General features: G+C 74.2%; 49 protein-coding genes (2 of these 49 only partly in view). 11 read left to right on the top strand and 38 right to left on the bottom strand.

The window, feature by feature from the left end; all coding sequences use genetic code 11:
- The 9 genes in view from ACFYUV_RS28850 to ACFYUV_RS28810 are tightly spaced (at most 20 nt apart) and all read right to left on the bottom strand, a layout consistent with a single transcriptional unit that may run on beyond the window.
- Positions 1 to 308 carry the beginning of an ABC transporter ATP-binding protein gene (locus tag ACFYUV_RS28850; RefSeq protein ID WP_387673206.1) on the bottom strand. 790 nt of this gene lie to the left of the window's left edge, so the window shows 308 of its 1,098 coding nt (coding positions 1-308); it begins with the start codon at positions 306 to 308; its stop codon lies beyond the left edge, outside the window.
- Positions 309 to 2,135, bottom strand: coding sequence for an iron ABC transporter permease (locus ACFYUV_RS28845; RefSeq protein ID WP_352324733.1), 1,827 nt, complete (start codon positions 2,133 to 2,135; stop codon positions 309 to 311). It abuts the gene before it with no gap.
- A 20-nt stretch (positions 2,136 to 2,155) separates the two neighbouring features.
- The gene (locus ACFYUV_RS28840) at positions 2,156 to 2,809 is read right to left on the bottom strand and encodes a DUF47 family protein (protein ID WP_352324732.1); all 654 of its coding nucleotides are present in this window, start codon (positions 2,807 to 2,809) and stop codon (positions 2,156 to 2,158) included.
- Positions 2,806 to 3,786, bottom strand: a complete 981-nt coding sequence (locus ACFYUV_RS28835; RefSeq protein WP_387673203.1) for an inorganic phosphate transporter — start codon at positions 3,784 to 3,786, stop codon at positions 2,806 to 2,808. Before ACFYUV_RS28835 ends, ACFYUV_RS28840 begins: the two co-directional genes overlap by 4 nt.
- Positions 3,786 to 5,624: a 3D-(3,5/4)-trihydroxycyclohexane-1,2-dione acylhydrolase (decyclizing) gene (gene iolD, locus ACFYUV_RS28830; RefSeq protein WP_387673201.1), complete on the bottom strand. Its 1,839-nt coding sequence runs from the start codon at positions 5,622 to 5,624 to the stop codon at positions 3,786 to 3,788. Before iolD ends, ACFYUV_RS28835 begins: the two co-directional genes overlap by 1 nt.
- Positions 5,621 to 6,532 carry a class I fructose-bisphosphate aldolase gene (locus ACFYUV_RS28825; RefSeq protein ID WP_387673198.1) on the bottom strand — a complete coding sequence of 304 codons (912 nt, stop codon included), beginning with the start codon at positions 6,530 to 6,532 and terminating at the stop codon, positions 5,621 to 5,623. The genes iolD and ACFYUV_RS28825 overlap by 4 nt, the downstream gene beginning before the upstream one ends.
- Positions 6,525 to 7,466, bottom strand: a complete 942-nt coding sequence (gene iolC, locus ACFYUV_RS28820) for a 5-dehydro-2-deoxygluconokinase (protein ID WP_387673249.1) — start codon at positions 7,464 to 7,466, stop codon at positions 6,525 to 6,527. Before iolC ends, ACFYUV_RS28825 begins: the two co-directional genes overlap by 8 nt.
- Positions 7,467 to 7,486: 20 nt before the next feature.
- Positions 7,487 to 8,329, bottom strand: a complete 843-nt coding sequence (locus ACFYUV_RS28815) for a TIM barrel protein (RefSeq protein ID WP_352352762.1) — start codon at positions 8,327 to 8,329, stop codon at positions 7,487 to 7,489.
- A complete protein-coding gene (locus tag ACFYUV_RS28810; protein ID WP_358292737.1) occupies positions 8,326 to 9,297 on the bottom strand; it encodes a Gfo/Idh/MocA family oxidoreductase in 972 nt (323 codons plus the stop codon). Before ACFYUV_RS28810 ends, ACFYUV_RS28815 begins: the two co-directional genes overlap by 4 nt.
- Positions 9,298 to 9,534: 237 nt before the next feature.
- Here ACFYUV_RS28810 and ACFYUV_RS28805 point away from each other — a divergent pair, with 237 nt between their 5' ends.
- From ACFYUV_RS28805 to ACFYUV_RS28785, 5 genes are all read left to right on the top strand, one after another.
- Positions 9,535 to 10,704, top strand: a complete 1,170-nt coding sequence (locus tag ACFYUV_RS28805; RefSeq protein WP_358006489.1) for an ABC transporter substrate-binding protein — start codon at positions 9,535 to 9,537, stop codon at positions 10,702 to 10,704.
- Positions 10,705 to 10,907: 203 nt separating this feature from the next.
- Positions 10,908 to 12,146, top strand: a complete 1,239-nt coding sequence (locus tag ACFYUV_RS28800; RefSeq protein ID WP_387673194.1) for a phytase — start codon at positions 10,908 to 10,910, stop codon at positions 12,144 to 12,146.
- A 129-nt stretch (positions 12,147 to 12,275) separates the two neighbouring features.
- Positions 12,276 to 13,001 carry a LuxR C-terminal-related transcriptional regulator gene (locus ACFYUV_RS28795; RefSeq protein WP_387673192.1) on the top strand — a complete coding sequence of 242 codons (726 nt, stop codon included), beginning with the start codon at positions 12,276 to 12,278 and terminating at the stop codon, positions 12,999 to 13,001.
- Between the two features lie 79 nt (positions 13,002 to 13,080).
- Complete coding sequence (locus tag ACFYUV_RS28790; protein WP_387673190.1) at positions 13,081 to 13,608, top strand: hypothetical protein; 528 nt, start codon at positions 13,081 to 13,083, stop codon at positions 13,606 to 13,608.
- A 90-nt stretch (positions 13,609 to 13,698) separates the two neighbouring features.
- Positions 13,699 to 14,862, top strand: a complete 1,164-nt coding sequence (locus ACFYUV_RS28785; protein ID WP_387673188.1) for an FAD-dependent monooxygenase — start codon at positions 13,699 to 13,701, stop codon at positions 14,860 to 14,862.
- 28 nt (positions 14,863 to 14,890) lie between these two features.
- Here ACFYUV_RS28785 and ACFYUV_RS28780 read toward each other — a convergent pair whose 3' ends face one another.
- Positions 14,891 to 15,433 carry a hypothetical protein gene (locus ACFYUV_RS28780; protein ID WP_387673185.1) on the bottom strand — a complete coding sequence of 181 codons (543 nt, stop codon included), beginning with the start codon at positions 15,431 to 15,433 and terminating at the stop codon, positions 14,891 to 14,893.
- Positions 15,434 to 15,547: 114 nt separating this feature from the next.
- Between ACFYUV_RS28780 and ACFYUV_RS28775 the strand changes: the two genes are divergently transcribed.
- Positions 15,548 to 16,519, top strand: a complete 972-nt coding sequence (locus ACFYUV_RS28775; protein WP_387673183.1) for an alpha/beta hydrolase — start codon at positions 15,548 to 15,550, stop codon at positions 16,517 to 16,519.
- A gap of 139 nt (positions 16,520 to 16,658) precedes the next feature.
- Here ACFYUV_RS28775 and ACFYUV_RS28770 read toward each other — a convergent pair whose 3' ends face one another.
- The 10 genes from ACFYUV_RS28770 to ACFYUV_RS28725 form a co-directional block, all read right to left on the bottom strand.
- Positions 16,659 to 17,666: an alpha/beta hydrolase gene (locus tag ACFYUV_RS28770; RefSeq protein WP_387673179.1), complete on the bottom strand. Its 1,008-nt coding sequence runs from the start codon at positions 17,664 to 17,666 to the stop codon at positions 16,659 to 16,661.
- Positions 17,667 to 17,677: 11 nt separating this feature from the next.
- Positions 17,678 to 18,748 (bottom strand): phosphotriesterase, encoded by a 1,071-nt coding sequence (locus ACFYUV_RS28765; RefSeq protein WP_387673176.1) that lies wholly within the window; start codon positions 18,746 to 18,748, stop codon positions 17,678 to 17,680.
- On the bottom strand, positions 18,745 to 19,881 hold the full coding sequence (locus ACFYUV_RS28760; protein WP_387673173.1) for a phosphotriesterase: 1,137 nt from the start codon (positions 19,879 to 19,881) through the stop codon (positions 18,745 to 18,747). Before ACFYUV_RS28760 ends, ACFYUV_RS28765 begins: the two co-directional genes overlap by 4 nt.
- 45 nt (positions 19,882 to 19,926) lie before the next feature.
- Positions 19,927 to 21,441: an aldehyde dehydrogenase (NADP(+)) gene (locus tag ACFYUV_RS28755; protein ID WP_387673171.1), complete on the bottom strand. Its 1,515-nt coding sequence runs from the start codon at positions 21,439 to 21,441 to the stop codon at positions 19,927 to 19,929.
- On the bottom strand, positions 21,434 to 22,939 hold the full coding sequence (locus tag ACFYUV_RS28750) for an NAD(P)/FAD-dependent oxidoreductase (protein ID WP_387673168.1): 1,506 nt from the start codon (positions 22,937 to 22,939) through the stop codon (positions 21,434 to 21,436). Before ACFYUV_RS28750 ends, ACFYUV_RS28755 begins: the two co-directional genes overlap by 8 nt.
- A complete protein-coding gene (locus ACFYUV_RS28745; RefSeq protein WP_387673166.1) occupies positions 22,932 to 23,210 on the bottom strand; it encodes a (2Fe-2S)-binding protein in 279 nt (92 codons plus the stop codon). Before ACFYUV_RS28745 ends, ACFYUV_RS28750 begins: the two co-directional genes overlap by 8 nt.
- Positions 23,207 to 24,433 carry an NAD(P)/FAD-dependent oxidoreductase gene (locus tag ACFYUV_RS28740; protein WP_387673164.1) on the bottom strand — a complete coding sequence of 409 codons (1,227 nt, stop codon included), beginning with the start codon at positions 24,431 to 24,433 and terminating at the stop codon, positions 23,207 to 23,209. The genes ACFYUV_RS28745 and ACFYUV_RS28740 overlap by 4 nt, the downstream gene beginning before the upstream one ends.
- A 31-nt stretch (positions 24,434 to 24,464) precedes the next feature.
- Entirely contained in the window at positions 24,465 to 25,466 is a 1,002-nt protein-coding gene (locus tag ACFYUV_RS28735; RefSeq protein ID WP_387673161.1) for a proline racemase family protein, read from the bottom strand.
- A complete protein-coding gene (locus ACFYUV_RS28730; protein WP_358292699.1) occupies positions 25,463 to 26,368 on the bottom strand; it encodes a dihydrodipicolinate synthase family protein in 906 nt (301 codons plus the stop codon). The genes ACFYUV_RS28735 and ACFYUV_RS28730 overlap by 4 nt, the downstream gene beginning before the upstream one ends.
- Positions 26,369 to 26,430: 62 nt before the next feature.
- Positions 26,431 to 27,750 carry an aminopeptidase P family protein gene (locus ACFYUV_RS28725; protein ID WP_387673158.1) on the bottom strand — a complete coding sequence of 440 codons (1,320 nt, stop codon included), beginning with the start codon at positions 27,748 to 27,750 and terminating at the stop codon, positions 26,431 to 26,433.
- Between the two features lie 204 nt (positions 27,751 to 27,954).
- Here ACFYUV_RS28725 and ACFYUV_RS28720 point away from each other — a divergent pair, with 204 nt between their 5' ends.
- Both ACFYUV_RS28720 and ACFYUV_RS28715 read left to right on the top strand, forming a co-directional pair.
- Entirely contained in the window at positions 27,955 to 28,155 is a 201-nt protein-coding gene (locus tag ACFYUV_RS28720; protein WP_352329981.1) for a hypothetical protein, read from the top strand.
- Between the two features lie 98 nt (positions 28,156 to 28,253).
- Positions 28,254 to 29,402, top strand: a complete 1,149-nt coding sequence (locus ACFYUV_RS28715) for an acyltransferase family protein (protein WP_387673156.1) — start codon at positions 28,254 to 28,256, stop codon at positions 29,400 to 29,402.
- Between the two features lie 89 nt (positions 29,403 to 29,491).
- Here the strand turns inward: ACFYUV_RS28715 and ACFYUV_RS28710 are convergent, their stop codons facing one another.
- The 16 genes from ACFYUV_RS28710 to ACFYUV_RS28635 all read right to left on the bottom strand — a co-directional run bounded on the left by ACFYUV_RS28710 (position 29,492) and on the right by ACFYUV_RS28635 (position 48,058).
- Positions 29,492 to 30,451, bottom strand: a complete 960-nt coding sequence (locus ACFYUV_RS28710; RefSeq protein WP_387673153.1) for a TauD/TfdA dioxygenase family protein — start codon at positions 30,449 to 30,451, stop codon at positions 29,492 to 29,494.
- An 80-nt stretch (positions 30,452 to 30,531) separates the two neighbouring features.
- Positions 30,532 to 30,654 carry a putative leader peptide gene (locus ACFYUV_RS28705; protein ID WP_387673150.1) on the bottom strand — a complete coding sequence of 41 codons (123 nt, stop codon included), beginning with the start codon at positions 30,652 to 30,654 and terminating at the stop codon, positions 30,532 to 30,534.
- A 9-nt stretch (positions 30,655 to 30,663) separates the two neighbouring features.
- Positions 30,664 to 32,127 carry a hypothetical protein gene (locus tag ACFYUV_RS28700; protein WP_387673147.1) on the bottom strand — a complete coding sequence of 488 codons (1,464 nt, stop codon included), beginning with the start codon at positions 32,125 to 32,127 and terminating at the stop codon, positions 30,664 to 30,666.
- Positions 32,111 to 33,985: a hypothetical protein gene (locus ACFYUV_RS28695; protein WP_387673144.1), complete on the bottom strand. Its 1,875-nt coding sequence runs from the start codon at positions 33,983 to 33,985 to the stop codon at positions 32,111 to 32,113. Before ACFYUV_RS28695 ends, ACFYUV_RS28700 begins: the two co-directional genes overlap by 17 nt.
- A gap of 191 nt (positions 33,986 to 34,176) precedes the next feature.
- The gene (locus ACFYUV_RS28690) at positions 34,177 to 35,433 is read right to left on the bottom strand and encodes a phenylacetate--CoA ligase family protein (RefSeq protein WP_387673142.1); all 1,257 of its coding nucleotides are present in this window, start codon (positions 35,431 to 35,433) and stop codon (positions 34,177 to 34,179) included.
- Positions 35,434 to 35,457: 24 nt separating this feature from the next.
- Positions 35,458 to 36,771: an MFS transporter gene (locus ACFYUV_RS28685; protein WP_387673139.1), complete on the bottom strand. Its 1,314-nt coding sequence runs from the start codon at positions 36,769 to 36,771 to the stop codon at positions 35,458 to 35,460.
- Positions 36,768 to 37,274, bottom strand: coding sequence for a hydroxyphenylacetyl-CoA thioesterase PaaI (gene paaI, locus ACFYUV_RS28680; RefSeq protein WP_387673136.1), 507 nt, complete (start codon positions 37,272 to 37,274; stop codon positions 36,768 to 36,770). The genes ACFYUV_RS28685 and paaI overlap by 4 nt, the downstream gene beginning before the upstream one ends.
- Positions 37,271 to 38,122 (bottom strand): SDR family NAD(P)-dependent oxidoreductase, encoded by an 852-nt coding sequence (locus tag ACFYUV_RS28675; protein WP_387673133.1) that lies wholly within the window; start codon positions 38,120 to 38,122, stop codon positions 37,271 to 37,273. The genes paaI and ACFYUV_RS28675 overlap by 4 nt, the downstream gene beginning before the upstream one ends.
- A complete protein-coding gene (locus ACFYUV_RS28670) occupies positions 38,119 to 39,375 on the bottom strand; it encodes an MFS transporter (protein WP_387673130.1) in 1,257 nt (418 codons plus the stop codon). The genes ACFYUV_RS28675 and ACFYUV_RS28670 overlap by 4 nt, the downstream gene beginning before the upstream one ends.
- A gap of 2 nt (positions 39,376 to 39,377) precedes the next feature.
- Positions 39,378 to 40,607, bottom strand: coding sequence for a phenylacetate--CoA ligase family protein (locus tag ACFYUV_RS28665; protein WP_387673127.1), 1,230 nt, complete (start codon positions 40,605 to 40,607; stop codon positions 39,378 to 39,380).
- Between the two features lie 5 nt (positions 40,608 to 40,612).
- A complete protein-coding gene (locus ACFYUV_RS28660; protein WP_387673125.1) occupies positions 40,613 to 41,671 on the bottom strand; it encodes a RimK family alpha-L-glutamate ligase in 1,059 nt (352 codons plus the stop codon).
- Positions 41,668 to 43,110: a KamA family radical SAM protein gene (locus ACFYUV_RS28655; RefSeq protein ID WP_387673123.1), complete on the bottom strand. Its 1,443-nt coding sequence runs from the start codon at positions 43,108 to 43,110 to the stop codon at positions 41,668 to 41,670. The genes ACFYUV_RS28660 and ACFYUV_RS28655 overlap by 4 nt, the downstream gene beginning before the upstream one ends.
- Positions 43,107 to 44,804 (bottom strand): class I adenylate-forming enzyme family protein, encoded by a 1,698-nt coding sequence (locus ACFYUV_RS28650; protein WP_387673121.1) that lies wholly within the window; start codon positions 44,802 to 44,804, stop codon positions 43,107 to 43,109. Before ACFYUV_RS28650 ends, ACFYUV_RS28655 begins: the two co-directional genes overlap by 4 nt.
- Positions 44,797 to 46,125, bottom strand: a complete 1,329-nt coding sequence (locus tag ACFYUV_RS28645) for a flavin monoamine oxidase family protein (protein WP_387673118.1) — start codon at positions 46,123 to 46,125, stop codon at positions 44,797 to 44,799. Before ACFYUV_RS28645 ends, ACFYUV_RS28650 begins: the two co-directional genes overlap by 8 nt.
- On the bottom strand, positions 46,122 to 46,340 hold the full coding sequence (locus ACFYUV_RS28640; RefSeq protein WP_352324385.1) for a phosphopantetheine-binding protein: 219 nt from the start codon (positions 46,338 to 46,340) through the stop codon (positions 46,122 to 46,124). The genes ACFYUV_RS28645 and ACFYUV_RS28640 overlap by 4 nt, the downstream gene beginning before the upstream one ends.
- Positions 46,341 to 46,354: 14 nt before the next feature.
- A complete protein-coding gene (locus ACFYUV_RS28635) occupies positions 46,355 to 48,058 on the bottom strand; it encodes an AMP-binding protein (protein WP_387673115.1) in 1,704 nt (567 codons plus the stop codon).
- A 214-nt stretch (positions 48,059 to 48,272) separates the two neighbouring features.
- On the opposite strand from ACFYUV_RS28635, the gene ACFYUV_RS28630 reads away from it, so the two are divergent.
- A complete protein-coding gene (locus ACFYUV_RS28630; RefSeq protein WP_387673112.1) occupies positions 48,273 to 51,611 on the top strand; it encodes a BTAD domain-containing putative transcriptional regulator in 3,339 nt (1,112 codons plus the stop codon).
- 56 nt (positions 51,612 to 51,667) lie between these two features.
- Here the strand turns inward: ACFYUV_RS28630 and ACFYUV_RS28625 are convergent, their stop codons facing one another.
- Both ACFYUV_RS28625 and ACFYUV_RS28620 read right to left on the bottom strand, forming a co-directional pair.
- Positions 51,668 to 54,160, bottom strand: coding sequence for a LuxR C-terminal-related transcriptional regulator (locus ACFYUV_RS28625; protein ID WP_387673109.1), 2,493 nt, complete (start codon positions 54,158 to 54,160; stop codon positions 51,668 to 51,670).
- Between the two features lie 51 nt (positions 54,161 to 54,211).
- On the bottom strand, positions 54,212 to 54,871 hold the full coding sequence (locus tag ACFYUV_RS28620; RefSeq protein WP_387673106.1) for an AMP-binding protein: 660 nt from the start codon (positions 54,869 to 54,871) through the stop codon (positions 54,212 to 54,214).
- A 166-nt stretch (positions 54,872 to 55,037) separates the two neighbouring features.
- Between ACFYUV_RS28620 and ACFYUV_RS28615 the strand changes: the two genes are divergently transcribed.
- On the top strand, positions 55,038 to 56,099 hold the full coding sequence (locus ACFYUV_RS28615) for a trypsin-like serine peptidase (protein WP_387673103.1): 1,062 nt from the start codon (positions 55,038 to 55,040) through the stop codon (positions 56,097 to 56,099).
- A 125-nt stretch (positions 56,100 to 56,224) separates the two neighbouring features.
- Positions 56,225 to 56,229: the 5' portion of a hypothetical protein gene (locus tag ACFYUV_RS28610; RefSeq protein WP_387673100.1), read on the top strand. Its footprint extends 1,243 nt past the window's final position; the window shows 5 of its 1,248 coding nt (coding positions 1-5); its start codon is at positions 56,225 to 56,227; its stop codon lies beyond the right edge, outside the window.

The following is a 56,229-nucleotide window of genomic DNA, read 5'->3' as shown; positions in this document are numbered from 1 at the left end:
ACGTTGTCGCGCACGGACAGGTGCGGCCAGAGCGCGTAGTTCTGGAACACCAGCCCCATCGCCCGCTTCTCGGGCGGGACGTAGACGCCCTGCTCGACGGAGTCCAGGACGCGCTCGCCGACGGCGATGCTGCCCGCGGTGGGCTGTTCGAGGCCGGCGATCATGCGCAACGTGGTGGTCTTGCCGCAGCCGGAGGGGCCGAGCAGGCACATGAAGGCGCCGTCGGGGACCACGAGGTCGAGGTTCTTCACCGCGTAGTCGCCGCCGCCGTAGCTCTTGGAGACTGCGCTCAAGGTGATGTTCGGCATCTATCCTCCTAGGCCGGACGCCAGGCTGCTCTTGGTCAGCCGCTGGGTCAGGGAAGTCATGGTGAAGGAGAGCAAAGCGATCATGAGGACGACGCCGTTGGCGAGCTGCGTGTATCCGTAGTCGACCAGGCCGATGGAGAGCGTCGTGAGAAGCTGGGTGCCGGTGGTGGTCAGCATCACGACGATGCTGAGCTCCTTCAGCCCCGAGATGAACGGCAACACGATCCCGGTGACCAGGGCGCCCTTCTGGATCGGGAAGATGATCCGCCGCATCCGGTGCCACCAGGAGGCCCCGGCGATCTGCGCGGCCTCCTCCGGCTCCCGGCCGAGCTGCATCATCGCCGCGATGCCCGAGCGCGAGCTGTACGGCAGGTGCGTCACGGCCATGACCAGGATCAGCAGGAACGTCGTCCCGTACAGCGCCGGGACGGGCCCGCGGGCGACGGCGAACAGCGACAGCGAGGCGGCGGCGAAGGCGATGCCGGGGATGAGGTACGGCAGGAACGACACCTGGCGCAGGAACCCGGCGATGCGCGGCGCGGTGCCGCGGACGACGACGTACCCGATGAGCAGGCCGGCGACCGCGCAGATCAGCGAGGCCAGGCCGACGATGCGCAGCGAGTTCCAGGCGGCCTGCCACAGCTCGGAGCCGCGCAGGATGCCGTGCGGGAACCCGACCGCGCCGGGCAGCCGGTCGGCGATCCAGTAGTCGAGCGTCAGGGTCGACAGGTCCAGCGGCGTGCGGGTGAGCGTGGACAGCAGCAGCGTGAGCACCGGGATCAGCACGCTGACCACGAAGACCACCGCGCCCAGCGCGAACGCGGGCCAGCGCCAGCCGCGCAGGTCGCCCAGCCGGTCCATCGCGCCCTTGCCGCCGACGGTGACGAACCTGCGCTGCTCGCGCATCAGCCGCATGTCGGTGAAGACGATCAGCACGCCGATGATCACGATGACGGTGGCGAGCACGGAGGCCACGCCGGTGCTGCGGTCCCTGATCGACTGGAACAGCCCGGTGGACAGCACCTGGTAGTCGGCGGGCAGGCCGAGCACGTACGGGGTGCCGAACGTGCCGAGCACCCGCCCGACCACGAGCAGCACGGCCGAGGAGAGCGCGGGCAGCATCAGCGGCACCACGATCCGCCGCACGACGACGCGCCGCGGCGCCCCGAGGATCCGGGCCGAGTCCTCAAGCTGGACGTCGATCCGGCGCAGCGCGTTGCCGACCAGCAGCAGCACGAACGGGTAGTAGTGCAGCCCGAGCGTGACGATGATCGGCAGCGGGCCGTAGGCCAGCCAGTCGGGGGTGCGCACGCCGGCCGACTCCAGGAAGCCCACCTGCCCGCCGGCCCGCTCGTTCTTGAACAGCGTCAGCCAGGCCAGCGAGAACGTCCACGACGGCAGCATGTACGGCACCACCAGCGCCCCGGCCAGCCACTTGCGGCCGGGCACGTTGGTCCGGGTCACCAGCCAGGCCATCCCGCCGCCGAGCAGCAGCGCGAACAGCACGGTGCCGACCGCGACGACCAGCGTGTTGACCAGCGGGCCCCAGAACAGCAGGCCGCTGATCTGGGAGCGGAAGACCCGCCACAGGTAGTAGCCGGTCCACTCGCCCGGCTGCTGGCCGGCGTGCAGCTCGTCGCCGAACTGGAGGCGGAAGGCGTCCGACAGGACCGCGATCAGGGGGGCGACGACGAGGTAGGCGAGCAGGACGACGAGGATCAGGCCGAGCGCGGCGGTCGGGTCGTGCCGCAGGACCTGGAGGCGGTAGCGGAGTCGGCGCCGTCTCGGCGGGCGAGGCGGCGGCTCCGTCTTGGTCAGAACAGCCATGGTCTTCCTTCGGGGGGTTTTCAGTGGCTTCGTTTGAGCATGGCGTCGGCGAGGGCGTCGGCGGCCTCGCCGAGCCGGCGGCCCACGGCGTCCAGGCGGGAGAGCAGCTCGCGTTCGCGCAGGGTGTCCATGTCCAGCGGGCCGGCGAACAGCTCGGTGAGCCGGGCCTGGTGGAGCTGGCGGACGCGGCTGCGGGACTTGCGGGTGGCGAGCACGGCCACGGTGACCGAGCCGGGATCGCCGGTGATCTTCAGCAGGGCCTGTTCGAGCTGGTCCAGGCCGTCGATGACGGCCCCCAGCGGCTCGGCGGCGAAGGTGAGGTCGGCGGGCCCGAACAGGTCGGCCTCGCGGACGAAGTCGCGTAACTGGTCCAGCACGTCGTCGATCGAGCGGGAGAGCCGGAACAGGTCCTCCCTGTCGATGGGGGTGGCCAGCACCCGTCTCAGCGCCCGGACGAGCTCGGCGCGGGCGGCGTCGCCCTCGTGCTCGACCTCGGCCATGCGGGCGCGGGCGGCGGCCTGGCCGGTCGTGCCCGAGGCGGCCGAGCGGGCCAGCACGGCGCCCTCCCTGGCCACGGCGACCTGGCCGCGGATGAGGTCGATCACCCGCCGTCCGGACCGGCCGCGCAGCTCGTCCCAGGCGCGGGCGAGCCGGCGGGGCCGTCCGCCGCTCACAGCAGCCTCAGGCCGAGCCCGGCCAGGGCGCCCAGGGCCATGGACGACGGCAGCGTGACCAGCCACGCCGTACCCATGTTCAGCACTCCTTGCCATCGCACCCTCCTGCTTCCTTCGCTTGCCACCACGCCGACGACCCCGGCGGTCACGGACTGGGTCATGCTCACCGGGCTGCCCAGGGCCGAGCTGCCGAGGACGGCGCCGGTGGCCGCCGTCTCGGCCGACAGCACGTGCAGCGGCCGGGTGATGACCAGGCCGCGGCCGACCCGCCCGCCCACCCGGGGCAGCGTGGTCAGCGCCCCGGCCAGGAACAGCGCCACCAGCACGGCCATCCACACCGGCGAGAGCTGGACGGGCCCGACCCGGCCGAGCCCGTTGCGGCCGACGTCCACGGCGACGCTCACCACGGCGATCATCTTCTGGCCGTCGTTGACGGCGTAGGCCAGGCACTGGGCCGCGTACGCCACCAGGTGGGCGGCCAGCACCAGCCCCGGCATCCGGCGCGAGGACGGCACCCGCCGGGACGCGGTGCCCAGCAGGTAGCCGAGCACCAGCCCGACCAGCGGCGCGCACGCCCCGATCGCCAGGACGGTGATCAGGCTCGGCCAGGCCACCGGCAGCCCGGCGCCGAGCCCGGCGCCCGCGATGCCGCCGATCACCGCCAGCGTCAGGCTGGTGGGCAGCCCTCTGCCGGTCAGCGCCGCCACCACCACGACGGCGATCACCACGCCGGCCAGGAACACGGCCGCGCCGCTGCCCGAGTCGAGCCCCGCGAGCCCTTCGGTGAAGGTCCGCGCGACCGCGACGCCCAGCACGTACGGCCCGGCGAACAGGACCGCCACCAGCAGCGCGGCGGCCAGCCAGCCGGGCGTGCGCGGGAAGCGCAGGCCGAGGCCGATCAGCGTGGCGCCGTCGTTGGCCCCGCTGATCAGCACGAACAGGACGGCCACCGCGGCGAAGGCCAGCGTCCAGCCCATCAGAGGTAGAGCCGCTGGTCGCGCTTGGCCTCGTCGTAACGCTCGCGCGCGGCCCTGACCTCGGGCAGGCCGGACACCTGCGCGACCGGCACGTCCCACCAGGCCTGCGCGCCGGGGCCGCCGCCGGGGACGGGTTCGACGTACACGACGGTGGTCCTGGCCGACTCCCTGGCCTTGACCAGGGCGGCCCGCAGCGACTCGGGGCCGTCGGCGCGCAGCACGTCGGCGCCCAGGCTGGCGGCGTTCGCGGCGAGGTCCACCGGCAGGGGGTCGCCGTCCAGCTCGCCGCCGGGGCCGCGGGTGCGGTACGCGGTGCCGAGCCGCCGGGCGCCCACCGACTCGCTGAGGTTGCCGATGGAGGCGAAGCCCCGGTTGTCCACCAGGACGATCACCAGCTTGATCCGCTCCTGCACGGCGGTCGCGATCTCCTGCGCCATCATCAGGTACGAACCGTCGCCGACCAGCACGAACACCTCGCGTTCCGGCGCGGCCAGCTTCACCCCGAGGCCGCCGGCGATCTCGTAGCCCATGCACGAGTAGCCGTACTCGACGTGGTACTGCTCGGGGTCGGCGGGCCGCCAGAGGCGGTGCAGGTCGCCCGGCATCGAGCCGGCCGCGTTGACCACCACGCCGCCTTCTGCGACCTCGTTGAGGACGCCGAGCATGACGGGCTGGGTGAGCTCGGGGCCCGCGTAGGTGTGGCCGATCTCCGACTGCCAGGCGGCGGCCAGGGCGGCGGCCCGGTGGGTCCATTCGGGGTCGGCCCGCCAGTCCACGTCGTCGAGGGCGCGCAGCGCCTCGCGGGCGTCGGCGACGAGCGTGGCGCCCGCGTTCTTGGCCGCGTCGAAGGCGGTGACGTTGACGTTGAGGAAGGCGGCCTGCCCGAACAGCGTCCTGGAGGCGGTGGTGAAGTCGGTGTAGCGGGTGCCGACGCCGATGACCAGGTCGGCCTCGCGGGCCAGGGTGTTGGCCGCGTCGGTGCCGGTGTGGCCGATCGCGCCGGCCGCGCAGGGATGGTCGTACGGCAGCGCGCCCTTGCCCGCCTGCGTCTCGCCCACCGGCACGCCGTGGTTCTCGGCGAAGCGGGTCAGCTCGGCCCACGCCCCGCTGTACCTGACGCCGCCGCCGGCCACGATCAGCGGCCTGCGGGAGCCGCGCAGCAGCTCCTTCGCCCTGGCCAGCGCGGCCGGCTCCGGGACCGGGCGGGGAACGTGCCAGACCCGCCGGGCGAACAGCTCCTCGGGCCAGTCGTAGGCTTCGGCCTGCACGTCCTGGGGCAGCGCGAGCGTGACCGCGCCCGTCTCGGCGGGGTCGGTGAGCACCCGCATGGCCGCCAGCAGCGCGGCCGGAAGCTGCTCGGGCCGGTTGATCCGGTCGAAGAAGCGCGACACCGGGCGCAGCGAGTCGTTGACCGACACGTCGTAGGACCGGGGGTCCTCCAGCTCCTGCAGCACCGTGCCGGGGGCGCGGGTGGCGAAGACGTCGCCGGGCAGCAGCAGCACCGGCACCCGGTTGATCGTGGCCAGCGCCGCGCCGGTGACCAGGTTGGTGGCGCCGGGCCCGATGGACGTCGTGCAGGCGAAGGTGGACAGCCGCGCGCGGGTGCGGGCGTAGCCGACGGCCGTGTGCACCATGGCCTGCTCGTTGCGGGCCAGGTAGTACGGCAGCGCGTCGTCCGTGCCCGCGCCCTGCTCGGCCAGCGCCTGGCCGACGCCCGCGACGTTGCCGTGGCCGAAGATCCCGAGCACGCCGGCGATCAGCCGCTGCTCGACGCCGTCGCGCTCCGACCACTGGGCGGCCAGAAAGCGGGTCAGCGCCTGAGCCGTGGTCAGCCTCATGAGGCACCTCCTTGCACGAGATCGGGCACGCCGCCCTCCAGCAGGCCGAGCGCGGTGTCCACGGCGGCGCCCACGTCCCCGTCGGGCGGGTAGAGCAGCGCCCGGCCGACCACCAGGCCGCGGACGCCGGGCAGGCGCAGCGCCTTGCGCCAGGAGTCGTACATCTCGCCGGCGTCCTGGCCGGAGTCGCCGCCCAGCAGCAGCACGGGCAGGGTGGTGGACTCCACGACGCGTTCCATCTCCGGCACGACCGGGATCTTCAGCCAGGTGCGGGCGGAGGTCGCGCCGAGGCCCTGGCCGACGCTGATGGCGTGGATCACGGCCTCGGGCGACAGGTCGTGCCGCACCACGCCGTCCTGCCGCCTGGACCAGAACGGCTCGACCATCGCCATCAGGCCGTGCCTGGCCAGGTCGGTGACGGCCTGGCCGCAGCTGGCCAGGGTGGCGGCGGTGGCGCTGTCCTCCAGCGCGATCCGGCACAACATCTTGCCGCCGTCCAGGCCCATCGCGGCGATGGTGGGGGCGTCGTAGGCGGTGAAGCGGTCGTCGAACTCGAACACCGAGCCGTGCACGCCGCCGCGGTTCATCGAGCCGATGACGATCTTGTCATCGAGCGCACCGAGCAGCAGCAGGTCCTCGACGATGTCGGGGGTGGCCAGCACGCCGTCCACGCCGGGCCTGGCCAGGGCGGTCATGAGCCGGTCGAGCAGGTCGGCGCGGCTGCGCATGGCCATCGGGTGGCCGGCCGCGCCGAGGGCGCCGCGGGCCGGATGGTCGGCCGCGATGATGAGCAGCTGCTCCCTGGCGTTCCTGAGGGGCCGGCGCCGGCGGGCGGCCGCCGCCTCGGCGACGCGCTCCGGCTGCCAGGCGCGCTGGTCGAGCAGCCGGCGGTAGTCCTGCTCACGCATGCGTGACGGCTCCTTCCGAGAGGGTGGCGGACAGGACGGCCTCGACCTCGTCCGCCGTGGGCATCGCGGGCGCGCAGGCCAGGCGTCCGGCGACGATCGCGCCCGCGGCGTTGGCGAAGCGCAGGGTGCGTTCGAGCGGCCAGCCTTCGAGCAGGCCGTGGCAGAGCGCGCCGCCGAAGGCGTCGCCGGCGCCGAGCCCGTTGACCACCTCGACCGGGACGGGCGGCACCCGTACGGTCTCCGTGGCGGTCATGCCGAGCACGCCGTCCGCGCCCTGTTTGACGATGGCCAGCTCGACGCCCGCCGCCAGCAGGGTCTCGCCGGCCGCGCGCGGGTCGCGGGTGCCGGTGGCCACCTCGACCTCGTCGAGGTTGCCGGCCGCGACGGTGACGTGCGCGAGCGCCTCACGCACCCGCTCACGGGCGGTGGCCGCGTCGGCCCAGAACATGGGCCGGTAGTCCAGGTCGAGCACGGTGTGCCGGGCGCGCCCGCGGGCCTGCCAGGCGGCCAGGTGGGCGGCGTGGGACGGCTCGGCCGACAGGCCGGTCACGGTGGCCCAGAACAGCCGCGCGCCGGTGACGGCCGCCAGGTCGAGGTCGCCGGGCGCGATCTCCAGGTCGGGCGCGTCCCGGCGGTAGAAGTAGAGCGGGAAGTCGTCCGGCGGCATGATCTCGCAGAACGTGACCGGCGTCGGCCGGCCGGGCACGGCGCCGACCAGGCGGTCGTCCACGCCGTAGGAGCGCAGCGCGTCGCGGACGAACGCGCCGAACGGGTCGTCGCCGGTCCGCGTGATCACCGCGCTGGAGTGGCCCAGGCGGGCGGCGGCCACGGCCACGTTGGTGGGGCTGCCGCCCAGGTACTTGCCGAACGTCTCCACGTGCCGCAGCGACACGCCGGTCTGGAGCGGGTAGACGTCCACGCCGACCCGGCCCATCGTCAGCACGTCGAGGGCGCTCACGCCAGGCCCCGCAGGAACGCCACGCCCGCCCGCACGTCGTCGGCCGGGCCGGCGCCCGCCGGGGGTTCGGCGTCGAGGACGACGTCCTGCTCCATGACGTACCAGCCGTCGTAGCCGGCGGCGGTCAGGCGTTCGACGATGCCCCGGACGTCCACGTCGCCGCGGCCGAGCCGGCGGTAGATCCCGGCGCGGACGGCGTCGGTGTAGGTCAGCTCACCGGCCCGGACGCGGGCGGCGAGCGCGGCGTCGACGTCCTTCAGGTGCACGTGGGCGATCCGCTCGGGGACGCGGGTGACCAGCTCCAGCGGGTCGCCGCCGCCGATGAGCAGGTGGCCGGTGTCCAGGCAGAGCGGGACGGCGCTGCCGCCGAGCACCCGGTCCACCTCCTGGCCGGTCTCGACCATGGTGCCGACGTGGGGGTGCAGGGTGAGCGCGCGGCCGTCGCCCTTGGCCTCGTGGAAGGCGCGGTCGAGGTTGCCGAGCAGGGTGCGCCAGCCGGTGTCGTCCAGCTCGGGGCGGGCGTCGTAGCCGTCGGCGCCGGTGGCGGCGGCCAGCACGACGACCACGTCCGGGTCGAAGGCGGCCCAGGTGGCGCGGAGGGCGGGCAGCGGGTCGTGGGCGGGGTCGTGCAGGACCGCGGGGACGAATCCGCCCACGGCGCGCAGCCCGTACCGGCCGAGCAGGTCCTGGTCGGCGGGCAGGAAGCCGTCGGGGCCCAGCTCGGTGGCGGTCAGGCCCAGCTCGGCCATCTCGGCGAGCACGCGGTCGGCGGTGAGCTGGTGTCCCCATCCGGGCACCTCGCACACGCCCCAGGAGATGGGTGCGGCGGCGATCCTCACTTGGCCACCTCCAGCACGCGCACCGGACGGCCCTCGCGGCGCGCCAGGTCGGCGGCCTCGGCCAGGTAGAGGGCGGCCAGGGCGTCGCGGACGGTGCAGGGGCTCTCGCTCTCGCCCCTGGCCATCGACAGGAACGCGCCCATCTCGGCGACGTAGGCGTCCTCGAACCTGGTCTGGAAGTCCGGCCACGGCGGCCCGTCCGGGTTCAGGCCCTCGGCCGAGCGCAGCGGGGTGCGGTCGCCGAGCCCGACGGCGCGGGTGCCGAGCGTGCCGGCCAGCTCCATGCGCACGTCGTAGCCGGCGCCGTTGTAGCGGGAGCCCTGCAGGGTGACCAGCGTGCCGTCGTCCATGACGATCAGGGCGGCGCTGTTGTCCACGTCCTCGGCGGCGGCGAAGTACGGATCGCCGCGGTTGGCGCCGACCGCCTGCACGACGTCCGCCTCGCGGCCGGTGACCCAGCGCAGGATGTCGAAGTCGTGGATGTGGCAGTCGCGGAAGATGCCGCCGGACTGGGCGACGTACTCGGCGGGCGGCGGCGCCGGATCTCCGGTCAGCATGTGCACGCGGTGCAGCTCGCCGAGCTCGCCCGCCAGCAGCGCCTCGCGGGCGGCCCGGTAGCCGGCGTCGAAGCGGCGCTGGAAGCCGATGTGCACGCCGATCCCGGCCCGTTCGACGGCCTCGGCCACCCGCAGCGTCTCCTTGACGGTCGGCGCGGCCGGTTTCTCGCAGAACGCCGGCACTCCCCGCTCGCACGCCCTCAGCAGGCCCTCGGCGTGGGCGGAGGTCGGCGTCGCGAGCACCACCGCGTCCGCGTCGAAGGGATCGCCGGTCCGGGCGCCGAGCCGCCGGGCCACCTCCTCCGCCCTCGCCGTGTCCACGTCGGACACGACGAGCTCGTCAACCAAGGCGGACAGGGTGGTGGCATGGAACATGCCTATACGTCCTAGGCCCAGCAGACCCACACGCATGATCGCTCCTCATCCAGGGGGGCCTCCAGTTCTAGATGAACAGGAGATGAACCGTCAAGACTTTGTCCTGACATAAGGATGAACTGTCGTAGCTGGGGGGTCGGGCCGTGGCCGGATCTCCACGTAAGAATGTCTTGACAAATTATTCACGTGACGTTCATCGTGAGCACACAATGGCGCCGGTCGGGGCTGGCGCGGCGCCTTGCGAATCCGAGAGGCAAGAGGAGTGACGCCATCATGAGGCGTACCGGGAAGATCATCTCCATGGCGTTGCTGGCGTCCGCCGCCGTGGCGTGCGCGCCCTCCACCGCAGGCGGAGGACCGTCGGCGGCGGCGACGGCCAAGGCGCTGCCCGGCCCGTCGCTCGATGCGAACTTCGACCTGGAGGCGCTGGTCGCCGCGGCGAAGAAGGAAGGCAGCGTCCTGGTCTACGACTCCAGCGGCGACATCGAGGAAGTGGCCAAGGCGTTCACCGCGAAGTACGGCATCGCCATGGAGGGGGTGAAGTCGGACACCCCGCAGACGGCCGAGAAGATGACCAGGGAGCACGCCGCCGACAACGTCACCATCGACGCGGCCATGTACGAGGACGGCGGCGTCCTGGTCGGCCAGCTCGCGCCGCAGGGCGTCACCCAGACGTGGATCCCCGGCGACCTGAAGGACCAGATCCCCGCCGAGAACCAGAACCCGCTGCTCGCCCTCTCCAAGGCGACGGTCTTCGGCTACAACACCAAGCTCTCCCCCGGCGGCTGCCCGGTGAAGAACGTCTGGGACCTGACCGATCCGGAGTGGTCCGGCAAGCTGGTGATGCAGGACCCGCTGGGCAAGCCGACCGTGCTGTCGTTCTTCACCCAGCTCGACGCGTACGGCAACCAGGCGCTCGAACAGGCCTACCAGGCCAAGTACGGCAAGCCGCTGAAGACCGAGGAGAAGAGCGCCGCGCAGGAGTGGATCAAGCGCCTGTCGCTCAACAAGCCGGTGCTGACCGGCTCGGACGAGGACATCTCCGCCGCCGTGGGCGCGCCGGCCGCCACGGACAAGAAGATCGGCTTCATGTCGATCTCGAAGTTCCGCAACAACGAGGACAAGGGCTACCACCAGGCCGCCTGCGAGGGGATGACCCCCTTCACCGGCTTCAGCTACCCCAAGTACGCGGCGATCGCCACCAAGAGCAAGCACCCCAACGCGGCCAAGCTGTTCGTGCACTTCATCATGACCGAGGAGGGCGTCAAGCACGAGATCGGCGAGGGCGGCGTCTCGGGCAACAGCACGGTCAAGCCGATGGTCACCCCGCCCGGCCTGTCGGACTGGCAGGGCCAGCTCTTCCACACCGACCCCAAGGGCCTGCTCGGCGACCTGCAGAACCGCCAGGCCATGTCGGACTTCTGGCGCGTCAACCGCAGCTAGCGCGGGCCGTCGCACAGCCCGGCCGGGAGGATCCCCGGCCGGGCGCGTCGGCATGCCCCGGCATCCCTGCAACACCTAATGTCCTGACATAAGGACGACCTATTGATTTCTTGTTAACTGGTCGTTACGTTTTGGGACAACATCAACACCCCGAACGAGGAGGCGCAATGCGTCCCCTGTCCAGGCTCTCCCTGGCAGCCCTGATGTTGACCGTGTTGGGCGGGATCGCCGTACCCGCGGCCGGTGCCGGCGTGGCGACCGTGTACCCCGACGTCGAGACCCCCTCCCTCTACGACGACGAGGCCGGCGGCGACGCCAACGGCGACGACCCGGCGATCTGGGTCGACCCGTCCGACTCCGAGGACAGCGTGGTGATCGCCACCGCCAAGAAGGGCGGCCTGTACGTCTACGACCTCGACGGGCAGCAGCTCCAGCACCTGCCGGCGCCCGCCGCCCCCGGGCCGGACGACGAGGCGGGCCGCTTCAACAACGTCGACGTCGCCTACGGCTTCGGCGGCAGGGACCTGGCGATCGTCTCCGACCGCGGCCGGGACATGCTGCGCATCTACGCCATCTCGCAGGGCCACCTCACCGACGTGACCGACCCGGCCGCGCCGTTCGTGTTCAACACGACGCAGCAGCAGGTCAACGACGCCGAGACGGCCTACGGCCTGACCGCCTGGAAGGACTCCACCGGCACGTACGCGCTGGTCAGCCGCCGGCACAAGACCTCGGTCGGCCTGGTCAAGCTGCTCGCCAAGCCGGGCGGCAAGATCGGCTACCAGCTCGTGCGGACGCTGACCCTGCCGGGCTCCTTCACCCTGCCGAACGGGCAGACCTGGTCCCCCTGCCTTGAGCCGGACGAGCAGGCGCAGGTCGAGGGCATGGTCGTGGACCAGGAGCGGGACGTGCTCTACGCCGCCCAGGAGGACGTCGGCATCTGGCGGATGCGCGCCGACCTCACCGGCACGCCCGTCCTGGTGGACAAGGTGCGCGAGTACGGCGTCCCCGGCACCTACGACCCCGCGACCGAGGAGTGCACCCCCGGCGCCGACCCCGGCTACGGCGGCACGCACCTCACCGCGGACGCCGAGGGCCTGACCATCTACTACCGCGAGGACGGCAAGGGCTACCTGCTGGCCTCCAGCCAGGGCGACAACACCTTCGCCGTCTACCGCAGGGAGGGCTCCAACGCCTACCTCGGCCAGTTCCGGATCGGCGAGGCGAACGGCATCGACGGCTCTGAGGTGAGCGACGGCTCGACCGTGCTCAACGTGCCGCTGGGCGAGTTCGACGAGGGCATGTTCATCGCCCACGACGGCGTGAACACGCCGGCCACGGCGGACCGGGAGAACACCAACTTCAAGTTCGCCGACTGGGGCGACATCGCCGACGAGCTGGACCTGGACGTGGACACCGACGGCTGGGACCCGCGCGACTGATCATCACCTGATCACCGCCGCCCAGCGGTCCCGCGAACCGGGGCGCCGTCCAGCCGGACGGCGCCCCTTCGCCGATTTGGGCATCCCTTCGCGGGGCGGGGAGAATGGGTGCGCGTGCGGAGGAGGAGCGTGACCGAGAGCCAGTCGCTCGACCACCTCGCCCGCCGCCTGGAAGAGGTGGTCGGCGAGCTGCGCGGCATCCCCGTCGACGTCGAGCGGCTGGAGGACCCCGAGCTCGTCCGCCGGCAGATCCTGCGCGCCACCCGGTCGTCGGCCGAGCTGCGGGCCATGCACCCGGTGGGCTCGCGCGAGCAGGGCCGCGACGAGCAGCGCAGCCGGCGTACCGTGCTGGACGCCCTGCGGGAGGGCCTGTCGATGCGCACGATCGTCCATTCGAGCGTGCTGGACGACCCGCGCAAGGCGGCCCGCATCCAGGAGCTGCACGCCGCCGGCGACCTGCACCGGGTCATCGACGAGCCCATCCAGCAGCTCCTCATCTTCGACCGGTCCGTGGCGTTCGTCCGGATCACCCCGATCGCCTACACGCCGGGCGCGCTGATGATCAGGCAGCAGGGGCTGATCGCCACCCTCATCGACCTGTTCGAGCTGTCGTGGGCGCGGGCCAGGGAGGTCACCGAGCCGGCCCACCGGCTCTCGCCCCGCGAGCGGGAGGTGCTGGCGCTGATCGCCGAGGGCCGTTCCAACAGCGCCGTGGCCCGCGCCCTGTCGATCACCGAGGCGGCCGTCGGCAAGCACGTGGCCTCCGTGTTCGCCAAGCTCGACCTGCCCGCGACCGACGACGCCAACCGGCGGGTGCTGGCGGTGCTGGCCTACCTGCGCGGCGTGGCGAGGTAGGGCCAGGGCTACCTCGTTCTCGTCCCAGCACCCGTGCGGGCGGGCCGCGGCGGGCGCTTCGATGGATGTCATGCAGAAAATGACTGGATTGCTGGTCGGCGCGGTGTTCGGCGCGGTGTTCGTCGTCGTCAACGCGCACGGCCCGCTCGGCTCCGTGACCGCGAACCTGCTGCGGGCCGCCGCGTGCCTGGCGGCGGCGGGCGTGCTGGCGATGTGGTTGCGTGCCGTGCGCGCGGAACGTCCCGCCGCGGCCGGCCGGCGGGGCATGTTCGGGCCCGGCTACCTGGCCGTGGTCGTGGCCGAGGCGGTTCTACTGTTCGGCGGGCTGCGGGTGCTGGCCGCGCTCGGGCGTCCCGAGGAGGGGAACGTGGCGTGGGTGGCGTTCGTGGTGGGCGTGCACTTCGTCGCGCTGGCGCCGATCTGGAAGGACTGGAGCATCGCCGTGCCGGGCGTCGCGCTCACGCTGCTCGGCGCCGGCGGGCTCGTCCTGGCCGCCACCCCCGCGGTGGCGTGGGTGCCGGTCGTCAGCGGGGTGCTGTCCGGCGTCGTGCTGCTGGCCGGCAGCCTCACCCTCGGCCTGCGCGGTACGGCGCGGGCGGCGGCCTGACCGTCCGGCGGGCGTGCCTTCTCCCCCGGCACAGACCCTCTGATACTCTCTGTGCTGAATTGATTACTTTCTGTCGCTAGGGGAGCTAGTGTGAAGGTCGCCTGCGTCGGCGGTGGGCCCGCCAACCTGTACTTCTCGATCCTGATGAAGCGGGTCGACCCGTCCCACGAGGTCGCCGTCTACGAGCGCAACCCGGCCGGGACCACCTACGGCTGGGGCGTGACCTACTGGGACGACCTGCTCAAGAACCTGCGCGCCGCCGACCCCGAGTCGGCGGACGTCATCAGGGAGAACTCGATCCGCTGGGACAGCTGGGTCACCCACATCCAGGACCGCGCGACGGTGTCGCTCACCGAGTCCGACGAGGGCTTCGGCATCTGCCGCCACCGCCTGCTCGACATCCTGGCCGACCGCGCCCGCTCCCTGGGCGTGCACGTCGAGCACGGCCGCGAGATCGCCTCCCGGGAGGAGCTCGACGCCGACCTGGTCGTGGCCGGTGACGGCATCAACAGCACGCTGCGCGCGCCGCACGCCGAGCATTTCGGCACCGAGATCGCGGTCGGGCGCAACCACTACATCTGGCTCGGCACCACGAAGGTCTTCGACGCCTTCACCTTCGCCTTCTCCGAGACCCCGCACGGCTGGATCTGGTGCTACTGCTACGTCTACAGCGGCGACCACAGCACGTGCGTCGTCGAGTGCTCCCCCGAGACCTGGAAGGGGCTCGGCCTCGACCAGGCCGAGGCGGCCGACGGCCTGGCGCTGCTGGAGAAGATCTTCGCCGACGTCCTGGACGGCCATCCGCTGATCGGACGGGCGCACACCGACGGCAGCGCGTACTGGCTGAACTTCCGCACGCTGACCAACCGCACGTGGTACCACGACGACCTCGTCCTGCTCGGGGACGCCGCGCACACCACCCACTACTCCATCGGCGCGGGCACCGCCCTGGCCTTCGGGGACGCCGCCTTCCTCGTCAACGCGCTGAACCAGGAGCCGGAGCTCCCGGCCGCCCTCGCCCGCTACGACCGCGAACGCCGCAAGGCGATCCGCCCGCACCAGAAGTCGGCCCGGCTCAGCGCCCAGTGGTACGAGAACCTGACGCGCTACATCGACCTCTCGCCGGTCGAGTTCATCGCGCTGCTCGGCCAGCGTCACTCCCGGGTGCTGCCGCACCTGCCGCCGCGGATGTACGCCCAGGTCGACCGCGTTCTCAGCTTTTTCGGCGGGTTCGGCGGCTCCGGCAAGGACTGACCGGGAGGCGCGCCCGCTCAGGCCCCGATCAGGGGAAGTCCTTGGGGTTCACGGGGCTGGTGCGGGCGTTGCCGCCCTTGACCGGGTTCAGGGTCAGCGTCCAGATGGTGTACTGCGTCGAGGTCGTGCGGAAGCGCAGCCGGTCGTTGAACTTCTGGTACGTCGCGCCCCTGGTGAAGCGGCCCTTCGACATGCTGAACCGGTAGCCGGTGGTGAAGAAGATGCGGTACGTGCCGTCCCGGACGTCCCGGATGCGGGCCGTGGACCGCGCGCGGACGTAGACGCTGATCGCCTTGGTCCGGCCCTTGACGATGGTGACGACGCCGTCCTTCGACGTGCCGTTCTTGATCTTGAGTACGCCGCGGCCGCCGCTGAGACGGTCGTAGACGATCCGGCCGTTGGCCGGGCGGGAGGCCGCCTCCTGGACGGCCGAGGAGGTCTGGACGGCCGCGGCCCGCAGGCCCGACGTGGCGGCGCCGGCCGGGGCGGAGGTCAGCAGTGTGCCGGTCAGTGCGACGGCGGCGACGACCCCCGCGCGTAACGGGGTCGCTTCGAGGAGTCTCTTCACCATGGTCTTCTCCTTGGGGGACATGGTCGGACTGATCGCGTACCCGTGTATATCAGGACAGACCGCTTCTACGCTCGTAGACTTTAAGCCGTCCGTTCGGCTCCGAGAGGCGGCACGATGAGCTACGTCCCCGTTCCCTACGACCCTGAGCTGGCGGAAGGTCTCGCGGCGTTCCTGGCGGCGGTCGAGAGCGTTCCGCTGCGCGCGGACACCATCCAGCGCAACCGCGAGATCTTCGCCGAGCTCATCCCGCCCATGGAGACGATCGTCGCCGGCCGTCCCGTCGAGTGGTGGGACGTGGACGTGCCCGGCCCCGAGGGCGCTCCCGACGTCACGCTCACGGTCGTCCGTCCCAAGGGCGGCCCCGCGCCCGGCGCGGCGGCCGTGTACGAGATCCACGGCGGCGGGATGATCCTCGGCACCCGCTTCTTCGGCATCGAGGGCCTGATCCAGGCAGCCCTGGAACACGGCATGGTCGGGGTGACGGTCGAGTACCGGCTCGCCCCGGAGAACCCGGCCCCGGCGGCGGCCGAGGACTGCTACGCGGGCTTCGTCTGGACCGCCGGACACGCCGAGGAGCTGGGGTTCGACCCGGGGCGGCTGCTCGTGTCCGGCTTCAGCGCGGGCGGCGGGCTCACCGCGTCCGTCGGCATCATGGCCCGCGACCGGAACGGCCCCGCCGCCGCCGGGCTCTACGTCGGCGCCCCCATGATCGACGACCGGAACTCGACCGTGTCGAGCCTCCAGTACGACGGCATCGGCGCCTGGGACCGCAACAACAACGACACCGCCTGGACCGCCCTGCTCGGCGACCGGCGGGGCGGCCCGGACGTGCTGCCGCACGAGGTCCCGGCGCGGGCGGCCGACCTGTCGGGGCTGCCGCCGGTCTTCATCGAGGTCGGGGCGGCCGAGGTGTTCCGGGACGAGGCGGTCGAGTTCGCCGGCCGCATCTGGGCGACCGGCGGCCAGGCGGAACTGCACGTGTGGGCCGGCGGCCACCACGGCTTCACCGGCACCCCGGGCGCCCGCGTCTCCCGCGCCGCCCAGGAAGCCAAACACTCCTGGCTGCAACGCACCCTGGGCATCTGACCCCACCCGGCCGCCCCTCCCCACAACGAGGAGAACGGCGGCTCGGGCGGCGTGGGCAGCTCACCCCTCCCCCAGCACCCCGGACACCCTTCGCGCGATGGGGCGGCCAGGGGGCTCGGGGGGCAGGGGGCGGTGTGGGTCAGGGGGTGAGGATGCGGCGGAGCCAGGAGAGGCGGGTGGCGAGGGCGGCGCGGGTGATCTCGTGGTCCGGTGCGAAGATGTCGAACCCGTGGAAGGCGCCGTTCCAGATGTGCAGCTCGGCCTGCCCGCCGGCCGCCCAGATCCGCGTGGCGTACGCGACGTCCTCGTCACGGAACAGCTCGGCGGCCCCCGCCTCCACGAACGCGGGCGGCAGCCCCGACAGGTCCGCCGCCCGCGCCGGGGCCGCGTGACAGGGGACGTCGGCGTCCGGGTCGCCGGCCCGCTCGCCGAGCAGTGCCCGCCAGCCCAGCAGGTTCAGGGCGCGCGGCCAGGTGCCGAGGCCGTCGTACTGGTGGCTGGAGACGGTGGTGTTGCGGTCGTCCAGCATCGGGCACAGCAGGAGCTGGCCGGCCAGGCGCGGGCCACCGCGGTCGCGGGCCAGCAGGGCGACCCCGGCCGCCAGGCCGCCGCCGGCGCTGCCGCCCATGACCACCACCCGTCCGGGATCCACGCCGAGCTCGGCGGCGTGCCGCGACATCCAGGCCAGCCCGGCGTAGCAGTCCTCGACCGGCGCCGGGTGGGGGTGCTCGGGGGCCAGGCGGTACTCGACGTTGACGGCGACGACGCCCAGCTCCTCGACGAGCGCGACCAGGCGCGGCGTGTCCATGGCCCGATGGCCGGTGATCATGCCGCCGCCGTGGATGTTGTACAGCCCGGGGACCGGGGCCCGCAGGCGGCGCGGGCGCAGGACCGTGACCTCCAGGTCCGGCGCGCCGGCCGGGCCGGGGACGAGCAGCTCCTCGGCGTCGATCTCGCGGTCGCCGATCACCTCGGCGACCGGCGGCATGGGCATGGCCGCCCCGGCGGCGCGCATCAGCGGGATGGTCTCCAGGGTGGGGGCGGGGCCGTCCGGCCGGGGCATGCCGTCCAGGACCACGGCCAGCGCCGGGTCGAAGGGCACGGGGACGGGGGGCACGGGAGTCGGAGGCACGGGGGTGGGGGGCATGGTTCTCCTGGTCACTGCGGTTCTGCGAAGGCGAGCGCCCGTGCCGGGTTCTCGACCATGATCATGTGGATGGCCTCGGGGCTGACGCCGAGGCGGCGCAGGGCGGGCAGGAAGTGCCGCGGGATGTAGTCGTAGCCCTTGCCGCCGTACCGCTTGAGCTGGATCTTCTGGCACACGTCGTGGCCGAGCACGATCTGGCCCGCGTACCCGCGCTCGACCAGGTCGGCGATGCCGCGCAGCACCTTGTGGTCGCTGCCCAGGACCAGGTGCCCCCACGGGCTGCCCGGCGCGGCCAGGAAGTCGAACTCGACGAAGACGCCGCGGGCCAGCAGCCGCTCGGCGAACTCCGGGCCGGACAGGACGTCCGTGCAGTGGCCCAGGACGACGTTGCCGGGGGCGACGCCCTCCTCCTGGAGGATGTCGAGCACCCGGAACTTCTCCTCGCCGACGCCGCCGACGTGGAAGGTGACGGGCGCGCCGGTGATGCGGGCGGCCCGCCCGGCGGCCCGTACGCTCTTGAGCTCGCCGCCGGTCAGCGGCACCGACTCCGCGCCGACCTCGCCGATGACGCCCGCGCGCACGCCGGTGCCGTCGGCCCCGAGCACGACGTCGCGCACGATGACGTCGGCCAGCTCGTCCACGGTGCGCTCGGACATGTCGGCCGGGTGGAACGCCGGGGTGTACCAGCCGCCGCCCATGACGATGTGCATCCCGGTGGCCCGGGACAGCCGCAGCAGCGCCTCGGGGTCGCGGCCGAGGCCGATGGGCGAGACCTCGACCATGGTGCGCCCGCCGCTGTGGGCGAAGGCGAGGGTCTCGGCGAGCATCTCGTCGAAGTCGCCCAGCAGGTCGTTGTCGGCGTTCGGCCCGCCGTGGCGGGTGCGGGCGAGGTTGGCCAGGGTGAGCGGCTCGGCCGCCGCCGGCGCGTCCTCGCCGGGCCGGCGGGACCGGGCGGGCCTGCGCAGGTCGATGAAGATGTGCTCGTGCATGGACGTCTGCCCGAGCAGCGCCGGGTCCACCGGGCCGGCGACGGTGAGCGCCTGCCCGGCCAGGTCGGGGATGGGGAAGGGGTAGCGGCTCACGAGCCCGCCTCCTCGGTCCGGAGCGTGAGCAGCCGCCTCGGGTTGCGCACGGTGAGGGTCTCGATCAGCTCGTCGTCGGCTCCGAGCATCCTCAGGTACGGCACGAACTGCCGCAGGACGAAGGCGTAACCGCCGCCGCCGTAGGCGAGGAGCTGGGATTTGGCCCGTACGCCCTGCGACAGCAGGAGGCGTCCGGCGTGGCCGCGGCGGGCGAGTTCGAGCACGGCCGCGGCGACGTCCTGGTCGTCGGAGACGCTGAGCGCGGTGGGCAGCCTGCCGAGCTGGTCGAACTGCACGAAGACGCCGCGCCCGAGCAGCGGTTCGAGGTCGTCGGGCCGCGGGGAGAGCGCGTCGCAGTGCCCGACGGCCACTCGCGTGAGGTCCGCGCCCTCCTCGGCGAGCAGGTCGAGGACGCGCTGCTGGACGGCCGGGTCCTCGTTGCGGGCCAGTGAGACGGCGGCGCCGGTGGCCGCCGCCGCGCGGGCCGCGGCGACCAGGAGCGCGCGCTCGGCGGGCACGCCGGGGTCGAGCGCGGCCAGCTCGCCGATGATGCCGGCCCGCACGCCGCGCACGCCCTCGGTGAGGTCGCGGACCAGCTCCTCGGTCAACTCCTCGGCCGGCGCGGCGACGTCCCGGGCCGAGGTCGGCGCGGCGGCGCCCCGGGCCGAGGCCGGTGCGGCGGCGTCCCGGGCGGCGGGGATGGCGGTCCGGGTGGGGTGGTGACGGCCGCAGCCCATGACGACGGTCACGCCGGTCTCTTCGGCGAGCCGGCGCAGCCCGGCCGGGTCGCGGCCGAGCCCGTCGGTCGTCAGGTCCACCACCGTGCCGCCGCCGGCCTCCCGGAACGCGGCCAGCTCGGCGGCGGCCAGGCCCGCGTCGCCGAGCAGCAGGTCGTCCCGGTTGACGGCGCCCATGCCGACCTCGCCGAGCAGGTCCATCGTCAGCGGCGCGCGGTACAGCCACAGGGCGCCGGCCGCCGTGGGACGGGTGCGGCCGGTACGCGCCCAGGACTCGGGCGTGTCGTCGGGCGGGGCGAAGTCGCTCAGCAGGTGCTCGTGCGGCAGGACCGCGCCCAGCGAGGCCGCTGGGACCTCGCCGGTGACGGCCACGACCGTGGCATCGGTGGTGGACACACGAGCAATATAGCCCCAGAGCGTCTACAAGTGTAGATAAAAGCGTCAGGCGACTCCGTCCACCGTCCGGGGGACGCCGAGCGGGTTGGCCTCGCGCAGCTCCGGCGGCAGGAGGGGGTCGGGGGTGTCCTGGAAGCACACCGGGCGCAGCCAGCGCTCGATCGCGGTGCCGCCGACCGAGGTCGAGGTGCTGGTCGAGGCGGGGTACGGCCCGCCGTGCTGCATCGCGGGCGCGACCGACACGCCCGTGGGCCAGCCGTCCACGACGACCCGCCCGGCCAGCCCGGCGAGCCTGGCCACCAGGCCGGCCGCCGCGCCCTCGCGCTCGTCGGCCGCCAGGTGCGCGGTCGCGGTGAGGTTGCCGGGCAGCGCGTCGAGCACGGCGTCCCGCTCGGACTCCGAGCCGTACCGGGCCACGACGGTGACCGGTCCGAAGCACTCCTCCAGCAGCTCGGCGTGGGCGTCGCCGTCCGCGAGCCGCTCGGCCGCCACGGTCAGCACGCCCGGCCGGACGGCCAGCGGCGCGGCGTCGTCCTCGCCCGCGGCCAGCGCCTGCGTGACCCCGGGCAGCTGGGCGCGGGAGCGCACGCCGTCCAGGAAGGCCGCCCGCATGCGCGGGTCGAGCAGCGGTCCGGCGGGCACGGCGGCCGTGACCACGGCGTCGAGCACCGCGTCGCCCGCCGGGCCCGCGGGCAGCAGGACCAGGCCCGGCTTGACGCAGAACTGGCCGAGTCCCTGGGTGTAGGAGGCGGCCAGGCCCGCGCCGATCTCGGCCGCCCTGGTCGCGGCGGCCCGCTCGGTCACCACGACCGGGTTGAGGCTGCCCAGCTCGCCGTGGAACGGGATCGGCCGCGGACGGGCGGCGGCCAGGTCGTGCAGCGCCCGCCCGCCGCGTACCGAGCCGGTGAAGCCGACGGCGGCGGTCAGCGGGTGCCGGACCAGCTCCGGACCCGCCGCGAAGCCGTGGACCAGGCCCACGACGTCGGCCGGCAGACCGGCCTTCTCCGCGGCGGCGCGCAGCGCGCGGGCGGTCAGGACGCTGGTCGCCGGATGGTCCGGATGCGCCTTGACGACGACCGGGCACCCGGCGGCCAGCGCGCTGGCGGTGTCGCCGCCCGGCACGCTGAAGGCCAGCGGGAAGTTGCTCGCCGCGAACACCGCGACCACGCCCAGCGGCACCTTGTAGCGCCGCAGGTCGGGACGGGGGGCCGGGCGGGCGGCCGGGTCGGCGTGGTCGATGATCACGTCCAGGAAGGCGCCCGACTCGGCCACGTCGGCGAAGGCCCGCAGCTGGTAGCAGGTGCGGGCCAGCTCGCCGGTGAGGCGGACCCGGCCGAGCGCGGTCTCCGCGTCGGCGGTCGCGATGATCTCCTCGCCGCCCTCCTCCAGCAGCGCGGCGGCGGTACGCAGCAGGTCGGCGCGTACGGACCGGTCGGCCAGGGCGGGGGCGGCGGCGGCAGCGGCGCGCACGGCGCGGTCCACGTCCCGCGGCGTCGACTCCGCCGCGACGCGCTCGCGGGCCTGTCCGGTACGCGGGTCGACGCTCAGCACGTCACTCACGGTCTCGTCCTCTTTCGTGGTCTTCGGGGGCGTCGTCAGGGGTTTCGGCTGGGGCGTCGGGGTTGTCGTCGGCGAGCGCGGCCAGCTCGCCCAGGGACACCGGGGCCGCCAGGCTCCGGGTGGACAGCGGGCGCAGGTCGCCGGCCGTGCTCTCGCGGCGGCTCAGGCAGGCCGCGACGCCGGCGGTGGCGAACCCGCACACCCGTCCCTGGCACCAGCCCATGCCCGGCCTGGCCAGCATCTTCAGCGTGCGCGGGTCGCCCGCGCCCAGCTCGTCGTGGGCGCGGCGCAGGTCGCCGTAGGAGACCTCCTCGCAGCGGCAGACCAGCGTCTCGTCCCGCAGCCAGGACGTCCAGGCGCGCGGCACGGGGTAGGTCCGGTGCATGGCCGCGGCGAAGCGCCGCCCGCGGGCGATCGACCGGCGCAACCGGCCCATGAGCGCCGGGTCGGCCCGGCGGCCCAGCGTACGGGCCAGGGCGAGGGCGCTCAGCCGGCCCTCCTGCCGGGCCAGGACCGCGCCGCCGACGCCGGTCGCCTCGCCCGCGACGTACAGGCCGGGGACGCCGGTGCGCTGGAAGGCGTCCACGGTCACGACCAGCGAGCCGTCGACGTCCTTCCTGCTGTCGGCGCCGAGCATGAGCGGCAGTTCGAGGGACGGCGTGAACCCCCAGCCGAGCGCGACGAGGTCGGCGGGGATCTCGCGGGCCGGCCCGGCCGGGCGGCCGTCGCGGCCGAGCCGGGCCAGCCGGACGGCCTCGACCCGGTCCTCGCCCAGGATCTCGGTGACCACGGTCCCGGTGCGGTACGGCACGCGGTGGCGGGCCATCAGCGCGGCGTACCGCAGCGCCTCCAGCCCCTTGGCCGGCACGGACGCGGCGCCGCGCAGGTCGCGCAGCCAGCCGAGCGTGGCGTTGGCCTCGGCGACCGCCGCCACCCTGGCCCCGGCCGCGGCCAGGCCGGTGGCGACCGGCAGCAGGAACGGCCCGGTCCCGGCGACGACCGCGCGGCGGCCCGCGAGCGTGCGCTGCCCCTTGAGCAGGGCCTGCACTCCCCCGGCGGCCATCACGCCGGGCAGGTCCCAGCCGGGGACGGGCAGCTGCCGGTCGTAGCCGCCGGGGCACAGGATCAGCGCGCGGGCGGTCACCGTCGTGCCGGACGCCCCCTCCTCGGGGACGGTGGGCGTCGTGCGCAGCGTGAACGTGCCCGCGCCGTCGCGGGTCGCCAGCCAGACCTGGTGGCCGGGCAGGTAGCGGACCCGTCCGGCGGCGGTCAGAGGGCGCAGCCGGTCGCGCAGCCGGGTGAAGACCGGCCAGTCGTGGTGGCCGGCGGCGTCCTCGGGGCGGGCGTGGCGTTCGTCGTAGTGCCGCCAGAACTGGCCGCCCGGCTGGCGGGCGCCGTCCACGAGGGCCACGTCCAGCCCGGCCTCGGCGGCCTCGACGGCGGCGGCCAGCCCCGCAGGGCCCGCGCCGACCACGGCGACGTCGTGCGTCTCACGCATGACGACCTCCCTGCTCGCCGTCCGCCGGGGCGTCGTCGCCGAGCCGCATGCCGTCGCGCGCCGGGACCAGGCAGGCGCGCAGGTCCGGGACGCCGTCGACGGTGATGAGGCAGTCGAAGCAGACGCCGATGCCGCAGAACAGGCCACGCGGCCGGCCCGCGCCGCGGGTGGTGCGCCAGTCGAGGATGCCGGCCGCGACCAGGGCCGCCCCGACGCTCTGGCCGGGCTCGGCGGGGACGCTCACGCCACGGAAGGTCATCTGGTGGGTCATCGGGGCCTTTCCTCGGTCGTCGCGGGCCCGGTGCCGGGAAAGTGGTCGGGGGCGGGGAAGCGGTCGGGGGCGGGGAAGCGGTCGGGGGCGGGGAAGCGGTCGGGGGCGAACGGCTTGAGGTCGAGGTCCGGGGCGTGGCCGGTGAGCGCCTGGGCGACGAGCTTGCCGGTGCCCGCGGACAGTCCGATGCCCGCGCCCTCGTGCCCGCAGGCGTGCCACAAGCCGGGCGCGCGCGGGTCGGGCCCGATCACCGGCAGATGGTCCGGGCAGTAGGGCCGGAAGCCCAGGTACGTGCGCATGGCCCGGACGTCCCGCAACATCGGGAACAGCGCGATCGCCTTGGCCGCCAGCGCGCCGGCCGCCCGCGGGGAGAACGTGCGGTCGAAGCCGACGCGCTCCCGGGAAGCGCCGATGAGGATCGTGCCGCTGCCGGTGCCCTCCACGACGGGCGAGGTCTGCAGGGCGGCGTCGGAGCTGGCCACGTCCCCGACGTACTCGGCGGCGTAGACCTTGTGGCGGATCGTCCGGGGCGGCATGGGCTGGGTGACCAGCACGAACCCGCGCCTGGGCAGGACGGGCACGTGCACCCCGGCCAGGGCGGCGACGTCGCCGGCCCACGTGCCGGTCGCGTTGAGCACCGCCCCGGCGGGCAGGTCGCCGGCCGTGGTGCGCACGCCGGTCACCCGGCTCCCGTCGCGCAGGAAGCCGGTGACGCCGGTGCCGGTGCGCACCTCGGCGCCGTGCGCGCGGGCCAGCCGCAGCAGGTGGGCGACCACCAGCATGGGCTGGACCTGGGCGTCCTGTGGGTAGAAGGCGGCTCCGGCGAGACCGGGCGCGAGGTGCGGCTCGTAGTCGCGCAGCTCCTCCGCCGCCACGTCGCGCACCTCGACGCCGTGGCGGCGCTGGTGCTCGCCCAGCTCGCGCAGCGAGGCCAGGCCCGGCCCGGACGCCGCGACGACCAGCCCGCCCTTGGCCTCGAACTCCCACAGCCCGGCGTGCTCGGCCAGGTCCTCGCGCCACACCCGCTGCGAGTAGAGCGCGAGGTCCAGCTCGGGCCCGGCCTCCTTGTCGGACACGAGCAGGTTGCCCTCGCCCGCGCTGGAGGTGCCCCCGGCGATGGCGCCGCGCTCGACGACCACCACGCGCAGCCCGGCCAGCGCGGCGAAGTACGCGCCGGCCGCGCCCACCACGCCGGCGCCGACCACGACGAGGTCGGCGCTCACGGCGTGCCCTTCGCGCCGCCCGCCCGGCGGCTCACAGCAGGAACCCCGCCGGGAAGGGATCGGTCGGGTCGAGGTGGAACTGCGAGGTGCCGGTGACCCAGGCGCGGCCGGTGATCGAGGGCAGCACGGCGGGCAGCGGGCCGACCGTGGTCTCGCCGAGCAGCCGCCCGGTGAAGCGGGTGCCGATGAAGGACTCGTTGACGAAGTCGTCGCCGAGGGCCAGCTCGCCCCTGGCGTGGAACTGGGCCATGCGGGCGCTGGTGCCGGTGCCGCACGGCGAACGGTCGAACCAGCCGGGGTGGATGGCCATGGCGTGCCTGGACAGCTGCGCCGTCGAGCCGGGGGCGGCCAGGTAGACGTGGTGGCAGCCGTTGATGTCGGGCCGCTCGGGGTGGACCGGGCGGTCGTGCTCGTTGACGGCGTCCATGATCGCGAGCCCGGCCGACAGCAGGTCGCCGGCGCGGCCCCGGTCGAAGGGCAGTCCCAGCTCGGCCAGCTCGACGAAGGCGTAGAAGTTGCCGCCGAAGGCCAGGTCGTAGCCGATCTCCCCGAAGCCGGGCACCTCGACCTTGCGGTCCAGCGCGTACGCGAACGAGGGCACGTTCTGGATGGTCACCGAGGTCGCCGCGCCGTCCTCGACCGCCACGGACGCCACCACGAGCCCGGCCGGCGTGTCGAGCCGGATCGTGGTGACCGGCTCGACCACGGGCACCATCCCGGTCTCCACCAGGACGGTCGCCACGCCGATCGTGCCGTGGCCGCACATCGGCAGCAGCCCGGAGACCTCGATGAACAGCACGCCGTAGTCGGCGTCGGGCCGGGTGGGCGGCTGGAGGATCGCCCCGCTCATCGCGGCGTGGCCGCGCGGCTCGTACATGAGCAGCGTGCGCACGTCGTCGCTGTTCTCCATGAACCACAGCCGGCGCTCGGCCATGGTCGCCCCCGGGATGGCGCCGACGCCGCCGACGATCACGCGGGTGGGCATGCCCTCGGTGTGGGAGTCGACGGCGTGGAAGGTGCGACGTGATCTCACTTGTAGCCCTTTTCCAGGACGGCCTCGGTGTCGGCGGTGATGCGGGCGACCAGCTCGGGCGCGAGCGGCAGGCGCGGCGGACGGCAGGCGCCGCCCCTGCGCCCGGCCAGGTCCATGGACAGCTTGATCGACTGCACGAACTCGGGCTTGGAGTCCCAGCGCAGCAGCGGGTGCAGGTCGCGGTAGACGCGCAGCGCCTCGGGCAGGTCGGCGGGGTCACCCGAGGTGGCCAGCCGGTACAGGCGGGTCGTGGACTGCGGGATCATGTTCGGGTACCCGGCGATCCAGCCGACGGCCCCGGCCAGGCCCAGCTCCAGCAGCACGTCGTCGGCCCCGATGAGCAGGTCCAGCTCCGGCGCCAGCTCGGCGATCTCGTACGCCCTGCGCACGTCCCCGGTGAACTCCTTGACGCCGACGATCAGGCCCTCGTGGTACAGCTCGGCCAGCAGGGCGGGGGTCAGGTCGACCTTGGTGTCGAACGGGTTGTTGTAGGCCACGACCGGCAGCCCGGCCTTGGCGACCTCCCGGTAGTGGGCGACGACGGCCTCGCGCGGGGCCCGGTAGGCGTTCGGCGGCAGCAGCAGCACGGACGTGGCCCCCGCCTCGGCGGCCTGCTCGGCCCACCGGCGGGCCTCCATGGAGCCGTACGCGGCCACGCCCGGCATGACGCCGAACCCGGGCGGCGCGGCCTGGACGGCCGTCTCGACGACGCGGGCCCGCTCCTGCGGCGTGAGCGTCTGGTACTCGCCCAGCGAGCCGTTGGGCGTCACACCGTCACAGCCGCCTTCGGCCAGGAAGCGCACGTGCTCGGCGAACCCGTCGTAGTCCACGGAGAGGTCGTCGGCGAAGGGCAGGGCCGTCGCGACGTGGATGCCGCGCCACGGCGTGGCGGAGGTGGTCATGCTGAGGTCTCCTCACATGGGGATATTCGAGAGATTATGCGGTGCAATGTCACAGCGACTACCTACCCGGCGGCCATCCACTTCTCCAGGCCGTCGGCGTCCAGGGGCAGCGCGGCCGACAACACGTCGGCGCCCTGCCCGGTGACCACCAGGTCGTCCTCGATCCGGACGCCGATCCCGCGCAGCTCCGGCGGGACGGTGAGGTCGTGCGGGTGGAAGTACAGGCCGGGCTCCACGGTGAGCGCCATGCCGGGGGCCATGACGGCGTCCTGGTAGGACTCCTGGCTCGCCCGGCCGCAGTCGTGCACGTCCAGGCCGAGGTGGTGGCCGACGCCGCAGACCAGGTAGCGGCGGTGGTGCTGGCCGGCGTCGGACAGCGCCTCGTCCACCGAGACCGGCAGCAGGCCCCAGTCGGCCAGGCCGTGCGCGACGACCTCCATGGCGGCGTGGTGGAAGTCGCTGAAGCGGCGGCCGGGCGCGACGGCGGCGAGCGCGGCCCGGTGGGCCCGTTCGACCAGGTCGTGCACCTGCCGCTGGGCCGGGGTGAAGCGGCCGGAGACGGGGAAGGTGCGGGTGACGTCGGCGGTGTAGCAGCTCTCCGCCTCGACGCCGAGGTCGAGCAGGAGCAGCTCGCCGGGGGTGACCGGGCCGTCGCAGCGCACCCAGTGCAGGGTGGGCGCGTGCGGGCCGGAGCCCACGATGGAGGGGTAGCCGGGGCCGTTGCCGTAGGCGCGGGCGTACCGGTCGAAGGTGCCCTGGAGCCACCGCTCGCCGCGCCCGGCCACGGCGACGGGGATCTCCCGGACGACGGCGGCGAACCCCTCGACGGTGCGGTCCACCGCCTCGCGCAGCTGGCCGAGCTCCCAGTCGTCCTTGTACATGCGCAGCTCGGCGAGGACCCGGGCGGCCTCCTGGTCGTCCGTCACCTCGGTGGTCAGCTCGGCCAGCGGCTTGACCGGGACGCCCAGCGCCTTCGCCCAGTCGTCCAGGCCGGGCGCGGCGCCCACCCACAGCTCGCCGTACCTGGAGTCGGTGAAGAACGCCGGGTCGCCGGGGACGGCGGGCGGTGGCACGTAGAGGGTGGCCTCGGCGCCCTCCAGCACGACGACGGCGTTCTCGATCTGGCAGCCGGTCAGCCAGACGAAGTCGCTGCCGGCACGGAAGTCGTAGGCCATGTCGTTGCTGCGGATCGGGGCCTGCCCCGCGGCCAGCACGACTTTCCGGCCGGGCAGCGCCTCGGCCAGCCGCGCCCGGTGGGCGGCGGCGGCCTCGGCCGCGCCGGGCACCACGCGCGGCGTGCGGTCGGGGGTGCCCCAGCCGGTGTTCATGTACGCGGCGAACGCGGGGATCTCGGACAGCCTCGGGGGCCTGCCGTCACGCACCGGGGATCACTCCTTCCATAGGGCTCAGTAATGTGTGGCATTGCACTGAACACTAGGACGACAGGAAGCCGCCGCCAAGAGGTGACCAGAAAAATCCGCATATCGTGACAAAGGCTCGGTTACTCTGCGGAAGCCACGCGATCATCACGCACACGGAGCCCCCGCGGCGGAACGAGCGCGGCGGGACGAGAGACGGGAAGAACGATGACCTCTTGGATCCTCATCGTCGTCGGCGTGCTGCTGGCCCTGGTGGGCGGGCTCTGGGCGCTCCAGGGACTGGGCGTGGTGGGCGGCAGCGTGATGACCGGCGACACCGCCTGGGCGGTCATCGGGCCGGTGGTCCTGCTGGTGGGCGTCGCCGTCGTGGTGATCGGCCTGCGCCTGCGGCGTTCGCCGTCCCGCTGAGCAAGGCGATCCGGCCTGGGGAAGCATGAAGCCGGCTGCGATCCGGGCGGCCGTCCGGTCAGGGAGGGTTCTGTCGCAAATGGCCTAGAATCCGACAGATGTCCCCCGCCTCCGCCCGGCTGGCCTGGCTGGACGCCCTGCGGGGGCCCGCCGCGCTGGCCGTCACCGCGCACCACGCGGGCTGGTCCTTCGTCCCCGCCGCGTGGGCGGTCGTGGACCGCAGGATCGACCTCGGCACGTGGGGCGTCTTCGTGTTCTTCCTGGTCAGCGGCTACATCATCCCGGCGTCCCTGGAACGGCGCGGCGACCTGCGCGCCTTCTGGACCGGGCGGGCCTTCCGCCTGCTGCCGCTGCTGCTCGCCGCCCTCGGCCTGGCGTTCCTGCTCGCCCTCGGGGGCCTGGTCCCGCTGGATCCGCGCCTCGGCGAACGTCCCGCGCCCCTGGTCGCGCTCGGCAACCTGACGATGCTGCAGGAGCTGGTCAACCTGCCGCCCGTCATCGGCGTGACCTGGACGCTGTCGTACGAGATGGCGTTCTACCTGATCAGCGTGGCGCTGTTCGCGACCGGCCAGGCCCGCAGGTCGGCGGGGATCGCCGTCGCGCTGGCGGCGCTGGCCGTGCCGGCGGGGCTGCTGCTGCCGGGCGCGTCGATCAACGGCGGGGCCGACCTGACCGCCGCGCTGCTCGTCCTCGCGGTCGTGGCGGCGATCGCGGTCACCGTCCTCGGGGACGGCCGGGCCCGTACGGCGGCCGCCGCGGCGGGCGGGCTGCTCGGGCTGGCGCTGGTGGTCCTGGGCAGCCGGGCCGGCACCTGGCAGGGCGTGATCATCCTGGCCGCCATGTTCGCCGGGACCGCGGTGCACCGCGCCGAGCAGGGCGTGATCTCCTGGCGGACCGCCGGGCTCGCCTGCCTGGCGGTGGTGGCCTGCGGCGTCCCCGCCAAGGACGACCCGGGATGGGCGCCCGCGCTCGTGCTCGCGTTCGCGGTGTTCGGGGTGGGGCTGGCGCTGCGCCACAGGGCGTTCCCGCGCGTGCTGACCCGGCTCGGCGTGATCAGCTTCTCCGTCTACCTGCTGCATCCCCTGCTGCTGCGCCTGCTGCCGAACCTGGTGCTGTACTACCTGGTCCTGATCCCGCTGTGCCTGGTGACGTACCACGTGATCGAGGCCCCGGCCCAGCGGCTCGGCCGCCGGCTGAGCGGGTCGCGCGCCGCCGTCCAGAAGCAGGGACCGACCGTCAGGAAGTAGCGACCGACGCCGCGGGCGGGCACCCCCCAGCCCCCGCCCGCGCGTCCGGTGCCGCGAGCGGGTCCCGCTCGCGGAGGTGGCCGCCGCCGTCAGGCGACCACGAGTGACTGCGCCCTGAACTCCCTTCCGGCCACGATCTCCGAGACGAACCCGTCGGGTCCGACGGGACGGTCGCCGATCAGCGTGACCCGGTGCAGCCTGCGCGGCACGTCGAGGTGGTCGAGGTCGGACGGGGCGAGATGGGCGGTGGCGCGGTTGTCCCAGAAGGCGACGCTGCCGGGCTGCCAGCGGAACCGCACGGTGTACTCGGGCCGGGTGAGCTGCTCGTACAGCAGGTCGAGGATGCGGCGGCTCTCCACGGCCGACAGGCCCACGATGTGGTCGGTGAAGCCGGGGTTGACGAACAACGCCCGCTCACCGGTCTCCGGATGCACCCGCACCACCGGGTGCACGGAGATCAGCAGGTTGTCGTTGATGCGCTTGACCAGCTTGCCGTCCTCCTCGGCGGCCTGGTAGCCGGCCAGGAAGCGGTGTTCGGCGCGCAGGCCGTCCACCAGGTCGCGCAGCGGCGCGGACAGGCCCTCGTAGGCGGCCACCAGGTTCGTCCACTGGGTGTCGCCGCCGAACTCCGGCACGGTCTCGGCCCGCAGGATCGAGGCGGCGGGCGGGTTGACGGCGGCGGTGACGTCGGTGTGCCAGCCGGAGAAGTAGGAGTAGCGCCTGCGCTGGTAGAGCTCGCGGTAGTTGACGCCGTAACGCTTCTCGTACCGGCGTGGGTCGATGGTCAGGATCTGCGGGAACTCCTCGGGCGGCGCGTCCTCGTGCGGGTGGGCGTGGGTCAGCTCGCCGAACTGGCGGGCGAAGGCGATCTGCGCGGCGTGGTCGAGCTCCTGCCCGCGGAAGAACACGACTTTGTACGCGAGCAGCGCCTGGCGGATCTCCTCGACCACGGACGGATCGAGCGGGTGGGCCAGATCGACGCCGGTGATCTCGGCGCCGATGTGCCCGGCGACCCGCCGGACGGTGAGCACGCTGGTGGGTGTCGACATGGTGGGGCCACTCCTCTGAGCTTCGGGGAAGGTCTGGGGGAAGGACGCTCGGGCGTCCGAGGAGAGCGGGGACCCGGAGGTCACCGCACGGCACAGAGCGCGCTCGCCTGCCGCCGGAGGTCGACGTGGAGGCGGCCCACCAGAAGGCTCTTCACGCCTCTGATCCTGCGCGAAATTTCCCACAAAAGCAATAGGTAATGCATGAAAGGTGGTCAGCTCCTGCCGGGGCCGCCGTCCGTCACCGTGACCCGGCCCGAGTACGCCGAGGTGCCGTCCGGGTTGAGCTGGAGGATCGGGATCTCCTTGGTCTGGCGGGCGCCGCCCTCGACGATCCTGATCGGGCCGCTGGCGCCCTCGACCGACACCGTGCCGCTGGTCAGCATGTTGGCCATGTCCTGCGGCGAGGGCACGTCCGGCTCGCGGGCGAACGCCTTGGCCGTCTCCAGGGCCACGAACATGGCGTCGTGGTGCATGATGGCCATGCCGTCGTCGAGGCTCTCGTGCGGGAACATGCGCCGGAAGCTGTCGGGGTCGTCGCCCTCGAACCTGGCCCGGATCGCCGTGAGCACCCCGCCGCCGGGCAGCGCGAGGCTCGCCGGGTGGGCCAGGGCCGTGTAGAAGAGCCGGATCCGGGTGTCCCCCCACATGCCGAGGTCGACCTTGCGGTTCATCTCGCTGGCGTCGTCGCCGGTGACCACGGTGACGCCGGGCCGGACGCACCGCTCGCGCTGGCTGAGCGCCTGCATCAGCGCGGGCAGCTGCTCGCTGCGCCCGGCGTACAGGACGGTGTTCGCGCCCGAGTTGCAGACGCGCTCGGCGATGACGTCGAGCACGGTGCCGGAGAACCTGGTCGAGGAGTCGAAGGACAGCTCCATCACGCGTTCCCGGCCGGCCAGCGAGCCGGTGTAGAACCGGGCGAGGGTCTTGACGTAGCTGTCGGCCGGGTTGAGGTCCTTGATCACGACCGCCTTGAGCCCGGGGTTGACCTTCCTGGCGTGCACCACCCCGGCCTGGGCCTGCTCGCTGTTCAGGGCCGCGACGCGGGCCAGGCCGGGGAAGCCGGTGAGCTCGTCGGAGGTGATGACCGCCGAGACCATCGCGTACCGGCTCGCGCTCAGGCTCGCGACCGTCCTGCGGGTCGCGCCGGTGCTGGCGCCCAGCCCGGTCACGGCCACGATGTGCTCCTGGGCGGTCCGGTCCCGGACGGCCTCGACCGTCGCCTCCCAGTCCTGCGGCCCGTCGCTGGCGACCAGCACCCGCACGTACGGCGGCGAGGACGGCTGCCGGTTGCGCCACACCTGCGCCAGGTGGACGCCCTCCAGTCCGTGCCTGATGCTCTCCCGGTTCAGGGCGATGTCGGTGAGGGAGCCGGTCATCGGGAACATCGCGACGACGGTCACAAAGTCGTCCGGGTGCTCCTTCTCCACCGCGGCGTTCTCGGCGGCGATGCGGCTCATGACCGGCGCCAGGTCGGGGCCGAAGGCGTCGCTGTCGTCGGTGAGCCGCGACGTCCTGACGTAGAGCCCGAGGACGACGACGGCCGCCACCACCAGCGCCCCCGCCAGCGCCCTGCGCAGCAGGACGCGGTTGCGGCGGCCCGCCGCCCACTGCGCACCGACCTCCGCCGGCGCCGGATCGCCCGCCCCGGCCGCGCCGAGGTCACCGTCGTCGCTCATACCTGTCGGCCTCCCGTAACAAGATCGCCGGACTGGTGGCCGACCGCCTGGCCAGGTCCCGCAGCCCGCGTGCGACCTGCTCGGCCCGGCTCCCGGACGGGTCGAGCAGCGGGTCGAGCCAGAACCAGCGGTCCACGACCAGGGCCCTGACCACGACGAGCCAGTCCCCGCGCTCGTGCGGGACGGCGGTCGCCACCAGCGAGTCGTACAGCTCGTCCAGGGGGGTGACCAGCGGCAGCCGGTTGGGGGCGGTGGTCACCTCGTTGAAGCCGGCCAGCCATTCCGGCAGGCGGCTGCGGCCGTCCTCGCGCACGTCGAGCCGGTCGAAGAGCCGGTGCAGGTGCTCGGCGACGTGGGTCAGATGGCCTTCGGGGTCGTCCCGGCCGACGCGGGCCAGGCGGTGGTGCAGGCTGCGCGGGTTCTCCTCGCCGCCGGGGCCGAGGTGGAAACGTTCCAGGTCCCCGTGCACATCGTCCCAGCGGCCGGTGACGGCGAGCCGGTGCAGCAGCAGCCGCCGCAGCCACGGGTGGATCACGGTGACCTGGGGGCCGCGCGCCCCCTCGTAGCGGCCGTGCGGGTCCCGCTCCTCCGGACGGCGGTCGAGCCAGAGCAGGTCGGCCAGCTCGTTGCGCAGGTTCGGCGTCCGGCCGGCCCGCTTGAGCAGGGCGCTCTCGGCGTCGTCCACGTTCCTGGCCGCCGCCCAGTCGGTGAGCTCGTCCAGGTGGGCCAGGTGCAGCCGGTCGGGCCAGCGCAGCAGGTCCTCGCCGCACACGACGGCGCGGAAGGCGTCGTCGTCCTGGGCCGTGGCGGCGAGCCTGCCCAGACGCCGGGTCACGGCCGGATGGCCGCCGGTCAGCTCCCGGACGGCCGAGGCGTAGGCGCGCGACCTGTCGGCCTCCAGCGGCGGCATCAGCACCGGGTACCACCACGGCTGCTCCCGGGCGTCGTAGCCGGCCCGCCAGTCGCGGTAGCTCGCCTCCGCCAGCGTGGGCGGGTGGGCCGCGCCGGGCACGACCGTGCCGGGGCGCGCCCACGAGCCGCCCATCGGCAGCCACTCCTTCGACTCCGCCACCACCAGCAGCGGGTCGGCGCCCTTGGCCGGGCCGAGCGCCCTGAGCAGCGCGCGGCCCGCCGCGGTCTCGGCCCCCTCCAGCAGCAGCAGGCAGCTGCGGGCGTGGCGGTGGCTCTTGGACCAGGAGTCGGTGAGGTCGGCGACGAGGGCCCGGCACAGGATCGCCCCGGCGGACCCGGACGGGTCGCCGCCGTGGCCGTCCCGCCGCCTGGCCAGGTCGATCACGTTGCCGTTGGCCATCTGGGCGGCCAGCCACGTCCTGCCCTTGTCGTTGAGCAGCCTGACCACGCGGCGGCGCTGGCCCCGCGCGGCGTACTGGAGCACCGAGGTGAGCGCGGCCAGCGGCTCAGCTCCTGGGATGCGGCCGAGCAGGTCGCGCAGCAGGGACAGGGCGTCGGACAGCCGCTCGGGGTCGCCGCCGTCCACGAGGTCGTCCAGTTCGCCGGCCAGCTCGTTGTCGGAGCGGTCCCGCGGGTCCAGGGCCAGCACGTGCAGCGCGAAGACCACCCGGGGCAGCCGGACGCTGGAGGTCTCCATCAGGTCGTGGGCGATGCGCTCGACGGTCTTGACCACCGGCGCGTCGCGCAGCCCCGGCAGCCGGAAGTCCACCCGCACCCGGGGCGACTCGGGCCTGGTGACGCTCCTCCAGACGCGGGTCAGGCACACCTCGCGGTCGGTGCCGTCGGGGCCGAGCAGCACGATGACCGGGAGCCGGTCGCCGCTCCCGAGCGGGAGGCACTCCTTCGTCACCAGGCGAAGGTGCGCGTCGTTGAACGAATCCGCCATCGCAGCAACCTGCTCGGTCGTCGTCAGCCGGTGCGTGCCCGAGTGAGCTCTGGGTGAGCCCTGGGTGAGCCCTGGGTGAGCATCGCCCCGCGGACGCTCGTTTCCATCATAGAAACGAGGTACCGGGCGGCGACGGAAAAATCCGGATGAATCCGGAGCCTCCGGTCGGCGCCGGAGGCTCCGGGCCGGGGTCAGGAGTGCGGGCGCTCGTCCACCACCTGCAGCACCTTGCCGGTACGCGGGTGCGTCACCAGCTCGGACGGCCGCACCCATTCGACGGTCAGCGGGTGCACCAGCCCCTCGGCCACGGACTTCGGGTAGAGCGGCTTGGCCGCGTACACGGCGTCCACGAGCCGCTGGGTCAGGCCGGGCGGCGGCTCCTGCGTGCTGGCCAGCCGGAGCAGCAGGCCGTCCTTGCCGTCCCAGCGGCGCTGGACCATCTGCATCGCCGACATCGCCCGGTCCGGGTCGGCGGCGACCAGCACGGCCCGGACGGCCTCGCTGGACATCGCCACCGTCTCCACCCTGGCCCCCTCCGACGTCCTGCCGACCAGCCGGAAGGCCCGGCATTCCGCGTCGGTCCACTCCCCCAGGTCGCCGACCGGGTAGCGGATGACCGGCATCAGCGTCCTGAACAGGTTGGTGACGACCACCCGCCCGCGCACGCCGGGCGTGGTGACCGGGTCGCCGGTCACCTCGTCGAGCAGCTCCACCAGGGTGCGGTCGGGGAACGCCGCGTGCACCCGCACGTCCGTGCCCGCCACGGGGCCGCCGATCAGCCCGGCGTCCACGGAGGCGTAGCCGAGCGAGGCGATCGCCGCGCCGGGGAAGGCCTTGGCGAGCTGCGGACGCAGGTCGTCGAAGAGCAGGTCGCCGGCGAACAGCAGCAGCTCCACGGTGTCCGCGCCGCGCCCGCGCGCGATCACCGCCTCGGCCACCTTGCCGAGCTTCATCGGCGGCCCCGCCAGCACGTGCACGCCGAACAGCTCGATCAGGTCGGCGATGTAGCCGTCCTCGGCGTGGCAGGCGATGGGCAGGCGCACGTTCTCCACGGGGGCGTTGTGCAGGGCGTGCTCGATGTAGAGGAAGCCGCCGTACATCTCGCCGGCGGAGAACAGGTTCGCCACCCGGTGTCCGGGCCGCAGGCCCGCCTGCACCATGCCGGCGCCGAACGCGGTCACCGAGTCGGCGTGCTCGGAGCGCGTCCAGGGGGAGAACTTGGGCGCCCCGGTGGTGCCGCCGGAGGCGTAGACGCCGGCGTCGGTCAGGGGGCCGGTCAGCAGCCTGTTGTCCGGGTAGGTGTTGGCGGCCCAGAAGGCGTTCTGGTCGATGATCGGCAGCGCGGTGAGGTCGTCCACGCCGTCGGGCAGGTCCCGGTAGAGCTCGGCGTAGAACGGCGAGTGCCGACGGGCGAAGTCGATCAGGTCACGCAGGGACTTGGCGGGCATGTGTCACTCCTTGGTCGTCGATGCTCAGATCCGGCTGTGGGCGAGGCTCGGGACCCGCGCCAGCACCCGGCGGCGGTAGAACCACCAGTTGGTGGCCAGGAAGACGGCGTAGGCGCCGATGAACACCTGGAGTGCGGGCGCGACGGAACCCGTCCCGGCAAGCGAGACGGCGAAGCCGCGGGGGATGAGGAACCCGCCGAACGCGCCGACCGCGGAGGCTATGCCGATGGCCGCCGCGGCCTCGCGCCTGGCCCGCAGCCGCTCGTCCGGAGACCCGTGCCGGGCCTGCGCGGTGAAGATGGCCGGGATCATCCGGTACGTGGACCCGTTCCCCGCCCCCGAGGCGACGAACAGCAGCAGGAACGCGCCCAGGAAGAGCGGGAAGCTGTGCCGGCCGAGCGCGGCGAGCGCGGCCACGGCCCCGGCGGCCATGGCGACGAACGACCACGAGGTGACCTTGGCCCCGCCGTACCGGTCGGCCAGCCAGCCGCCGACCGGCCGCGCCAGCGACCCGGCCAGCGGTCCGAGGAAGGCCAGGTACGGCGAGGCGGACTCGGCGAACGCCGACCGGGCGACCAGCGGGAACGCCGCCGAGTAACCGATGAACGAGCCGAAGGTGCCGATGTACAGGAAGGACATGACCCAGGTGTGCGGACGCAGGAACGCCCTGCCCTGGGTGCCGAAGCCGGTCCTGGCGACGGCCAGGTTGTCCATGAACAGGTACGCGCACAGCGCGGCGGCCACGACGAGCGGCATCCACACCAGCCCGGCGTACGCCAGGCCGCCCGCCGCCACCAGGGGGATCAGCAGTTGCACGACCGCCACGCCCAGGTTCCCGCCGGCCGCGTTCACGCCCAGCGCGAACCCCTTGCGCCGCTCCGGGTAGAAGTAGGAGACGTTGGCCATGGAGGAGGCGAAGTTGCCGCCGCCGAGCCCGGCCGTGGCGGCGGCGGCCAGGAACATCCAGTAGGGCCTGGCCGGATCGGTGACCAGCCAGGCCAGCAGCCCCGTCGGCGCCAGGAGCAGCAGGGCGCTGGCCACGTTCCAGTTGCGCCCGCCGAAGGCCGAGACGGCGAAGGTGTAGGGCAGCCGCAGCGTGCTGCCGACCAGGTTCGGCACCGCGACCAGCCAGAAGAGCTGGTCGACGGTGAACGGGAAGCCCGCCTTCGGCAGCAGGACGACCACGGCGCTCCACAGCAGCCACACCGCGAAGCCGAGATGCTCGACGAAGATGGAGAAGATCAGGTTTCTGGTGGCGACGCGGCGTCCGACGGCCGCCCAGAACCCCGGGTCCTCGGGTTCCCAGTGCTCGATCCAGCGTCCGGTCCGCCGGTTCATGAGGTCTTCCCTTCGTTGATGGGACGGCCGGCGACCACGACGCCGTGGCCGCGGAACTCGGCGACGATCTCGCCGGCCGGGCGGCGCACGGTGACGTCGTAGACTCCGTGCCGACCGTGTCTTGCCCGTTCCGTGGCCTCGGCCACCAGCACGTCGCCGGCCGCGGCCGGGCGCAGGAACGTCACCTGGGCGCTGTGGGCCAGCATGACCGGGCCGCGGCTGTTGCAGGCGTGGTCGAAGGCGGCGTCGGCGAGCAGGAACAGGTAGCCGCCGTGGGCGACGCCGTGCCCGTTCACCATGTCCTCGGTGACGCGCATGCGCAGCCGGGCCCGGCCGCCGGCGGCCTCCTCCAGCGCGATGCCGAGCGCCCGGCAGGCCGGATCGGGGCCGGTCGCGGGGTCGGTCGCGGGGTCGGTCGCGGGGTCGGTCGCGGGGTCGGTCGCAGGGTCGGTCGCAGGGTCGGTCGCAGGGCCTTTTGCGGGGTCGGGCGCGGGGGCGGTCATGGGGTGGCTCCGAGCCAGGTCCTGGCCATGGCCTGGACGGCCGAGCCGTCGGGGTCGGCGAGCTTGCCGGCCACGTACCGCGACACCCAGGGCCCGGTCGGGATGCGGAAGGGCGGGTCGGCGGCGGTCAGCGCGGCCACGATCACGTCGGCCACCTGCCAGGAGGTCTGGCCGGCGCCCTCCCAGCCGGGGCCGCACACCCAGTCGAGGTAGGCGTCGAAGGCCGGGGCGTACGGGCCGGAGGCGGCCCGGATGGTCTTCCGGTTGATGTCCGGAAAAATCCCGAACCGGGTGTCGGAGACGAAGCCGGGCACCACCACGCTCACCCGTACGCCGTGCGCGGCCGCGACCGGCGCCAGGCTCTCCATGAACCCCTCGACCGCCGCCTTCGCCGCCGCGTACGCCTCGTTGAACGGCTGGCCCACGACTCCGTGCACGCTGCCGACCGTCACCAGCCGCCCTCCGGCGGCCCGCAGCAGCGGCATCGCCACCCGGCTCACCTCGATCACCCCGAAGAAGTTGACCTCGAAGTTGGCGCGCAGCGCCTCCGGCGTGGACATCTCCATCGTGGGGTCGAAGTTCGACACGCCCGCGTTGTTGACCAGCGCGTCCAGCCCTCCGTACGTCTCGCGCACGCCCTTCACGCACGCCCGCGCCGAGGCGGGGTCGGTGACGTCGAGCTGGCGGACGTCCAGGGTGACGCCGGCCCGGTCGGCCGCCGCGCGCAGGTCGCCGTCGCGTCCGAGGTCGCGCATGGTGGCCACCACCGTCAGCCCGGCCCGTGCGGCGGTCACCGCGGTGGCCAGCCCGATCCCCGACGAGGTCCCGGTGATCAGCACAGTCGTCATGACGCGCTCCCCGCCAGGTGCGCCCGCGGCTCGGCCCGGTCCATGTGGGCCTGGATCCCCGAGGCGGGCAGGAACGAGAACGCCGCCAGCAGCGTGCCGCCGGCCATGACGGCCTGCGCCGCGCCGAGCACGCCCAGCGCGGGCGTCAGCAGGGTGACCGCCGACCCGCCCGCGAGCGCGGCCAGCGGGATCACCCCCCAGGTCGCCGTGCGGAACGCGGCGTGCATGACGCCCTGGTTCTCGGCGGCCATCCGCGACTGCCGGATCGGCGCGCTGCACACGTTGATGCACGACATGAAGAAGCCGTAGCAGCCGAACGTCACGCCGATCACCGCCGCGGCGGGCAGCGCGGGCGCGGCCAGCACGCCGAGGCCGACCAGGCAGTGCAGCAGCAGCGCCCAGGCCATGGTCCGGCCGAGGCCGAGCCGGTCGCTGATCTTCGGGGCGGCCAGCGCGCCGAGCACCGCGCCGACGGCCGCCGCCGACATCGCCGCGCCGAACACGCCCACCGAGACGCCGAGCCCCTGGTAGGCCAGCACCGGCAGGACCGTGACGAAGACCGGCCCGCCCGAGTTGAGCACCACCGCGGCCAGCACCACCCGGCGCAGCACCGGGTCGGCCCAGTTCAGCCGGAAGCCGAGCATCAGCCGCGAGCGCACCGGCACCCGCTCCCCGGTCGTGACGCCCCACGGCTTCATGGCCCGCAGGCAGGCCGCCGAGACCAGGTAGCTGGCCGCGTCCACGAGCAGCGAGGCGACGCCGAGCAGGTGGTACAGGCCCGCCGCGATCGACGGCCCGGCCACCTCCGACACCGTGCTGCTGCCCTCCAGCCGGGAGTACGCCCGCACCAGCCGGTCCTGCGGCACGGTCGTCGGCACGGCGACGAGGTAGCCGATGTTGAAGAAGATGGTCGCGCCGCTGATCAGCGCCACGCACACGAACAGCACCGGCGTCGAGAGCACCCCGCACCAGTACGCGACCGGGATGACCCCCACCGCCACCAGCCGGACGAGGTCGCACACGACCATGGTCAGCCGCTTGTCCCACCGGTCCACGAGCACCCCGGCGATCGGCCCGAGCAGCGGGATGCCCAGGTACTGGGCCATGGCCACGATGCCGACCTCCAGCGCGGAGGCGTGCAACACGAAGATCATCAGCGTCGGCACGACGAACACGGTGATCCGGTCGCCGAGCAGGCTCACCGTCTGGCCGCTCCAGTAGAGGCCGAACTCCCGGCCGAGCGACCCCGGCATCCTCACTGCTCCTCCCGCACGACGAAGGAGGAGGTCTTGCCGGTGCGGTCGTTGCCGATCAGCGCGTCCACCGTCCGGACGCGGAAGGAGCCGGGGTCGTGCTGGAAGGCCGTGCTGAGGGTGAAGGTGGCGGCCAGGAGGTCGTGGCGCAGCCGTTCGGGCAGGCCGGGCGGGGTCTCGGGGCCGGTCAGCAGCAGCACGTCCACGCCGGAGACCCGGCCCTGCCGCTCGGTGATCAGGACCTGGGCGCGCAGCACGCCGGGCTCGCGCTCGGCCTGGGCGACGACGTCGTCCACGTGCAGGCCGAGGCCGCGCACCTGGACGACCGAGTCGCGGCGGCCCAGGACGCGCAGCGCCCTGCCGTCCCGGCCGCACGGGCAGGAGACGAGGCGGCCGGCGTCGCCGGTGCGGTAACGCAGCACCGGGTTGAGCATGTCGGGGTTGAGCGTGGTGAAGTCCAGCAGCTCGTCGGCGTCGCTGTGCACGAGCTGGTCGGGCAGCGGGTGGAAGACGTCGGCCGGGCAGTCCGGGGTGTTGGTGGCGGCGACCCAGGTCTCGGTGCTGCCGAACATGCCCCAGCGGCGGGCGTCCGGGGCGACCTCGGCCAGGTCCTCGTCGAGCTGGGGATGCCAGGCCTCGCCCAGCCAGAGCACCTTGCGCAGCGCGGGCAGGCGCAGGCCGGCCGCGCGGGCGTGGGCGAACCACAGCCGCAGGACGCTGGGCGTGCCGCCGAACGCGGTCACCTTCCGGTCGGCGAAGAAGCCGAGCCAGTCGCCGTACTCCTCCTTGCCGACCGAGCCCAGGGCGATGACCCGGCAGCCGGACAGGTCGGCGAAGGCGGCGGCCAGGAAGTGGGCGCCCCACATGCGGCCGGCGCCCCAGGCGTTGACGAAGACGTCGTCCGGTTCGAGCGGCTGCCAGTGGCGGTGCACGCCGTCCATGTAGAAGCCGGTGGGGGCGTAGCCGACCTTGGGCGCGCCGGTGCTGCCGCCGCTCTGGAAGAGCCAGGTCGCGCCCTGTCCGGCCTTGGGCTCCAGGTGCGCGAGCGCGACGTTGAGGTCGTCCTTGACCAGCGGCGGCAGGGCGGCCAGGTCCTCCAGCGTGAGCACCTTCTCGTGGCCCTCGTAGCGCGGCGCGAGCGCGGGCACGCTCCTCAGCCGCTCCAGCGAGCGCCTCGGGACGCGCAGCAGCGGCTCGGCCGCCGCGGACGTCAGCGAGAACGATTCGGTCATGGTGGTCACCAGCTCTCGGGGTCGTGCGGAAGACGGTCGTGCGGAAGACGGTCGTGCGGAAGGCGGTCGTGCGGAAGGTGGTCTTGCGGGTGGCGGTCTTTGAGGAAGCGGTTGTGGCCGTCGCGGTAGGCCGTCCAGCGGGCGCGGGTGACGTCGCGCTGGAGGGTGCGGGCGGGGTCGCCGAGGTCGGGCGCGATCACGCCGTCGGGCTCCAGCTCGGAGAACCAGTAGCGCTCGCCGTCGTGCAGGAAGTCGACGCAGAAGAACGGGATGGGCAGCCGCTCGTAGAAGTACGCCGTGGCCGCCGCCAGCTCGGGCGGCACGGGCGGGAACTCCATCGTGCCGCCCCTGCTGGCGTTGGCGACCGGCGAGCCCGGCTCCGGGATGCGTTTCATGACCGCGTACGGCTCGCCGTCCACGACGTAGACGCGGTAGTCCACGGTGCCGTCACCCAGGTAGGGCTGGACGACGAGCGTGGTGTCGCCGCCCTGGGCGAGGCTGGCCAGGCCGCGCAGCTCCTCGGAGTCGCGGGCCAGGTTCACCCCGCCGCCGCCGCACCAGCCGGCCGGCTTGACCAGGGCCGGGTAGGTGAGGCCGGCGATGGCGGCCTCGTACAGGTGCTTGCTGGTGTCCCGGCCGGTGCCGATGCGCAGGGTCGGGATCGGCGGCACGGGCGAGTCGCGCAGCCGCAGGACGGTGGCCAGCTTGTCGTTGGCCACCGGCGACAGGGACGGCGGGAACGGCAGGTAGAAGCCGGCCTCCTCCAGCACGGCGTAGAGGGCGTACTGGTTGAAGACGTCCATGGACTGGTAGGGCAGGGAGTACAGGGCGGTGATGAAGAGGGTGTCCTCGGGGGTGACGGGCTCGTCGTCCACGAAGACGCGGGGCCGGCCGGGCTCCAGGGCGTCCACGGTGACCGAGTCCGGGGAGTTCCTGGTCCAGCGCAGGCCGAGCTCGGCGGCGACCTCCTCGTACAGGTCCCAGAAGAACGGGTGCCACATCGCGGTGGCCCGGGTGGACTCCCGGTCGGGGAAGATCCAGCACAAACGGCGCAACGGGCTCATGACTCTCCCTTCTGGCTCGCCCACCAGCGGCGGCCGGGCTCGGGCAGGGTGTCGATCGGGTCGTAGAAGGGGAAGCGGCGCGCCGGGCCGGGCGGCTCCAGCCCGATCCCGTGGCTCCTGGTCCAGTACGAGACGCCGCGTTCCCGGTCGTAGGCGGCGGCCTGGTGGACCCAGCGCTTGCCGACGTAGGGCACGTCGCACACGATCCGGGGCGTGGCGTAGCCGGGCAGGTGGCCCATGAGGGCCTCCTGGAGGTGCCGCGCCTGGTGCAGCGGGGTGCGCCAGTGCTCGGCGTTGGGGATCAGGTCGCAGACGTAGAAGTAGTAGGGCAGGATGCCGGCCTCGCCGTGCAGGGCGAAGCACAGGTCGAGCAGGTCGTGCGGGGTGGCGTTCACGCCGCGCATGAGCACGCCCTGGTTGCGCACGTCCCGCACGCCCGCCGCGAGCAGGGCCCCAGCGGCCTCGGCGACCAGCGGCGTCACCGAGCGGGCGTGGTTGGCGTGGGTGTGCACGGCCAGGTTCACCCCGCGGGCCCGCGCGACGGCCGCCACCCGGCCCACGCCCTCGACCACGGCCGGCTGGAGCCAGTGCTGCGGCAGCCCGACCAGCGCCTTGGTGGCCAGCCGGATGTCGCGTACGGACTCCAGCTCCAGCAGCCGCAGCAGGAACGCCTCCAGCCGCGGCCACGGCATGTTCGCCAGGTCGCCGCCGGAGACCACCACGTCGCGGACGGCGGGCGTGCGCTTGAGGTAGTCCAGCATCAGCTCCTGCCGGTCGACCGGCCTGAGCGTGAGCCTGGCCTTGACGACCTGCGGGGTGGAGGTGCCGACCAGGTCCATCCGGGTGCAGTGGCCGCAGTACTGCGGGCACGTGGCCAGCAGCTCGGCCAGCACCTTCGTCGGGTAGCGGTGGGTCAGGCCCTCCACCGCCCACATCTCGGCCTCGTGCAGCGAGTCCCGCTGGGCCCGTGGATGGCTCGGCCAGACCGGGTGCCGGTCGGAGGCGACCGGCAGCAGGTAGCGGCGGACCGGGTTGGCCAGGAACGCCGCCGTGAACGCGGCCGGATCGCCGGGTTCGTCCGGCGCCATGACGTTGAGGAGCTGGGGCGTCACCAGTATGGACATGGTGGCGAACCGGGCCGCGTCGGCGGCCAGGTCGGCGAGGAAGGCGTCCTGGAGCAGGTCGCCGGTCACGGCGCGGAGCTGCGCCGCGTTGCGCACGCAGTGGGCGCGCTGCCACTGGGCGTCGCGCCACTGCGCCTCGGTGACCCCGCGCCACCCCGGCAGCCGCCGCCAGTCGGGCTCGGCGAGCGCCCGCCGCGCGTACACGTAGGGGCGGTCGGCGGCCCCGGACCCCGCGGCCCCGGACCCCGCGGCCCCGGACCGGGCGGTCTCGACGTCGGCGGCGGGGCGGCGGGGCGTGTCGTCGTTCGGGCTCATCCGGCGAACAGCGCCGCGTGCCGGGTGCGGAGCTCGCGCTTGAGCACCTTGCCTGTGGGGCCGAGCGGGTAGTCCTGCTCGGTACGCGCCAGGATCACCGCGCCCAGCGTGGCCAGGCCCGCGTCGGCCAGCGCCTTGTTGGCCTTCTCCCTGATCTCCTCGGCGGTGACCGCGGCGGCCTCGGCCTGCGTCCGTACGACGGCGATCGGCACCTGCCCCCCGGGCCCCGGCACGCCGACGACCGAGCAGTCCTGGACGAGGTCCGCGCAGTCGGCGATGAGGACCTCCTCGACGAGCAGGCTGTAGACCGGCCCGGCCGCGGTGTCGATCACGTCCACGGTGCGGTCGAGGTGGTAGAAGTCGCCCTCGGCGTCCCGGCGGGCGACGTCGCCGGTGAGCCAGTAGCCGTTGAGCTCGAAGCTGCCGGTCAGCCTGGCGTCGTTCCAGTAGCCGGGGGTGCGCGACGGGGTGATCACGCCCAGCAGGCCGACCTCGCCGTCGGGCAGCTCCCGGCCGTTCTCGTCGAGCACGGCGGCCTTGATCACCGCGTCCTGCGGCTTGCCCACGCAACGGTCGGCGCGCGGCGTCTCGGGGGTGGTGACCTGGCCGAACAGCGCCATGCCCATCTCCGAGGAGCCGAGCCCGTCCACGAACTGGGAGCCGGGCAGCGGCTCGCCGGCGGCCTCGCCGCGCGGCAGCAGCCACGACCTGATCAGCCCCGCGGGCCGCTCGCCGAGCTGGACGAGCCGCCGGATGTGGCCGTAGTGGGCGCTGTCCCCGGTGTTGAACCAGGAGTGCACCCGGGCCGCGCCCCTGACCGGCAGCTCGCCGGTGGCCAGTTCGACGAACGTGCGCGGGAACGAGGCCACCATGGTCGGCTGGAAGGCCTCCATGACCGGCTCCACCCCGGCCCGCCGCCAGTCCGACATGATCACGGTCGGCAGCCCGAGCAGCACCGCGGTGAGGAAGTAGCTGAGCCCGCCCGCGTGCGTGTGCGGCATGAGCGACATCAGCCGGTCGTACGGCTCCGCCGGGAAACGCACCATCCGCTGCTGTTTGCCGTCCCAGAAGCTGCGGTGTCCGAGGATGGTGGACTTGGGGGTGCCGGTGGTGCCGGAGGAGTGGATGAGCGCCACCACGTCGTCCGGCTCGTGCCGGTACGGGTACTGCTCCGGCAGCCCGCCGGCCGCCGCGTCGTGGGCCCGCACCTCGGCCGCCAGGGCGACGAACCGGGGCCGGGCGCGCGGCGTGTTGCGGTAGGCGAGCTGCAGCCGGGTCGTGTCGTCGGCGACCACGCCCACCACGCCGACGTGCTCCAGGTAGCCGGCCATGACGTCGGCCCGCATGGCGTCGTTGACCATCGCCGGGATCGCGCCGAGCGCGGTGAGCGCCAGGAAATGCAGCAGCGGCTCCAGGCCCTCGGCGACGACGACGCCCACGGGCTCGCCGGGCCGCACGCCGTTGGCGTGGTACCAGGTGGCGTACCGGTCGCGCAGGGCCGCGAGGTCGGTGAGGCTGTGGCCGCGTAACACGACCTGGCCGCGGTGGTCGGTGTGGTGGCTGTGGATGAACGGCACCGACCGGTTGGGGTTGGCCGCGAGCGCGTGGTCGAGGAAGTTGCCCGCGCCGAGGCCGGGCTCGGTCATGAAGCCCTGCCGGACGGCCAGGGGGGCGATCGGGGTCTGGTCAGTCATGGATGTGCCTCCACGTCGCGTCGATCTCCGCGGCCACCCGGTGTCCTGAGCGGATGGCGCCTTCCATCAGGCCGAAGAACTCGGTGCTCGTCTCGGTGCCGGCCCAGTGCACCCGCTGGTGGGGGGTCGTCAGCCGCGGGCCGAGCCGCAGCCAGTCGCCCGGCCCGAACAGCGCCGCGTAGCAGCCCCGGCTGTGCTCGTCGCTCAGCCAGTCGGTCACGTGGCAGGCGTCCGGGGCGGGCAGCCCGGGGAACAGCCGCGCGACCTGGGCCCGCGCCCGCTCGGCCTGCTCGCGCGGGGACAGCGCGGCGAACGCCTTGGCCTGCGCGCCGGTCACGAACCCGGTCAGCACGCCCGCCGAGCCGCCCGCGGGCGAGTCGTCCACGGTGGACAGCAGGGGGCCGTCCGCGCTGACCGACCAGCCCGAAAGGCCCTGCTCGCGCCAGAGCGGCGCGGGGTAGACCAGGTGCACCTTCACCGCGCAGCCGGGCGCCGTACGGGGGCCCGAGCGCGGCGCGGGCAGGCCCGGCCGGAACTCCACGGCGTCGGCCAGCACCGGCGGCACGGCGACCACCACTGCGTCCGCCCTGGTGGCGCCGGTCGCGGTGACGACGTCCACGCCGGTCGCGTCCTGGTGGACCGCGCGCACCGGCTCGCCGAGGCGCACCCGGTCGCCGAGCCGGGCGGCCAGGCGCAGGCACACCTGGTGGGCGCCGCCGTCGATCCGGTCCTCCTGCGCGCCGCCCGCGAAGGCGTTCAGGTAGCGCAGCCCGCCGCCCGAGCGCAGGTAGAAGGCCAGATGCAGGACGGACACGTCCGCCGGGTCGGCGGCCATCATCTCGCCGGCGAACAGCGGGAAGAACAGCCGCGCGTCCGGATGCGTCAGGTGCTCGGCGGCCCATTCCGCCGCCGTGGTGGCGTCCAGGCGGGCGGCGTCCGGGGTCAGCCAGGGAGCCTCGGGGCGGACGGCGGCGGCCAGCTCCTCCAGCGCGTCGAACAGGCCGCCCAGCGCGACCGCCGACAGGGGCGGGAACCGGCCGGTCCCGGGCTCGCCGCCGAGCGCGAACCTGGCCGCGCCGCCCACGGTGGCCGGGGTGGTCTTCAGGTCCAGCTCGGCCAGCAGGGCCGTCAGCGCGGTGTGCCGCTCCCCCAGGTACGCCGCGCCCGCGTCGGCCCAGCCGCCGGGGGCGACCTCGATGCCGTGCGTACGCCCGCCGACGCGGTCCCTGGCCTCGATCACGGCGACTTCGGCGCCGGACGCGGCCAGGTCGGCGGCGGCGGTGAGCCCCGCGAGGCCCGCTCCCACGACGACGACCCTCATGCCAGGCTCGCGATCTTCTTGGCCAGCGCGGCCGGGGTGGGCGCGTCGAGGAAGTCGTCGAAGTCCAGCTCGGCGCCGCAGTCGCGGGCGATCGCGCTGAGGACGCGGGTGGCGAGCAGGGAATCCCCACCCAAGACGAAAAAGTCGGAATCATCCGTTATTTCGGGGTTTTCCAGTACCCGCCGGAAGATGTCGGAGACGGCGGTGACGTCCACGTGCATGATCTCCTTCAGTTGGTGGTGTAGCGCCGGTGCGAACCGGCGCGGTCGACCTTGCCGCTGGTGGTGTAGGCCAGTTCGGGCACGACGGTGATCCGGCTGGGCACCAGGTGGCCCGGCACCCGGCCCCGCAGGTACTCCCGCACCTCGCCGGCCAGCCCGCCCTCGACGTCCCGGCCGGGCTGCGGATCCTGGGCATCCCGGCCGGGCTGCGGGTCGTCGGCGTCCTGGACGGGCTTCGGGTGCTCGGCGTCCCGGCCGGGCCGCGGGCGGGGGACGACGTAGGCGGCGAGGGTGGTGTGATCGGCGACCGTGACGCCCGCCACCGCGACCGCGCTCACGCCCGGATGGCCGGCGATGTGCGCCTCGACCTCGGCCGGGTCCACCCGGATTCCCCGGATCTTGAGCTCGTGGTCGAGCCGTCCCTCGTGGACGAGCGCCCCGCCGCCGGTCACGGTGACCCGGTCCCCGGTGCGGAAGAACCGCCCGCCGCCCGCCTCGGGGGTGACGAAGCGCGCGGCGGTCGCCTCCGGCAGGCCCAGGTAGCCCAGCGCCAGCGCCGGCCCGCCGACCAGCAACTCGCCCTCCGCACTCACCCGCTGCTCGACGTGCGCCAGCGCCCACCCGATCGGCACCCGCTCCCCCGCCCCCGGCACCCGCCCTTCCACCGTGGAGCCAGGCGGGTCCGCCGACGCCCGCTCTCCCGCCGTCGAGCCAGGCGGGTCCGACGGCGCCAGCCCACCCACACCCCCGTCGGTCATCGGGCCGTGCAGGTCGATGGCGTGCGTGATGAGGGTGGTCTCCGTGCATCCGTAGGTGTTGAGCAGGCGGACGCCGCCGGTGTCCAGGGCCCGCCAGTCGGCCAGGCGCGACGGGCTGACGGCCTCGCCGCCGATGATCACCAGCCGGACGCACGGAGGCAGCGCGGCCCCCTCGTCGGCCAGGTGCCGTACCAGCTCGTGCCAGAACGCCGTGGGCAGGTCCAGCACGCTGATCCGCTCGTCGGCGACCGCGCGCAACATCCGGCGGAACGAGCCCGAGTGCGCGCCGTCGTGGAAGACCAGCGCCGCCCCGCCGGTCAGGGCGGGCAGGATCTCCTCCAGGCAGGTGTCCCAGTTCAGCGAGGCGAACTGGAGCACCCGGTCGGCCGGGGTGATGCCGAACAGCTCGCGCAGCGCCCCGGTGACGACGGAGATCGCCCGCCTGGGCGTCACCACGGGCTTGGGCGCACCGGTCGAACCGGAGGTGAACAGGACGTACGCGGGCGCGTCCCCCGCGACGACCGGCAGCTCACCCGCCGCGCCGCCGTCGAGGTCGCCCCCGAAATCGCCGCCGAAGTCCCCGTGATCGGGCGGCTCGATCACCTGTACGCCGTCCGGGGCCCATGCGTCCGGCCCGGACGCGACCAGCGTGCGGCAGCCGGCCGCCGCCAGCATCGCCTGCCGGCGGGCCCGCGGGTGCGCCGGGTCGACGGGCACGTACGCGCCGCCCGCCGCCAGCGTGCCGAGCAGCGCGGCCACGGTCCCCGGCGTGCGGGACGTCAGCACGCCCACCGCCCCGGGACCGGGCCCGAGCCGCCGGGCAATGGCGCGGACCCGGACGGCCAGCTCGGCGTAGGTGACGGTGCGACCGTCGTGGACGAGGGCCGGACGGCCCGGATGGAGCCCGGCCGTGCGGGCGAACTCCTGGAGAACGTCGTGGTGCGGTTCGGACAACGCTGCCTCTTCCCCGGGGCGACGCGACGGGGCCGGCCGCGCGTCGGCGCGTCTGTCAGCCCGTGTCAAGCGAATGTGGAGCGAACCCAAGCGAGATCGCGTTCAGAGTGCAGCAGGGCGCTGCACGGGGGCTTGATGGCGTCAGGATTTCGGCTGTACTGCCTGTCATGTCTCCTGTATGGCGGCCTGCGACGTGGCAAAGGGGAAATGCGATATGTCAGACGAAACAGCACGGGCGGGTCTGGCGGACGTACTGAAAATCGGGCTCCTGGGGGCGGTGCGCGCCTGGCGGGGGCGCCAGGAGATCCCACTCGGGCCGCCCCGGCAGCGCGCGGCGCTGGCCCTGCTCGCGCTGGACGCGGGCCGGCTCGTCTCGGTGAACCGGCTGATCGAGGGCCTGTGGGGCGAACGGCCTCCGGCCGGGGCGCGCAACCTGGTGCAGGGGTACGTCTCCCGGCTGCGTCCCCTCCTGGCCGCGACCGGCGTCACCATCGCCTACCGCCCGCGCGGCTACCAGCTCGGCCTGGACCCCGGGCAGGTGGACGTGCACGAGTTCCGGACGGCGGTCACCCGGGCGCGCGCCGGCGAGACGGCCGAGCGGCAGGCCACCGGGCTGCGCCGCGCCCTGGCCCTGTGGCGCGGCGAGCCGCTGACCGGCGTCTCCGGCGGCGAGCTCCTGGACCGGCTGCGCGACGCGCTCGCCGAGGAACGCCTCGGCGCCGTCGAGGAGTGCCTGGACGCCGAGGTCCGGGCGGGCCGCGCGGCCGTGCTGGTGCCGGAGCTGATCGCGCTGGTCGCCGAGCACCCGTTCCGCGAGGGGCTGGTCGGCCTGCTCATGCTGGCGCTGTGCCGGGCCGGCCGCCGCGTGGACGCGCTGGAGCGGTACGAGCGCACCCGCCGCCGCCTCACCGAGGAACTGGGCCTCGACCCCGGCCCCGAGCTGCGGCAACTGCACCAGCGCATCCTGCGCGGGAACGTTCCGCCGATCAGGCCGGCCGATTCCCGGGAAACGGTGACGCCCGCGCAGCTGCCGCCCGCCCCCGGCCAGTTCACCGGCCGGACCGCCCAGCTCCGCCTGCTCGACCTGCTCACGGCCGACGGCGACGCACCCGCCAAGGACGGCGACCCGCCCGCGAGGGACAGCGACCCGCTCGCGGCAGGCGGCGACCCGGCCGCCGGCGGGGCGGCGATCTCCGTGCTGACCGGCGCGGGCGGGTCCGGCAAGACGGCCCTGGCCCTGCACTGGGCCCACCGCAACCGCCACCGCTTCCCCGACGGCCAGCTCTACGTGGACCTGCGCGGGCACTCGGCCGAGCGGCCGCTGCTGCCGATCGAGGCGCTCGGCCGGTTCCTGCGCGGGCTGGGCCTGCCCGCCGAGCGCGTGCCCGGCACGGTGGAGGAGGCCAGCGCGGCCTACCGCAGCCTGCTGGCCGACCGGCGGGTGCTGGTGGTGCTGGACAACGCCGGCAGCGAGGAGCAGGTCCGCCCGCTGCTGCCGGGCGGACGCCGCTGCGCCACCGTGATCACCAGCAGGGACCGCCTGGACGGCCTGGTCGCCCGGGACGGCGCGATCCCCGTCCCGCTCGGCGTGTTGTCCACCGGCGAGGCGGTCACGCTGTTCGGCGGGATCCTCGGCGGCGAACGGCTGGCCGCCGAGCGGGACGCGGCGCTCGACCTGGCCAGGGCGTGCGGCCGGCTGCCGCTGGCGCTGCGCATCGCCGCCGCGGGCATCCTCGGCCGGCCGGGCGGGGACGCCGTCGGCGGCATCGCCGGTCAGGTGCGCCGGCTCACCGGCACCCGATTATCGGCTTTGGCGGTCACCGGAGATCCGCACGCGGCCGTGCGCGGCGCGTTCGACCTGTCCTATCACCGCCTGGATCCGGCGGCGCGGCGGCTGTTCCGGCTGCTGGCGCTCGCCCCCGGGCCCACGTTCACCGCGGGGGCGGCCGGGGCGCTGGCCGGGACCGTGCCCGCCGAGGCCGACCGGCTGCTGTCCGGGCTCGCCGCCGCGCACCTGGTCGAGGAGCCGGAGCCGGGCCGCTACACCTTCCACGACCTGATGCGGGAGTACGCCCGCGAACGCGTGCTGGCCGAGGAGTCCGCGCCGGGACGGGCCCGCGCCCTGGACGCGCTGATGGCCTGGTACCTGCGGATGGTCCGGGAGGCCGGCGACGTCGCCTACCCCCACCTGCTGCGCGCCCCCGCCGACGGCTCCGGCCGCCCGGCCGCCTTTCCCGCCGCCTTTCCCGGTGCCGCCGCCGCGCTGGCCTGGCTGGACGCCGAACGCGCCAACCTCGTCGCCGCCGTACGGAACGCCCCCGACCGCCCGCACGCCTGGCGGCTCATCGACGCCATGAACGGCTACCTCGACCTGACCGGCGGCCAGCCCGGCTGGACGGACGTGCTGCGGGACGCGCGGCGGGCCGCCCGCGCGGCCGGCGACCACCTGGGCCAGGCGGCCGTCGGGCACTGCCTGGCCGCCACCCGGTGGCGGGCGGCCGAGCTGACCGAGGCGGTCGCGGAGCTGCGCGGGGCGTTCACGGCCGCCGAGCTGGCGGGCTGGCCGGAGGGGAAGCTCGCGGCGCTGGCCGCGCTCGGCGTGGTCCACCTCCAGCAGGGCAGGCTCGGCGCGGCCCGGCGGCTGCTGGCCCTGGCCGTGGACGGCTCGCGGCGCTCCTCGCGGGTGGGGGCCGCGCCGCTCGTCGACCTCGGGCTGGCGCTGACCCAGATGGGCCGGCTCGACGCCGCCGAGGAGCGCCTGAGCGAGGCGGTGTCGCTCTGCCGCGACCGCGGGCTGCCCGCGACCGAGGCCGCCGCGCTGGCCAGCCTCGGCACCGTGCTCCGGCTGACCGGCCGGCTGGGCGAGGCCATCCGGTGCCTGACGGCGGCGCGCGGGCTCGGCGCCGCGATCGGCGAACGGTCCCAGGCCGACCTGTGCAGGGAACTGGCCGACGTGCACCTGGACGCGGGCCGGCGGGCCGACGCGCTCGGCTACGCCGAGGAGGCGCTGCGGCGGGCGCTGGCGGTCGGCGATCCCAAGCTGGAGCTGGACGCCCTGCTCGGGCTCGGCCGGATCCGCTGCCAGACCGACCCCGGGGCCGCCGTCGGGCAGCTGAGCGCCGCGCTGGAGCGGGCCCGCGGCATCGGCGCCGCCGTGGGCCAGGCGGACGCGCTCGTGGGGCTGGCCGTGGCGCGTACCCGTCTGGACGAGCACGCGACCGCCATGCGCGACACGCTGGCGGGGCTGGCGCTGGCCAGGAAGGCGGGCGCGGTGCTGGTGCAGGGCGCGGCGCTGGCGGCGGGCGCGGAGGCGGCGCTGGCGGCCGGCGACCCGGGCCTGGCCATCTCCTACGCCGCCCGCGCGGCCCGCGTCCATGCCGGCAGCGGCTACAAGCTGGGCGAGGCGCGGGCCCTGGTGACGCTGGGACGCGCCCACCGCCGCACCGGCGACGAGCCGGCCGCCGAGCGGTTCCGGGAACGGGCCGGCGACCTGTTCACGGCGGTCCTGGATCCGCCGCCGGCCCGGCCCGCCGAGGTGGCCGCGGGCCGATGACCGGCCCCGCCGGAGCCACGCCGGGATCAGCCACGCCGGGATCAGCTTCGGCGGGATCAGTGGAGGACGCCGTGCTCCGCGGCCCAGGCGGCGACCTGCGTGCGCGAGCCGAAGTTGAGCTTGAGCAGGATGTTGGCGACGTGCCGGGCGGCCGTGGCCGGGCTGATGAACAGTTCCTCGCCGATGGCCCGGTTGGACAGCCCCCGGCTGATCAGCACGACGATCTCCCGCTCGCGCGGCGTGAGCACCGACGCCGGGCCCGACGCAGCCCCCGACGCACTGCCCGCCGCGCTGCCCGCCGCACTGCCCGCCGCGGGCCGCGGCGCGCCCTGGGCCGGCCGCTCGCCCCGCAGGCCGTAGCGCAGGGCCTCCTCCTCCGTCATGCCGCCGCCCATCGTCCACCAGAGCTGGACCTGACCGTCGCCGGCCTGCGCGCGGGCGCGGGCGAGCAGCGGCTCGGGCGTGGCGGACGTCCAGACGGGCAGCCCGAGCCGCTCCTCCATGGCCTTGGCCGCGGCCCAGAGGCGTACGGCGGTCTCCAGGTCGTGCTGCTTCTCGGCCAGGACGGCCAGCGCGACCAGCGCGGAGATGATCGGCAGGTGCTGCCCCATGGACCGGCTCAGCGTCACGCACCTGGCCAGCCGCGCCCTGGCCCGCTCCGCCTCGCCCTGCCGGGCCAGGACCGCGCCGAGCAGGCCGAGACTGGTGGCGAGGACGGGCTTGGCCGCCATCTCCTCGGCCAGCTCGGCGCACTCCTCCAGGTGGCGGCGGGCGCTGTCGAGGTCGCCGAGGTAGTCGGCGAAGCGGCCCAGCTCCAGGTGGGCCCGGGTGACCCCCCACAGGTGGCCGAAGCGGGAGTAGACCTCGATGGCCTCCTCGCCCCTGGTCAGCGACTCGCGCCGGAGGCCCTGGAAGGCGGCCACCCCGGACAGCAGCAGCCGCGCGGACGCCTCGATCAGGCCGTTGCCGACGCGCAGGGCCAGTTCCAGGGCCTCCTCGCCGCGCTCGGCGGCCAGCGCGATGTCGCCTTTGGTGCCTTCGTACATGCCGGCGATCACGAGGGTGAAGGCCAGCATGAAGTCGTCGCCGGTCGCCCGGCGCAGCTCAAGGGCGCGGGCGGCCGACTCGCCGCAGGCGGCGGCGTCCTGCTGCTCGTAGGCCAGGTTGGCGTGGTGGAGCAGGGCCTCGGCGGACAGATCGCGGAGCGGGCGGGCGGCGGGCAGCGCGAGCAGGCTCTCGTACCAGCGGCGGCCCTCGGTCAGCTCGCCGAACCCGGCCCACAGCGGCATGTAGCCGCACGCGAGCCGCAGACCGGGCTCGGCCATGCCGGACCGGACGGCCCAGGACAGGGCCTCGCGGGCGTTGCCCAGCAGGTCCTGGAGCGCGAGCAGCCGGGCGTAGCGCTGCGGCCAGGTCAGGCCGGGCGTGGCCCACACGTCGCGGCCGTGGTGGTGGGCGAGGTCGGCCAGGCCGTGGAGCAGCCGGTCGCGCAGCTGCCGGGTCTCGCCGGCCGACTCCAGCTTCCCGGCGGCGAACTGGCGGGCCGACTCCAGCAGCCGGTAGCACGAGCTGCCCTGGTCGAACAGCACGAGCGACTTGTCGACCAGACCGCTGAGCACGTCGAGGACCTGGGCGGCGGCCAGGCTCGGCCCCGCGCAGACGGACTCGGCCAGGTCGAGGGTGAACGGCCCGCTGAACACCGCGAGCCGCCGGAAGAGCACCTGCTCGTGCGGGGAGAGCAGGTCGTGGCTCCATTCGAGGGTGGCCAGCAGGGTGCGCTGCCGGGCCGGCGCGGTGCGGCCGCTCGCCGTCAGCAGCTGGAACCGGTCGTTGACCCGGGCCGAGATCTGGCCGGGCGACATCGCGGCGGTCCTGGCCGCGGCCAGCTCCAGGGCCAGCGGCAGGCCGTCGAGGGCGTGGCAGAGCCGGGCGATGTCGCCGGCGTTGGCGCCGGTGACCGCGAGCCCCGACCCGGCCGACCGCGCCCGGTCGAGGAAGAGCTGCACGGACTCGACCCGCTCGACCTCCTCGGCCGCCTCCGCCGGGCCGGGCAACGCCAGCGGCGGCACCCGCCACACCAGCTCGCCGGGGATCTTCAGCGGCTCCCGGCTGGTCACCAGCAGCCGCAGGTCCTCGCAGGAGGTCAGCAGCCGCTCGGCCAGCTCGGCGCACGCCTCGACCAGGTGCTCGCAGTTGTCCAGGACGAGTAGCGGCTTCTTGCCGCGCAGGAAGTCGACCAGCGTGTCGAGCAGCGGCCGCACGCCCTCCTCGTGCACGCCCAGCACCTTGGTGATCTCGTGGACCAGCAGGTCGGCCCGGGTCAGCCTGGACAGCTCGGCCAGCCAGACCCCGTCGGGGAAGGACGGGACCAGCCGGGCGGCGATCTGCAGCGCGCACCGGGTCTTGCCGGTGCCTCCGACGCCGCTGAGCGTCAGCAGCCTGACCTCACCGACCAGCCCGCACAACTCCTCCAGATCCCGTTCCCGCCCGATGAACCTGTCGGGCTCGGCGGGAAGGTTGTGTCTGAGCAACGTCACCATGATCCTCATGTGTCTGGACCCCAGGATTGGCACCCAGTGTGACACCGCCCTCACGAGCTGTCAGAGGTTTGCCCCAAGCGCGGGACCGGCGGCGCGGACCGGGACGACCCGCAGCCGCGCGTCGATCAGCAGGGTGACGTCGTGCTCGGTGATGATCCGGCGGCACTCGGCGGGGTCGGGCTCGTGCGCCGCGACCAGCCGCGCGCCCGCCCCGAGCACCATGTCGTAGGCCCGCAGGTCGGCCCCGGCGACCAGGACGACGTCGGCCGCGCCCACCTTGCGGGCGGTGGTGAGCCGGGCGGTGGGCTCGATCGGGCCGTCGGCGCCGAGCAGGCTGTCGAAGCCGGCCGTGCCGGGGATGCCGGTGAAGGAGTAGACCTGCCGGATGTCGGCCTCCTGGGCGATGGCGTCGGCGTCGTCCCGGTCGGTGATCATGATGCGGGCGCCGGTGGCGGCCGGTCCGCCGGGGATGGACACGACCACGCCGCCCGCGGCGAGCACGGCGTACCCGGCGACGGGCAGATGGCAGCCGCCGCGCAGCAGCACGACCACCGGGTCGCCGGGGCGCAGGCCGCGCCGCCGCAGGCCCTGGGCGGCCTGGCGGGCGCGGACGGCGAGCGTGCCGTACGTGAGCGTGGCGCCGCTCGCGGTCTCGGCGACCGCCACCCGCGGGCCGAGAGCGGCCGCCCGCAGCAGGACCGTCTCCGTCCAACCAGTCATGGCCCCCAGGCTAGGAAGCGGGGCGGCCGGGCGGCATGGTCCAGAGTGTGTAACCGGGTGTGTAATCCGGCCGCGCCATACCCGATTCCGCATGGCTTGAGCCCGCGCGGGGGCGGCGCGCGTACCTCCTGACGGCAGATCCCGGTTCCGGTTTCGGAGGTACGTCATGCACCGCAGAGTCGCCCTGCTCGCCGTCGTCGCGCTCGCCGTGGCGGGCGCGCCGGTCCCCGCGCAGGCCGGGACCGCCCTGGACCGCGGGCCCGTGGGCTGGTCGGGGGCCGGTTCGTCGTCGCAGCGCAGGACCGTCATGGAGTACTGGACGCCGGAGCGCATGCGGGCGGCCAGGCCGCTCTCCGCGCCCACGCCGCGCCGCGGGACGTCCTCCGGGCCGACGCAGGGCACGCCCTGGGCGACCCGCGGCGTCACGGGCGGCCGCCGGATCACGACGTCCTCCTGGACCGGCTCCCGGACCGGCGCGGCGGCCTCCTCGCTCGCCGGGAGCACGGCGGCGGCGGCCCGCCGGGCGGCGCCCGCGCAGGACAGTCCGGGCCAGGCGTGGGCGGACGGGGGCGGCGTCGCCCGCACGGTCGGCCGGGTCTTCTTCACCACCGCCGAGGGGCGTACGGCCTCCTGCTCGGGCACCGCGGTCACCAGCGCCAACCAGAGCGTCGTGATGACCGCGGGCCACTGCGTCAAGATGAACGGCGCCGCCCACCGCAACTGGGTGTTCGTCCCCGGCTTCGACGACGGCCGCCGCCCGTTCGGCACGTGGGTGGCCACCCGGCTGCTGACCACCCAGCAGTGGAACACCAACGAGGACATCAACTTCGACGTCGCCGCCGCCGTGGTCGCGCCCTTACAGGGACGCACGCTCACCGACGTCGTCGGCGGCCAGGGGGTGGCCTTCAACCAGCCCACCGGACGGCAGATGTTCTCCTTCGGCTACCCGGCCGCCGCCCCCTTCGACGGCTCCGACCTGGTGTTCTGCAGCGGACGGGTGTTTAAGGACCCGGTCAGGACCCGCGACCAGGGGCTGCGCTGCGCGATGACCGGCGGGTCGAGCGGCGGGCCGTGGTTCGAGGGGTTCGACACCTCCAGCGGCCTCGGCTGGCTGAACTCCGTCAACAGCTTCAAGTACGACTTCGCCCCCGACTTCATGTTCGGCCCCTTCTTCGGCAACGAGGCCATGGCCGTCTACCAGGCCGCACAACGCTCCGGCGCCGCCTGACCACCGCCGGCGTCCGCTGACTGATCTGTTTTGGGCCCCCCGGCCGGTATTCCGGCCGCACGGCGGACGCTCTGACCCGGCGCACGAACGCCACCACGCCGTCCGGCGACCCACGGGGGACCACGTTGAC

Origin of the sequence: Nonomuraea sp. NPDC003560, from assembly GCF_042878785.1 — a bacterium.
In the GTDB taxonomy this organism is placed as follows: Bacteria; Actinomycetota; Actinomycetes; order Streptosporangiales; family Streptosporangiaceae; genus Nonomuraea.
The sequence above is the reverse complement of the archived record's forward strand: the minus strand, read 5'-3'. Positions and strand labels throughout refer to the sequence as shown.

What these genes read in the sequence shown, in the direction of transcription:
- ACFYUV_RS28845 (WP_352324733.1), bottom strand. Translation starts at nt 2,135, where the DNA reads ATGGCTGTTCTGACCAAGACGGAGCCGCCGCCTCGCCCGCCGAGACGG.
- ACFYUV_RS28835 (WP_387673203.1), bottom strand. Translation starts at nt 3,786, where the DNA reads ATGGGCTGGACGCTGGCCTTCGCCGCGGTGGCCGTCCTGTTCGTGCTG.
- iolD (WP_387673201.1), bottom strand. Translation starts at nt 5,624, where the DNA reads ATGAGGCTGACCACGGCTCAGGCGCTGACCCGCTTTCTGGCCGCCCAG.
- ACFYUV_RS28825 (WP_387673198.1), bottom strand. Translation starts at nt 6,532, where the DNA reads ATGCGTGAGCAGGACTACCGCCGGCTGCTCGACCAGCGCGCCTGGCAG.
- iolC (WP_387673249.1), bottom strand. Translation starts at nt 7,466, where the DNA reads ATGGGCCGGGTCGGCGTGGACGTCTACCCGCTCCAGACCGGCGTGTCG.
- ACFYUV_RS28810 (WP_358292737.1), bottom strand. Translation starts at nt 9,297, where the DNA reads ATGCGTGTGGGTCTGCTGGGCCTAGGACGTATAGGCATGTTCCATGCC.
- ACFYUV_RS28805 (WP_358006489.1), top strand. Translation starts at nt 9,535, where the DNA reads ATGAGGCGTACCGGGAAGATCATCTCCATGGCGTTGCTGGCGTCCGCC.
- ACFYUV_RS28800 (WP_387673194.1), top strand. Translation starts at nt 10,908, where the DNA reads ATGTTGACCGTGTTGGGCGGGATCGCCGTACCCGCGGCCGGTGCCGGC.
- ACFYUV_RS28790 (WP_387673190.1), top strand. Translation starts at nt 13,081, where the DNA reads ATGACTGGATTGCTGGTCGGCGCGGTGTTCGGCGCGGTGTTCGTCGTC.
- ACFYUV_RS28780 (WP_387673185.1), bottom strand. Translation starts at nt 15,433, where the DNA reads ATGGTGAAGAGACTCCTCGAAGCGACCCCGTTACGCGCGGGGGTCGTC.
- ACFYUV_RS28775 (WP_387673183.1), top strand. Translation starts at nt 15,548, where the DNA reads ATGAGCTACGTCCCCGTTCCCTACGACCCTGAGCTGGCGGAAGGTCTC.
- ACFYUV_RS28770 (WP_387673179.1), bottom strand. Translation starts at nt 17,666, where the DNA reads ATGCCCCCCACCCCCGTGCCTCCGACTCCCGTGCCCCCCGTCCCCGTG.
- ACFYUV_RS28750 (WP_387673168.1), bottom strand. Translation starts at nt 22,939, where the DNA reads ATGCGTGAGACGCACGACGTCGCCGTGGTCGGCGCGGGCCCTGCGGGG.
- ACFYUV_RS28745 (WP_387673166.1), bottom strand. Translation starts at nt 23,210, where the DNA reads ATGACCCACCAGATGACCTTCCGTGGCGTGAGCGTCCCCGCCGAGCCC.
- ACFYUV_RS28730 (WP_358292699.1), bottom strand. Translation starts at nt 26,368, where the DNA reads ATGACCACCTCCGCCACGCCGTGGCGCGGCATCCACGTCGCGACGGCC.
- ACFYUV_RS28720 (WP_352329981.1), top strand. Translation starts at nt 27,955, where the DNA reads ATGACCTCTTGGATCCTCATCGTCGTCGGCGTGCTGCTGGCCCTGGTG.
- ACFYUV_RS28715 (WP_387673156.1), top strand. Translation starts at nt 28,254, where the DNA reads ATGTCCCCCGCCTCCGCCCGGCTGGCCTGGCTGGACGCCCTGCGGGGG.
- ACFYUV_RS28710 (WP_387673153.1), bottom strand. Translation starts at nt 30,451, where the DNA reads ATGTCGACACCCACCAGCGTGCTCACCGTCCGGCGGGTCGCCGGGCAC.
- ACFYUV_RS28705 (WP_387673150.1), bottom strand. Translation starts at nt 30,654, where the DNA reads ATGCATTACCTATTGCTTTTGTGGGAAATTTCGCGCAGGATCAGAGGC.
- ACFYUV_RS28700 (WP_387673147.1), bottom strand. Translation starts at nt 32,127, where the DNA reads ATGAGCGACGACGGTGACCTCGGCGCGGCCGGGGCGGGCGATCCGGCG.
- ACFYUV_RS28695 (WP_387673144.1), bottom strand. Translation starts at nt 33,985, where the DNA reads ATGGCGGATTCGTTCAACGACGCGCACCTTCGCCTGGTGACGAAGGAG.
- ACFYUV_RS28690 (WP_387673142.1), bottom strand. Translation starts at nt 35,433, where the DNA reads ATGCCCGCCAAGTCCCTGCGTGACCTGATCGACTTCGCCCGTCGGCAC.
- ACFYUV_RS28685 (WP_387673139.1), bottom strand. Translation starts at nt 36,771, where the DNA reads ATGAACCGGCGGACCGGACGCTGGATCGAGCACTGGGAACCCGAGGAC.
- paaI (WP_387673136.1), bottom strand. Translation starts at nt 37,274, where the DNA reads ATGACCGCCCCCGCGCCCGACCCCGCAAAAGGCCCTGCGACCGACCCT.
- ACFYUV_RS28675 (WP_387673133.1), bottom strand. Translation starts at nt 38,122, where the DNA reads ATGACGACTGTGCTGATCACCGGGACCTCGTCGGGGATCGGGCTGGCC.
- ACFYUV_RS28670 (WP_387673130.1), bottom strand. Translation starts at nt 39,375, where the DNA reads ATGCCGGGGTCGCTCGGCCGGGAGTTCGGCCTCTACTGGAGCGGCCAG.
- ACFYUV_RS28665 (WP_387673127.1), bottom strand. Translation starts at nt 40,607, where the DNA reads ATGACCGAATCGTTCTCGCTGACGTCCGCGGCGGCCGAGCCGCTGCTG.
- ACFYUV_RS28660 (WP_387673125.1), bottom strand. Translation starts at nt 41,671, where the DNA reads ATGAGCCCGTTGCGCCGTTTGTGCTGGATCTTCCCCGACCGGGAGTCC.
- ACFYUV_RS28655 (WP_387673123.1), bottom strand. Translation starts at nt 43,110, where the DNA reads ATGAGCCCGAACGACGACACGCCCCGCCGCCCCGCCGCCGACGTCGAG.
- ACFYUV_RS28650 (WP_387673121.1), bottom strand. Translation starts at nt 44,804, where the DNA reads ATGACTGACCAGACCCCGATCGCCCCCCTGGCCGTCCGGCAGGGCTTC.
- ACFYUV_RS28645 (WP_387673118.1), bottom strand. Translation starts at nt 46,125, where the DNA reads ATGAGGGTCGTCGTCGTGGGAGCGGGCCTCGCGGGGCTCACCGCCGCC.
- ACFYUV_RS28630 (WP_387673112.1), top strand. Translation starts at nt 48,273, where the DNA reads ATGTCAGACGAAACAGCACGGGCGGGTCTGGCGGACGTACTGAAAATC.
- ACFYUV_RS28625 (WP_387673109.1), bottom strand. Translation starts at nt 54,160, where the DNA reads ATGAGGATCATGGTGACGTTGCTCAGACACAACCTTCCCGCCGAGCCC.
- ACFYUV_RS28620 (WP_387673106.1), bottom strand. Translation starts at nt 54,871, where the DNA reads ATGACTGGTTGGACGGAGACGGTCCTGCTGCGGGCGGCCGCTCTCGGC.
- ACFYUV_RS28615 (WP_387673103.1), top strand. Translation starts at nt 55,038, where the DNA reads ATGCACCGCAGAGTCGCCCTGCTCGCCGTCGTCGCGCTCGCCGTGGCG.